Annotated in this window: 54 protein-coding genes and 1 pseudogene (1 of these 55 running past the window's edge); 17 read left to right on the top strand and 38 right to left on the bottom strand. The window is 71.7% G+C overall.

Annotated features, from left to right (window positions below):
• The 10 genes in view from ACFWB8_RS19285 to ACFWB8_RS19240 are tightly spaced (at most 15 nt apart) and all read right to left on the bottom strand, a layout consistent with a single transcriptional unit that may run on beyond the window.
• Positions 1–147, bottom strand: the 5' portion of a protein-coding gene (locus tag ACFWB8_RS19285; protein ID WP_385228000.1) for an NADH-quinone oxidoreductase subunit J. It extends 669 nt beyond the left edge of the window; 147 of the gene's 816 nt are visible here — the first part of the coding sequence; it begins with the start codon at positions 145–147; the stop codon falls past the left edge of the window.
• Complete coding sequence (gene nuoI / locus ACFWB8_RS19280; protein ID WP_385227997.1) at positions 144–755, bottom strand: NADH-quinone oxidoreductase subunit NuoI; 612 nt, start codon at positions 753–755, stop codon at positions 144–146. The genes ACFWB8_RS19285 and nuoI overlap by 4 nt, the downstream gene beginning before the upstream one ends.
• On the bottom strand, positions 748–2133 hold the full coding sequence (gene nuoH / locus ACFWB8_RS19275; protein WP_385227994.1) for an NADH-quinone oxidoreductase subunit NuoH: 1386 nt from the start codon (positions 2131–2133) through the stop codon (positions 748–750). Before nuoH ends, nuoI begins: the two co-directional genes overlap by 8 nt.
• Positions 2130–4637 carry an NADH-quinone oxidoreductase subunit G gene (locus tag ACFWB8_RS19270; RefSeq protein WP_385227991.1) on the bottom strand — a complete coding sequence of 836 codons (2508 nt, stop codon included), beginning with the start codon at positions 4635–4637 and terminating at the stop codon, positions 2130–2132. Before ACFWB8_RS19270 ends, nuoH begins: the two co-directional genes overlap by 4 nt.
• On the bottom strand, positions 4634–6025 hold the full coding sequence (nuoF, locus tag ACFWB8_RS19265) for an NADH-quinone oxidoreductase subunit NuoF (RefSeq protein WP_385227988.1): 1392 nt from the start codon (positions 6023–6025) through the stop codon (positions 4634–4636). Before nuoF ends, ACFWB8_RS19270 begins: the two co-directional genes overlap by 4 nt.
• Positions 6025–6762: an NADH-quinone oxidoreductase subunit NuoE gene (nuoE, locus tag ACFWB8_RS19260; protein ID WP_385227985.1), complete on the bottom strand. Its 738-nt coding sequence runs from the start codon at positions 6760–6762 to the stop codon at positions 6025–6027. Before nuoE ends, nuoF begins: the two co-directional genes overlap by 1 nt.
• Entirely contained in the window at positions 6759–8084 is a 1326-nt protein-coding gene (locus ACFWB8_RS19255) for an NADH-quinone oxidoreductase subunit D (RefSeq protein ID WP_385227982.1), read from the bottom strand. The genes nuoE and ACFWB8_RS19255 overlap by 4 nt, the downstream gene beginning before the upstream one ends.
• A complete protein-coding gene (locus ACFWB8_RS19250; protein ID WP_385227979.1) occupies positions 8084–8806 on the bottom strand; it encodes an NADH-quinone oxidoreductase subunit C in 723 nt (240 codons plus the stop codon). Before ACFWB8_RS19250 ends, ACFWB8_RS19255 begins: the two co-directional genes overlap by 1 nt.
• Entirely contained in the window at positions 8803–9357 is a 555-nt protein-coding gene (locus ACFWB8_RS19245) for an NADH-quinone oxidoreductase subunit B family protein (RefSeq protein ID WP_007265818.1), read from the bottom strand. The genes ACFWB8_RS19250 and ACFWB8_RS19245 overlap by 4 nt, the downstream gene beginning before the upstream one ends.
• A gap of 15 nt (positions 9358–9372) precedes the next feature.
• Positions 9373–9732 (bottom strand): NADH-quinone oxidoreductase subunit A, encoded by a 360-nt coding sequence (locus ACFWB8_RS19240; protein ID WP_190182942.1) that lies wholly within the window; start codon positions 9730–9732, stop codon positions 9373–9375.
• Between the two features lie 712 nt (positions 9733–10444).
• Here ACFWB8_RS19240 and ACFWB8_RS19235 point away from each other — a divergent pair.
• The 4 genes from ACFWB8_RS19235 to ACFWB8_RS19220 all read left to right on the top strand — a co-directional run bounded on the left by ACFWB8_RS19235 (position 10445) and on the right by ACFWB8_RS19220 (position 12594).
• Positions 10445–11290 (top strand): C40 family peptidase, encoded by an 846-nt coding sequence (locus ACFWB8_RS19235; protein ID WP_385227974.1) that lies wholly within the window; start codon positions 10445–10447, stop codon positions 11288–11290.
• A gap of 220 nt (positions 11291–11510) precedes the next feature.
• A complete protein-coding gene (locus ACFWB8_RS19230; protein WP_385227971.1) occupies positions 11511–11816 on the top strand; it encodes a hypothetical protein in 306 nt (101 codons plus the stop codon).
• 92 nt (positions 11817–11908) lie between these two features.
• Positions 11909–12151, top strand: coding sequence for a hypothetical protein (locus tag ACFWB8_RS19225; RefSeq protein ID WP_385227968.1), 243 nt, complete (start codon positions 11909–11911; stop codon positions 12149–12151).
• Positions 12148–12594, top strand: a complete 447-nt coding sequence (locus ACFWB8_RS19220; RefSeq protein WP_385227965.1) for a DNA-binding protein — start codon at positions 12148–12150, stop codon at positions 12592–12594. The genes ACFWB8_RS19225 and ACFWB8_RS19220 overlap by 4 nt, the downstream gene beginning before the upstream one ends.
• 61 nt (positions 12595–12655) lie before the next feature.
• On the opposite strand, the gene ACFWB8_RS19215 is transcribed toward ACFWB8_RS19220, so the two are convergent.
• The gene (locus tag ACFWB8_RS19215) at positions 12656–13939 is read right to left on the bottom strand and encodes a geranylgeranyl reductase family protein (RefSeq protein ID WP_385227963.1); all 1284 of its coding nucleotides are present in this window, start codon (positions 13937–13939) and stop codon (positions 12656–12658) included.
• Between the two features lie 98 nt (positions 13940–14037).
• Here ACFWB8_RS19215 and ACFWB8_RS19210 point away from each other — a divergent pair, with 98 nt between their 5' ends.
• Positions 14038–14613, top strand: a complete 576-nt coding sequence (locus tag ACFWB8_RS19210) for a GNAT family N-acetyltransferase (RefSeq protein WP_385227960.1) — start codon at positions 14038–14040, stop codon at positions 14611–14613.
• A gap of 137 nt (positions 14614–14750) precedes the next feature.
• On the opposite strand, the gene ACFWB8_RS19205 is transcribed toward ACFWB8_RS19210, so the two are convergent.
• Both ACFWB8_RS19205 and ACFWB8_RS19200 read right to left on the bottom strand, forming a co-directional pair.
• The gene (locus tag ACFWB8_RS19205; protein ID WP_385227957.1) at positions 14751–15662 is read right to left on the bottom strand and encodes a glutaminase; all 912 of its coding nucleotides are present in this window, start codon (positions 15660–15662) and stop codon (positions 14751–14753) included.
• Positions 15663–15669: 7 nt separating this feature from the next.
• Positions 15670–16362, bottom strand: coding sequence for a demethylmenaquinone methyltransferase (locus ACFWB8_RS19200; protein ID WP_385227954.1), 693 nt, complete (start codon positions 16360–16362; stop codon positions 15670–15672).
• A 235-nt stretch (positions 16363–16597) separates the two neighbouring features.
• On the opposite strand from ACFWB8_RS19200, the gene ACFWB8_RS19195 reads away from it, so the two are divergent.
• Both ACFWB8_RS19195 and ACFWB8_RS19190 read left to right on the top strand, forming a co-directional pair.
• Positions 16598–17512, top strand: coding sequence for a DUF3152 domain-containing protein (locus tag ACFWB8_RS19195; protein ID WP_385227951.1), 915 nt, complete (start codon positions 16598–16600; stop codon positions 17510–17512).
• A gap of 61 nt (positions 17513–17573) precedes the next feature.
• The gene (locus ACFWB8_RS19190) at positions 17574–17855 is read left to right on the top strand and encodes a response regulator transcription factor (protein ID WP_385227948.1); all 282 of its coding nucleotides are present in this window, start codon (positions 17574–17576) and stop codon (positions 17853–17855) included.
• Here the strand turns inward: ACFWB8_RS19190 and ACFWB8_RS19185 are convergent.
• The 13 genes from ACFWB8_RS19185 to ACFWB8_RS19125 all read right to left on the bottom strand — a co-directional run bounded on the left by ACFWB8_RS19185 (position 17821) and on the right by ACFWB8_RS19125 (position 30007).
• Positions 17821–18492, bottom strand: coding sequence for a hypothetical protein (locus ACFWB8_RS19185; RefSeq protein ID WP_385227945.1), 672 nt, complete (start codon positions 18490–18492; stop codon positions 17821–17823). The two genes, ACFWB8_RS19190 and ACFWB8_RS19185, sit on opposite strands and share 35 nt — an antisense overlap.
• 20 nt (positions 18493–18512) lie before the next feature.
• On the bottom strand, positions 18513–19712 hold the full coding sequence (gene mqnC / locus ACFWB8_RS19180) for a cyclic dehypoxanthinyl futalosine synthase (protein WP_385227942.1): 1200 nt from the start codon (positions 19710–19712) through the stop codon (positions 18513–18515).
• Positions 19713–19809: 97 nt separating this feature from the next.
• Entirely contained in the window at positions 19810–20553 is a 744-nt protein-coding gene (locus ACFWB8_RS19175; RefSeq protein ID WP_385228027.1) for a prepilin peptidase, read from the bottom strand.
• A gap of 2 nt (positions 20554–20555) precedes the next feature.
• Complete coding sequence (locus tag ACFWB8_RS19170; protein WP_385227939.1) at positions 20556–23534, bottom strand: BTAD domain-containing putative transcriptional regulator; 2979 nt, start codon at positions 23532–23534, stop codon at positions 20556–20558.
• Positions 23535–23603: 69 nt separating this feature from the next.
• Positions 23604–24023 carry a pilus assembly protein TadG-related protein gene (locus ACFWB8_RS19165; protein WP_385228024.1) on the bottom strand — a complete coding sequence of 140 codons (420 nt, stop codon included), beginning with the start codon at positions 24021–24023 and terminating at the stop codon, positions 23604–23606.
• A gap of 5 nt (positions 24024–24028) precedes the next feature.
• Entirely contained in the window at positions 24029–24436 is a 408-nt protein-coding gene (locus ACFWB8_RS19160) for a TadE/TadG family type IV pilus assembly protein (protein ID WP_385227936.1), read from the bottom strand.
• Between the two features lie 7 nt (positions 24437–24443).
• Positions 24444–24821 carry a TadE family protein gene (locus ACFWB8_RS19155; protein WP_385228021.1) on the bottom strand — a complete coding sequence of 126 codons (378 nt, stop codon included), beginning with the start codon at positions 24819–24821 and terminating at the stop codon, positions 24444–24446.
• A gap of 100 nt (positions 24822–24921) precedes the next feature.
• Positions 24922–25173: a hypothetical protein gene (locus ACFWB8_RS19150; RefSeq protein WP_385227933.1), complete on the bottom strand. Its 252-nt coding sequence runs from the start codon at positions 25171–25173 to the stop codon at positions 24922–24924.
• A 59-nt stretch (positions 25174–25232) separates the two neighbouring features.
• A complete protein-coding gene (locus ACFWB8_RS19145; RefSeq protein WP_385227930.1) occupies positions 25233–26168 on the bottom strand; it encodes a type II secretion system F family protein in 936 nt (311 codons plus the stop codon).
• Entirely contained in the window at positions 26165–27106 is a 942-nt protein-coding gene (locus ACFWB8_RS19140) for a type II secretion system F family protein (RefSeq protein ID WP_385227927.1), read from the bottom strand. The genes ACFWB8_RS19145 and ACFWB8_RS19140 overlap by 4 nt, the downstream gene beginning before the upstream one ends.
• A 7-nt stretch (positions 27107–27113) precedes the next feature.
• Positions 27114–28421 carry a CpaF family protein gene (locus ACFWB8_RS19135; protein ID WP_385227924.1) on the bottom strand — a complete coding sequence of 436 codons (1308 nt, stop codon included), beginning with the start codon at positions 28419–28421 and terminating at the stop codon, positions 27114–27116.
• A complete protein-coding gene (locus ACFWB8_RS19130; protein WP_385227921.1) occupies positions 28418–29263 on the bottom strand; it encodes a hypothetical protein in 846 nt (281 codons plus the stop codon). Before ACFWB8_RS19130 ends, ACFWB8_RS19135 begins: the two co-directional genes overlap by 4 nt.
• 27 nt (positions 29264–29290) lie before the next feature.
• The gene (locus ACFWB8_RS19125) at positions 29291–30007 is read right to left on the bottom strand and encodes a hypothetical protein (RefSeq protein ID WP_385227918.1); all 717 of its coding nucleotides are present in this window, start codon (positions 30005–30007) and stop codon (positions 29291–29293) included.
• A gap of 319 nt (positions 30008–30326) precedes the next feature.
• Between ACFWB8_RS19125 and ACFWB8_RS19120 the strand changes: the two genes are divergently transcribed.
• The 6 genes from ACFWB8_RS19120 to ACFWB8_RS19095 all read left to right on the top strand — a co-directional run bounded on the left by ACFWB8_RS19120 (position 30327) and on the right by ACFWB8_RS19095 (position 35108).
• Positions 30327–30521: a hypothetical protein gene (locus ACFWB8_RS19120; protein ID WP_385227915.1), complete on the top strand. Its 195-nt coding sequence runs from the start codon at positions 30327–30329 to the stop codon at positions 30519–30521.
• Positions 30522–30608: 87 nt separating this feature from the next.
• Entirely contained in the window at positions 30609–31136 is a 528-nt protein-coding gene (locus ACFWB8_RS19115; protein WP_385227913.1) for a hypothetical protein, read from the top strand.
• 40 nt (positions 31137–31176) lie between these two features.
• Positions 31177–31848 carry a hypothetical protein gene (locus tag ACFWB8_RS19110; RefSeq protein WP_385227910.1) on the top strand — a complete coding sequence of 224 codons (672 nt, stop codon included), beginning with the start codon at positions 31177–31179 and terminating at the stop codon, positions 31846–31848.
• Between the two features lie 76 nt (positions 31849–31924).
• Positions 31925–33319: a PE-PGRS family protein gene (locus tag ACFWB8_RS19105; RefSeq protein ID WP_385227907.1), complete on the top strand. Its 1395-nt coding sequence runs from the start codon at positions 31925–31927 to the stop codon at positions 33317–33319.
• A gap of 119 nt (positions 33320–33438) precedes the next feature.
• Positions 33439–34101, top strand: a complete 663-nt coding sequence (locus tag ACFWB8_RS19100; RefSeq protein ID WP_385227904.1) for a hypothetical protein — start codon at positions 33439–33441, stop codon at positions 34099–34101.
• The gene (locus ACFWB8_RS19095; protein WP_385227901.1) at positions 34089–35108 is read left to right on the top strand and encodes a hypothetical protein; all 1020 of its coding nucleotides are present in this window, start codon (positions 34089–34091) and stop codon (positions 35106–35108) included. The genes ACFWB8_RS19100 and ACFWB8_RS19095 overlap by 13 nt, the downstream gene beginning before the upstream one ends.
• Before the next feature lie 38 nt (positions 35109–35146).
• Here the strand turns inward: ACFWB8_RS19095 and ACFWB8_RS19090 are convergent, their stop codons facing one another.
• Genes ACFWB8_RS19090 through ACFWB8_RS19075 form a run of 4 tightly spaced genes read right to left on the bottom strand, consistent with a single transcriptional unit; the run spans position 35147 to position 38356 of the window.
• Positions 35147–35770 (bottom strand): hypothetical protein, encoded by a 624-nt coding sequence (locus ACFWB8_RS19090; protein WP_385227898.1) that lies wholly within the window; start codon positions 35768–35770, stop codon positions 35147–35149.
• A complete protein-coding gene (locus ACFWB8_RS19085) occupies positions 35767–37209 on the bottom strand; it encodes a PE-PGRS family protein (RefSeq protein WP_385227895.1) in 1443 nt (480 codons plus the stop codon). The genes ACFWB8_RS19090 and ACFWB8_RS19085 overlap by 4 nt, the downstream gene beginning before the upstream one ends.
• A 32-nt stretch (positions 37210–37241) precedes the next feature.
• Entirely contained in the window at positions 37242–38087 is an 846-nt protein-coding gene (locus tag ACFWB8_RS19080) for a hypothetical protein (RefSeq protein ID WP_385227892.1), read from the bottom strand.
• Between the two features lie 8 nt (positions 38088–38095).
• Positions 38096–38356: a hypothetical protein gene (locus ACFWB8_RS19075; RefSeq protein ID WP_385227889.1), complete on the bottom strand. Its 261-nt coding sequence runs from the start codon at positions 38354–38356 to the stop codon at positions 38096–38098.
• A gap of 158 nt (positions 38357–38514) precedes the next feature.
• Between ACFWB8_RS19075 and ACFWB8_RS19070 the strand changes: the two genes are divergently transcribed.
• Positions 38515–38775 (top strand): WXG100 family type VII secretion target, encoded by a 261-nt coding sequence (locus ACFWB8_RS19070; protein WP_385227886.1) that lies wholly within the window; start codon positions 38515–38517, stop codon positions 38773–38775.
• Positions 38776–38898: 123 nt separating this feature from the next.
• On the opposite strand, the gene ACFWB8_RS19065 is transcribed toward ACFWB8_RS19070, so the two are convergent.
• From ACFWB8_RS19065 to ACFWB8_RS19055, 3 genes are all read right to left on the bottom strand, one after another.
• Entirely contained in the window at positions 38899–43353 is a 4455-nt protein-coding gene (locus ACFWB8_RS19065; protein WP_385227883.1) for an FtsK/SpoIIIE domain-containing protein, read from the bottom strand.
• A 151-nt stretch (positions 43354–43504) separates the two neighbouring features.
• The gene (locus ACFWB8_RS19060; protein WP_385227880.1) at positions 43505–44326 is read right to left on the bottom strand and encodes an MBL fold metallo-hydrolase; all 822 of its coding nucleotides are present in this window, start codon (positions 44324–44326) and stop codon (positions 43505–43507) included.
• A gap of 253 nt (positions 44327–44579) precedes the next feature.
• Positions 44580–45443, bottom strand: coding sequence for a menaquinone biosynthetic enzyme MqnA/MqnD family protein (locus ACFWB8_RS19055; protein WP_385227877.1), 864 nt, complete (start codon positions 45441–45443; stop codon positions 44580–44582).
• A 237-nt stretch (positions 45444–45680) separates the two neighbouring features.
• Here ACFWB8_RS19055 and ACFWB8_RS19050 point away from each other — a divergent pair, with 237 nt between their 5' ends.
• Positions 45681–45884 carry a cold-shock protein gene (locus ACFWB8_RS19050; RefSeq protein WP_351275452.1) on the top strand — a complete coding sequence of 68 codons (204 nt, stop codon included), beginning with the start codon at positions 45681–45683 and terminating at the stop codon, positions 45882–45884.
• A gap of 192 nt (positions 45885–46076) precedes the next feature.
• Here the strand turns inward: ACFWB8_RS19050 and ACFWB8_RS19045 are convergent, their stop codons facing one another.
• The 3 genes from ACFWB8_RS19045 to ACFWB8_RS19035 form a co-directional block, all read right to left on the bottom strand.
• Entirely contained in the window at positions 46077–47786 is a 1710-nt protein-coding gene (locus ACFWB8_RS19045; RefSeq protein ID WP_385227874.1) for a hypothetical protein, read from the bottom strand.
• Positions 47787–48068: 282 nt separating this feature from the next.
• On the bottom strand, positions 48069–49640 hold the full coding sequence (locus ACFWB8_RS19040; protein WP_385227870.1) for an alpha/beta hydrolase: 1572 nt from the start codon (positions 49638–49640) through the stop codon (positions 48069–48071).
• Between the two features lie 217 nt (positions 49641–49857).
• Entirely contained in the window at positions 49858–51726 is a 1869-nt protein-coding gene (locus tag ACFWB8_RS19035) for an AMP-dependent synthetase/ligase (protein WP_385227866.1), read from the bottom strand.
• Positions 51727–51872: 146 nt separating this feature from the next.
• Between ACFWB8_RS19035 and ACFWB8_RS19030 the strand changes: the two genes are divergently transcribed.
• Together ACFWB8_RS19030 and ACFWB8_RS19025 are read left to right on the top strand one after the other, a co-directional pair.
• On the top strand, positions 51873–53405 hold the full coding sequence (locus ACFWB8_RS19030; protein WP_385227863.1) for a hypothetical protein: 1533 nt from the start codon (positions 51873–51875) through the stop codon (positions 53403–53405).
• Entirely contained in the window at positions 53398–53853 is a 456-nt protein-coding gene (locus ACFWB8_RS19025; RefSeq protein ID WP_385227860.1) for a hypothetical protein, read from the top strand. Before ACFWB8_RS19030 ends, ACFWB8_RS19025 begins: the two co-directional genes overlap by 8 nt.
• Here the strand turns inward: ACFWB8_RS19025 and ACFWB8_RS19020 are convergent.
• Together ACFWB8_RS19020 and ACFWB8_RS19015 are read right to left on the bottom strand one after the other, a co-directional pair.
• The gene (locus tag ACFWB8_RS19020) at positions 53850–55391 is read right to left on the bottom strand and encodes a protein kinase (RefSeq protein WP_385227857.1); all 1542 of its coding nucleotides are present in this window, start codon (positions 55389–55391) and stop codon (positions 53850–53852) included. The genes ACFWB8_RS19025 and ACFWB8_RS19020 overlap by 4 nt on opposite strands.
• 91 nt (positions 55392–55482) lie before the next feature.
• A pseudogene (locus ACFWB8_RS19015) lies at positions 55483–55907 on the bottom strand (helix-turn-helix domain-containing protein); the annotation flags it as partial.

Here is a 55907-nt window from a genome sequence, read left to right as displayed (position 1 = left end):
CCCGGCCAGGCTCAGGGCGCTGTGCACGGCCTTCTTCATCAGGATCGTGGACAGGGCGCCGATGACGGCGACGGTGCCCAGGATCCAGAACTGCACTGCCTCACCGGAGGAGGTCACCGAGGCGCCGGCGGCGGCGATGGCGCTCATGCCCCCACCTCCTCGGCGGCGTCCTGCGCGACGGGGGCGCTCTCGCCCTTGGAGACGGCGACCTGCCGGACCGTGCCCGGGGCGGCCCCGGTCACCAGCCCGCGGTAGTAGTCCGTGTCCTGCGTGCCGGGGAAGATCGAATGCGGTGCCTCGACCATGCCCTCGGTCAGGCCGGCCAGCAGCTGCTCCTTGGTGTAGATGAGCGATTCGCGGCTGGAGTCGGCCAGTTCGAACTCGTTCGTCATGGTCAGCGCCCGCGTCGGGCACGCCTCCACGCACAGCCCGCACAGGATGCAGCGGGCGTAGTTGATCTGGTAGACCCGCCCGTACCGCTCACCCGGGGAGTAGCGCTCCTCCTCGGTGTTGTCCGCACCCTCCACGTAGATCGCGTCGGCGGGACAGGCCCAGGCGCACAGCTCGCACCCGATGCACTTCTCCAGACCGTCCGGGTGGCGGTTGAGCTGGTGGCGTCCGTGGAAGCGCGGAGCGGTGGTCTTCTGCTGCTCCGGGTACTGCTCGGTGAGGCGCTTCTTGAACATGGCCTTGAAGGTCACGCCGAAGCCTGCCACCGGGTTCTGCCACTTCTCGCCCTTGTCGGCGTCAGACATTCTCACCACCCTCCTCTCGGTCACTCTCGGTGTTCACGCCGCCACTGACCATCAGCTCCCGCTCGGAGCGGGGCCGTCGACGCGGTACGGGTGCCAGGTGCTGGCCGGGCTTGGGCGGTACGGGGAACCCGCCCGCCATCGGGTCGAACGGCGCGTCGGCCGCCGCCTGTCCGGCCTCCTGCGAGGCCGCCTTCTCCTTCTTGTCGCGGAAGAGGTCCGCGACGAAGGACAGCAGCAGGAGCGCGATGACGCCGCCGCCGACGTAGAGCACGATCTCCTGGAAGTCGTAGTTCTCGTTCCGCAGCGCGCGGACGGTGGCGACCAGCATCAGCCACACCACGGAGACCGGGATCAGGACCTTCCAGCCGAGCTTCATCAGCTGGTCGTAGCGCACGCGCGGCAGCGTGCCGCGCAGCCAGATGAAGAAGAACAGCAGCAGCTGGACCTTGAGGACGAACCAGAGCATCGGCCACCAGCCGTGGTTGGCGCCCTCCCAGTACGTGGAGATCGGCGCCGGCGCCCGCCAGCCGCCGAGGAAGAGGGTGACCGAGACCGCCGAGACGGTGACCATGTTGACGTACTCGGCCAGCATGAACAGCGCGAACTTGATGGAGGAGTACTCGGTGTTGAAGCCGCCGACCAGGTCGCCCTCGGACTCCGGCATGTCGAAGGGGGCGCGGTTCGTCTCGCCGACCATCGTGATGACGTAGATGATGAAGGAGACCGGCAGCAGGACGATGTACCAGCGGTCCGCCTGGGCCTCCACGATCGCCGAGGTCGACATCGACCCGGAGTAGAGGAAGACCGAGGCGAAGGCCGCGCCCATCGCGATCTCGTACGAGATCATCTGCGCGCAGGAGCGCAGGCCGCCGAGCAGCGGGTAGGTCGAGCCGGAGGACCAGCCGGCGAGCACGATGCCGTAGATGCCGACCGAGGCCACCGCGAGGATGTAGAGCATCGCGATCGGCAGGTCGGTCAGCTGCATCGTGGTGCGCTGGCCGAAGATCGACACCTCGTTGCCCGAGGGGCCGAAGGGGATCACCGCGATGGCCATGAAGGCCGGGATCGCCGCGATGATCGGGGCCAGGACGTAGACGACCTTGTCGGCCCGCTTGACGATGACGTCTTCCTTCAGCATGAGCTTCACGCCGTCGGCGAGCGACTGGAGCATGCCCCAGGGGCCGTGCCGGTTGGGGCCGATGCGCAGCTGCATCCAGGCGACGACCTTGCGCTCCCACACGATGGAGAACAGCACGGTCACCATCAGGAAGGCGAAGCAGAACACCGCCTTGACGACGACGAGCCACCAGACGTCCCGGCCGAAGAGGGAAAGGTCCTCGGCGGCAAGCTGTACGAAGTCACCGGGTACCGCGTTCACGCGTCCACCTCCGCAGTGGTGTCGCCGGCGTCCGCCGGGGTGGCCGGCCCGATCCGGACGAGGCCGCCCGGCAGGGCCCCGGTGTCGGCGATGACTCCGGAGCCGGTGGAGTTCAGCGGGAGCCAGACCACCCGGTCGGGCATCTCGGTGATCCGCAGCGGCAGTTCCACGGAGCCGGCCGGACCGGTCACCGCGAGGACGTCGCCGTTCTTCACGCCCGTCTCCGCGGCCGTCGCGGCCGACAGCCGGGCGCTCGCCTCGTGCCGGGTGCCGGCCAGGGCGTCGTCGCCGTCCTGCAGCCGGCCCAGGTCGAGCAGCAGCCGGTGGCCCGCGAGGACCGCCTCGCCCGCCCCCGGCCGCGGCAGCGCCACCGGGTCGGTGGACTGCTCGGAGGCGAGTTCCCCGCCCCACGGACCGAGCCGCTCCAGCTCCCGGCGCACGGCGTGTACGTCGGGCAGCGCGATCGGGCGGTCGGCCGCGTCGGCCAGCATGTGCAGCACCCGCGAGTCGGCGGGGGCCAGCCGGCGGGTCATCTGCTCGGGCTTCAGCGCGGCCTCGAACGGCCGGACCCTGCCCTCCCAGTTGATGAACGCGCCCGACTTCTCGGCGACCGCCGCGACGGGGAACACCACGTCCGCGTGGTCGGTGACCTCACTGGGCCGCAGTTCCAGCGAGACCACGAAGGCCTCCTGGAGGGCGACCCGCGCGCGGACCGGGTCCGGCAGGTCCGTCACCTCGACGCCCGCGACCAGCAGGGCGGAGAGCTCCCCGCCCGCCGCGGCCCCGACGATCTGGCCGGTGTCGCGCCCGTAGCGGTGCGGGAGTTCGTCCAGGCCCCACGCGGTGGCGACCTCGTCGCGGGCCCGCGGGTCGGTGGCCGGACGGCCGCCCGGCAGCAGGGACGGCAGCGCGCCCGCCTCGACGGCGGCCCGCTCACCGGCCCGGCGCGGGATCCACACCAGGCGGGCGCCGGTCGCGGCGGCCGCCCGTACGGCGGCGGTCAGCGCGCCGGGCACACCCGCGAGGCGCTCCCCGACCACGATGACGGCGCCCTTCTCGCGCAGCGCGTCGGCGGCCGCGTGGCCGCCCTGCTCCAGACCGGAGCGGGAGGCCAGCGCGGCCAGCCACTCGGGCTCGGTGCCGGGGGCGGCGGCCAGCAGGGTGCCGCCCGCCTTCTCCAGGCCGCGGGTGGCGAAGGGGGCGAGGGCGAAGGTCCGCTGCTTGTGCTTGCGGTGGGCCTTGCGCAGCCGCAGGAAGACCCCGGGGGCCTCCTCCTCGGACTCGATGCCGACGAGCAGCACCGCGGGCGCCGCCTCCAGCGAGGAGTACGTCACCCCGTCCCCGTCGAGGTCCTTGCCGGTGCCGGCCACGGTGGCGGCCAGGAACTCGGCCTCCTCCGCGCTGTGCACGCGGGCCCGGAAGTCGATGTCGTTGGTGTCGAGCACCACGCGGGCGAACTTGGCGTACGCGTACGCGTCCTCGACGGTGAGCCGGCCGCCGGTCAGCACACCGGCCCGGCCGCGCGCGGCGGCGAGGCCGTTCGCCGCCGCCTCCAGGGCCTCGGGCCAGCTCGCCGGGGCGAGGACCCCGTCGGCGCCGCGCACCAGCGGGGTGGTGAGCCGGTCGGGGCGCTGCGCGTAGCGGAACCCGAAGCGGCCCTTGTCGCAGATCCACTCCTCGTTGACCTCGGGGTCATCCGCGGCCAGCCGGCGCAGCACCTTGCCGCGGCGGTGGTCGGTACGGGTCGCGCAGCCGCCCGCGCAGTGCTCGCACACGCTCGGGGAGGAGACGAGGTCGAACGGGCGGGAGCGGAACCGGTAGGCGGCCGAGGTGAGCGCGCCGACCGGGCAGATCTGGATGGTGTTGCCGGAGAAGTACGACTCGAACGGGTCGCCCTCGCCGATGCCGACCTGCTGGAGCGAGCCGCGCTCCAGGAGTTCGATCATCGGGTCGCCGGCCACCTGGTTGGAGAAGCGCGTGCAGCGCGCGCACAGCACGCACCGCTCGCGGTCCAGCAGCACCTGGGCGGAGATCGGCACCGGCTTCTCGTACGTGCGCTTTTGACCCTCGAAACGGGACTCCGCGTTGCCGTGCGACATCGCCTGGTTCTGCAGGGGGCACTCGCCGCCCTTGTCGCAGACCGGGCAGTCCAGCGGGTGGTTGATGAGCAGCAGCTCCATCACACCGCGCTGGGACTTCTCGGCGACCTCGGAGGTCAGCTGCGTCTTGACGACCATGCCGTCGGTGCAGGTGATGGTGCAGGAGGCCATCGGCTTGCGCTGGCCCTCGACCTCGACGATGCACTGGCGGCAGGCGCCGACCGGGTCGAGGAGGGGGTGGTCGCAGAACCGGGGGATCTCGATGCCGATCTGCTCGGCGGCCCGGATCACCAGGGTGCCCTTGGGCACCGACAGCTCCATGCCGTCGATGGTCAGGGACACCGTGTTCTCCGGCGGTACGGCGGCTTCGCCGCCACCGGCGGGACCGTTCGTGGTGACGGTCATGCGTTCACCTCGGAGTTCTTCTTGGGACCGTCAGCCCAGAGGGTCGACTTCCTGGGGTCGAAGGGGCAGCCCTTGCCCGTGATGTGCTGCTCGTACTCCTCGCGGAAGTACTTGAGCGAGGAGAAGATCGGGCTGGCGGCGCCGTCGCCGAGGGCGCAGAAGGACTTGCCGTTGATGTTGTCGGCGATGTCGTTCAGCTTGTCGAGGTCGGACATCACGCCCTTGCCGGCCTCGATGTCGCGCAGCAACTGCACCAGCCAGTACGTGCCTTCGCGGCAGGGTGTGCACTTGCCGCAGGACTCGTGGGCGTAGAACTCGGTCCAGCGGGTCACCGCCCGCACCACGCAGGTCGTCTCGTCGAAGCACTGCAGGGCCTTGGTGCCGAGCATCGAGCCGGCCGCGCCCACGCCCTCGTAGTCGAGCGGGACGTCGAGGTGCTCCTCCGTGAACATGGGGGTGGAGGAGCCGCCCGGGGTCCAGAACTTCAGCCGGTGGCCCGGCCGGATCCCGCCGCTCATGTCGAGGAGCTGGCGCAGGGTGATGCCGAGCGGGGCCTCGTACTGGCCGGGGCCGACGACGTGCCCGGAGAGCGAATACAGCGTGAAGCCGGGGGACTTCTCGGTCCCCATCGACTTGAACCAGTCCTTGCCCCTGTTCAGGATCGCGGGAACCGAGGCGATGGACTCGACGTTGTTGACGACAGTGGGGCACGCGTAGAGCCCCTCGACGGCAGGGAAGGGGGGACGCAGCCGGGGCTGACCGCGCCGGCCTTCGAGGGAGTCGAGGAGTGCCGTCTCCTCGCCGCAGATGTACGCGCCCGCTCCCGCGTGCACCGTGATGTCGAGCTTCAGCCCGCTCCCGAGAATGTTCTCCCCGAGGTAGCCCGCCTCGTACGCCTCGCGCACCGCCTCGTGCAGGCGCCGCAGCACCGGCACGACCTCGCCGCGCAGGTAGATGAAGGCGTGCTCCGACCGGATCGCGTAACAGGCAATGATCATTCCCTCGATGAGGGAGTGCGGGTTGGCGAAGAGAAGGGGGATGTCCTTGCAGGTTCCCGGCTCCGACTCGTCCGCGTTCACGACGAGGTAGTGCGGCTTTCCGTCGCCCTGCGGGATGAACTGCCACTTCATTCCGGTGGGGAAGCCCGCGCCGCCGCGTCCGCGCAGGCCCGAGTCCTTCACGTACGCGATGAGGTCGTCCGGGGTCATCGCGAGTGCCTTGCGCAGGCCCTCGTACCCCTCGTGGCGCCGGTAGGTCTCCAGCGTCCACGACTCGGGCTCGTCCCAGAAGGCCGAGAGCACGGGCGCGAGGAGCTTCTCCGGGCTCGTGCCTCCCCCGGCCTGTGGCTGGGAGGTGCCCCCGTGGCTTTCCTTGGAGGACACGGTCATCACTCCCCTCCCTCGGTGGTGGCCTCGCCGCGCGGGTGCACGATCGGGGCGTGCGGGGACTCGCCGCGCGCGATGCGCAGGCCGGTCAGGGAGGCGGGGCCCGCGCCGCCGCTCGCCTCGACCGCGCCTTCGCGCTCGTCGGGGAAGCCCGCCAGGATCCGGGCGGTCTCCTTGTACGTGCACAGCGGCGCGCCCCGGGTCGGCTCGACGGGGCGGCCGGCCAGCAGGTCGTCCACCATCGCCTTGGCGGACTCGGGGGTCTGGTTGTCGAAGAACTCCCAGTTGACCATCACCACGGGGGCGTAGTCGCAGGCCGCGTTGCACTCGATGTGTTCGAGGGTGACCTTGCCGTCGGGGGTGGTCTCGTTGTTGCCCACCCCGAGGTGCTCCTTGAGCTCCTCGAAGATGGCGTCGCCGCCCATCACCGCGCACAGCGTGTTGGTACAGACGCCGACCTGGTAATCGCCCGAGGGGCGCCGCCGGTACATCGTGTAGAAGGTGGCCACGGCCGTGACCTCGGCGGTGGTCAGGCCCAGCACCTCGGCACAGAAACGGATGCCGGTGCGCGAGACGTGGCCCTCCTCGGACTGGCACAGGTGCAGCAGCGGCAGCAGCGCGGAGCGGCTGTCGGGGTAGCGGGCGATGACTTCCTGCGCGTCCGCTTCGAGCCGGGCGCGTACGTCGGCCGGGTAGTCGGGGGCGGGCAGCTGCGGCATCCCCAGTTGGACGTCTGTCATCGGTCGACGCCTCCCATCACGGGGTCGATGGAGGCGACGGCGACGATGACGTCGGCGACCTGGCCGCCCTCGCACATCGCGGCCATGGCCTGCAGGTTGGTGAAGGACGGGTCGCGGAAGTGGACCCGGAAGGGGCGGGTGCCGCCGTCGGAGACGACGTGGACGCCGAGTTCGCCCCTGGGCGACTCGACCGCCGCGTACGCCTGTCCGGCCGGCACCCGGAAGCCCTCGGTCACCAGCTTGAAGTGGTGGATGAGGGACTCCATGGAAGTGCCCATGATCTGCTTGATGTGGTCGAGCGAGTTGCCGAGCCCGTCCGGGCCCATCGCGAGCTGCGCCGGCCAGGCGATCTTCTTGTCGGCGACCATGACCGGACCCGGCACCAGCCGGTCCAGGCACTGCTCGATGATCCGCAGCGACTGGCGCATCTCCTCCAGGCGGATCAGGAACCGCCCGTAGGAGTCGCAGGACTCGGTCGTCGGCACGTCGAACTCGTACGTCTCGTATCCGCAGTACGGGTCCGTCTTGCGCAGGTCGTGCGGCAGGCCGGCGGAACGCAGGACCGGGCCGGTGGCGCCCAGCGCCATGCAGCCGGTGAGGTCGAGGTAGCCGACGTCCTGCATGCGGGCCTTGAAGATGGGGTTGCCGGTGGCGAGCTTGTCGTACTCCGGCAGGTTCTTCTTCAGGGTCTTCACCAGGTCGCGCAGCTGGTCCACGGCGCCCGGGGGCAGGTCCTGCGCGAGGCCGCCGGGGCGGACGAACGCGTGGTTCATGCGCAGGCCGGAGATGAGCTCGAAGGCGTCGAGGATCAGCTCGCGGTCGCGGAACCCGTAGATCATGATCGTGGTCGCGCCCAGCTCCATGCCGCCGGTGGCGATGCACACCAGGTGGGAGGAGAGCCGGTTGAGCTCCATCAGCAGGACGCGCAGGACGGTGGCCCGGTCCGGGATCTGGTCGGTGATGCCGAGCAGCTTCTCGACGCCGAGGCAGTACGCCGTCTCGTTGAAGAACGGCGTCAGGTAGTCCATGCGCGTGACGAAGGTGGTGCCCTGCGTCCAGTTGCGGAATTCGAGGTTCTTCTCGATTCCGGTGTGCAGGTAGCCGATGCCGCAGCGGGCCTCGGTGACCGTCTCGCCGTCGATCTCCAGGATCAGGCGGAGCACTCCGTGGGTGGACGGGTGCTGCGGACCCATGTTGACGACGATCCGCTCGTCGTCCGCGCGGACCGCCGACTGGACGATCTCGTCCCAGTCGCCGCCCGTGACGGTGTAGACCGTGCCTTCGGTGGTCTCGCGCGCAGAGGCGTGGTGTGAGGTGGACATCAGCTGTACGACCTCCGCTGGTCGGGAGCCGGAATCTGGGCGCCCTTGTACTCGATGGCGATGCCGCCGAGCGGGTAGTCCTTGCGCTGCGGGAAGCCCTGCCAGTCGTCCGGCATCATGATCCGGGTGAGGGCCGGGTGCCCTTCGAAGACCAGGCCGAAGAAGTCGTACGTCTCGCGCTCGTGCCAGTCGTTGGTCGGGTAGACCTTCACGAGCGAGGGGACGTGCGGGTCGCTGTCCGGTGCGGACACCTCCAGCCGCACGATCCGGCCGTGGGTGAGCGAGCGCAGGTGGTAGACGGCGTGCAGCTCGCGGCCCTTGTCACCGGGGAAGTGCACCCCGCTGACGCCGGTGCAGAGTTCGAAGCGCAGCGCCGGGTCGTCGCGCAGGGTGGAGGCCACCCGTACGAGGTGCTCGCGGGCGATGTGGAGCGTCAGCTCGCCGCGGTCGACGACCACCTTCTCGATGGCGTTCGCGGGAAGCAGGTCCTGCTCCTCCAGGGCCCCTTCGAGCTCGTCGACGACCTCGTCGAAGTACGAGCCGTACGGGCGGGCGCTCGCGCCGGGCAGCGCCACGGTGCGCACGAGGCCGCCGTAGCCGCTGGTGTCGCCGCCGTTGTCGGCGCCGAACATGCCCTTGCGGACGCCGATCACCTCGGGCCCGGCGGAGGCCCTGGGTGCGGGCACGTTGTTGCCGTTCTCCACGGCCGGGTCGTCGCTCACCGCAGGAGCCCCTTCATCTCAATGGTGGGGAGGGCCTTGAGGGCCGCCTCCTCCGCCTCGCGGGCCGCCTCTTCCCGGTTCACGCCGAGCTTCGATCCCTGGATCTTCTGGTGGAGCTTGAGAATCGCGTCCATCAGCATCTCGGGGCGGGGCGGGCAGCCGGGCAGGTAGATGTCCACCGGGACGATGTGGTCGACGCCCTGGACGATCGCGTAGTTGTTGAACATTCCGCCCGAAGATGCGCAGACCCCCATGGAAATGACCCATTTGGGAGCGGGCATCTGGTCGTACACCTGCCGCAGCACCGGCGCCATCTTCTGGCTGACCCGGCCCGCCACGATCATCAGGTCGGCCTGGCGCGGGGAACCGCGGAAGACCTCCATGCCGAAGCGGGCCAGGTCGTACCGGCCCGCCCCGGTGGTCATCATCTCGATGGCGCAGCAGGCCAGGCCGAAGGTCGCGGGGAAGACGGATGACTTGCGCACCCAGCCCGCGGCCTGTTCGACGGTGGTCAGCAGAAAGCCGCTCGGCAGCTTCTCTTCCAGTCCCATGGAAAATTCAGCCCCTCAGTCCCATTCCAGGCCGCCGCGGCGCCAGACGTAGGCGTAGGCGACGAAGACGGTGAGCACGAAGAGGAGCATCTCGACGAGCCCGAAGATCCCCAGCGAGTCGAACGTGACCGCCCAGGGGTAGAGGAAGACAATCTCGATGTCGAAGACGATGAAGAGCATCGCCGTCAGGTAGTACTTGATGGGGAAGCGGCCGCCGCCGGCCGGCATCGGAGTGGGTTCGATGCCGCACTCGTAGGCTTCAAGCTTTGCCCGGTTGTACCGTTTTGGGCCGATCAGCGTGGCCATGACCACGGAGAAGATCGCAAACCCTGCGCCGAGGGCGCCGAGCACGAGGATGGGCGCGTACGCATTCACGCTCCTCGCTCCTTCCAGTCGTCCTTGACCGTTGGACCGCTGCCGGCGCATGTGAGGCAGTTCACAAGCCGGACTGGTGCGCATCTTATGCCCGGTCCTCTGTGATCTGCGACACGGGTTGCAACAACGAGTTTGTGATCTCCACCACCTGACGAACGATCATGAAGTCCGATGAGTGGTGATCTTCGTACGCGAAGCATCCACATGATCACCAAAGGTGACATCCGACCTCGTCGCCGCAGGTGGAAGAGGTGTCGCACTATCAAACCGTGGCCCGTGCAGGCAAATTGGCGGCGCGGCGGCCGTGGTGATAAAGCGATCGCCATCGCCCGGCCGGGGGAGGGTCCGCGTACGGGGGTGGACGCGTGCGTCCGTTCACGAACCCGGGCCCCGGATCCGCCGGCCACTTCACAGCGGGATCACGAACCGGCCACAGCGTCCGCACAGCGTGACGTTCCTGTGACCTGTGCCACTCCGAATTCGCACCGGCGAAAGGGGGCTTGGCCATCTGTGGGGAGGGATGGTAGGTCGAGGGTCAATTCGGACTTATTGCAGAAAACCCATGATCACAGGCTTGCGGAAGCTTGTCCGATTGGTCCGTTACAGCGTCAATAAGACTCCCGAAGCGCCCGGTTAGCCCGCTTCGCGCGCAACTGTGGCGCAGACCACGTTTCTTGAAGGGAACCGCAACCCCCTGATAGCGGTTGTACTCATGTCCCACACCGCTCACATACCCAGCCACCGGAAGCCCCGCCGCAGCGCCTCGAAGCTCGCGGTCCGTGCCGGAGTTGCCGGTGGCGTCCTCAGCACCCTGGCCATGGCGGGCACGGCGAACGCGGCCACGGCCGCCGAGCCCGCGACCGAGACGACGCACGAGATGCCGGTCCTCAGCATGGACCTGGCCGCCGAGGTCTCCTCGTCCGTCACCAAGGCCGCGGAGAACACCCGCGCCGCCGCCCTCGAGGGCGAACTGCACGCGCAGGAGGAGACCGCTCGCACGGGCGCCGCCGCCGAGGCCAAGAAGGCCAAGGAAGACGCCCAGCAGGCCGACGCCGAGCAGAAGGCGAAGGAGGAGGCGGACCGCAAGGCCGAGGCCGAGCGCGCCAACCGCAGCTCCGCCCGCGCCTCCCTGTCGACCAAGTCGGCTTCCTCCGGCTCGACCTCCAGCGACGGTTCCGGCGCTTCCGTGGCCGCCCCGGCGACCGGCTCCGCCGCCGCCATCGTCAACTTCGCCCGTGCGCAGGTCGGCAAGGCGTACGTCATGGGCGGCACCGGCCCGTCCTCGTTCGACTGCTCCGGCCTCGTCCAGGCCGCGTACCGCCAGGCCGGCATCTCCCTGCCGCGCATGTCCCAGGCGCAGTCCTCCGCGGGCACCTCGGTGTCGCTGAGCGCACTGGAGCCGGGCGACATCCTGTACTGGGGCTCCAAGGGCAGCGCGTACCACGTGGCCGTCTACGTCGGCGGCGGCAAGTTCGTCGGCGCGCAGAACTCCAACACGGGCATCGTCGAGCGCTCCCTGAGCTACGACAAGCCCACGGGCGCCGTCCGCGTCCTCTGAGCCGCCCGGGCGCCTAGGGGCGCCCTCCGCTGCCCTGAGCGCCTCCCGGAGGCCTTCAGGCACGTCCGAGCACCGCGAAAGGGCCGGCACTCCCCCGCTCGGGGGCGGAGTGCCGGCCCTTTCGCGTCCCAACCGGCGGCCGGGGCGTACCGATCGGGCCGAAGCCCTGCGAAGATGACCGCGGCGCGCACGCCCGATTCACCCCAGGAGGTGGTGATCCATGATCACCGAGCCGTACGAGGACCAGGGCGGCAGCGGCGCAGACCCGACCGCCCTCCCGGCCGCGGCCGGACTGGGCCTCCTGGCCATGGGCGGCTGGCTGCTCACCACCGCCCGGCCGTGGCACAAGCCGAATCACCCGGTGACCCTCGGCCTCGGCTGGACCGCCTCGGCGGCGCTCCTGATCTGCGGTCTGGTGCTGCTGTCCCGGTGCATCCGGTCCGTGCACCGCTCGGGCGAAGCACCGTACGCATCGCATGAATCGCCCGGATCGCCCGGATCGGCCTGCGCCGGCCCGTACGAATAGGCGGCCCGCGGCTCAGGCCTTCGGGCCACCTTGGTTCCACCGAAGCAACCATCGGACGAGGAAATTCCTACCGGCGGTGTTACGTTTTTGGTATGAGCAGTCACGTAGCACCGCAGGCCGTCGAGCGGGCCGGCAAGAGATCCGTGTCGCTCCCCCAGTCATTGATCAAGGAAGTCGAGGAACGCGCCGGCAAGAGCGGCTTCTCCTCCGTCGTGGCCGAAGCCCTGGAGGAATGGCTCGCCGCGCAAAAGCTCCGCGAGGTCGTGACCGCTGACCGCAAGGCGTTCGGCCCCGTCTCCGCCGAAGCACGGCGGCAGGCGGAACAGGAGTGGTGAGCAAGCGCCTCGAGACCAAGGCAAAGAGCGAGGGCACGCTCGTCCTGGACGCCCAAGGGCTTTCACTGCACGCCGACGGTGACGAGGGGATGCGGGCGCGCATCGAGGTCGCTCAGCAGAGCGGCCGCCGAGTGGCGCTGTCCGCCCTGACGCCCTTGGAGGTGCGCCGCACCGGAGAGGCCGCCAAGCGACTCCAGTTCCTGCTGTCCCGATTCGACGTCACGCCGGTCAACGACGCGGTGACAGAGGCCGCGGCAAAGCTGCTGGACGCCTCGGGCCTTGACGGACACGAATGCCTCGTGGACGCACTCGTGGTGGCCACGGCCGCGCTCTGCACACCTCCGGTACTGCTCGTCACGTCCGACAAGTCGCACATCCCGGCCCTGTGCAAGGCTGCCGAGGAGCTTCCCGGCTCGCCGAGGGTGAAGATCGTCAACGTTTGAGGGCTCAGCCGGCGTAGGCCGGGCCACTCGGCCTTGTGCCGCGCGGCCCGGCCTTGAATGATCAAGCTTTGGGTGCCACCTTCGAGAGGCCGTTGATGATGCGGTCCATCGCGTCGCCGCCGGCCGGGTCGGTGAGGTTGGCCAGCATCTTGAGCGTGAACTTCATCAGCACCGGGTGGCTCAGGCCGCGCTGCGTGGCGACCTTCATGACCTTCGGGTTGCCGATGAGCTTCACGAAGGCGCGGCCCAGCGTGTAGTAACCGCCGTAGGTCTCCTTGAGCACCTTCGGGTAGCTGTGCAGCGCCAGTTCGCGCTGCGCCGGGGTGGCGCGGGCGTGGGCCTGCACGATGACGTCGGCCGCGATCTGTCCCGACTCCATGGCGTACGCGATGCCCTCGCCGTTGAACGGGTTGACGAGCCCGCCCGCGTCGCCGACCAGCAGCAGGCCCTTGGTGTAGTGCGGCTGCCGGTTGAAGGCCATCGGCAGGGCCGCGCCGCGGATCGGCTGCGTCATGTTCTCGGGGGTGTAGCCCCAGTCCTCCGGCATGGACGCGCACCAGGCCTTGAGGACCTCGCGCCAGTCCAGCTCCTTGAAGGCGGCGGAGGAGTTGAGGATGCCCAGGCCCACGTTGGACGTACCGTCGCCCATGCCGAAGATCCAGCCGTAGCCGGGCAGCAGCCGGTCCTGCGGGCCGCGCCGGTCCCACAGTTCCAGCCAGGACTCCAGGTAGTCGTCGTCGTGCCGGGGCGAGGTGAAGTACGTCCGCACGGCCACGCCCATCGGGCGGTCCTCGCGCCGGTGCAGGCCCATGGCGAGGGACAGCCGCGAGGAGTTGCCGTCGGCCGCGACGACGAGCGGGGCGTGGAAGGCGACCGGGGTCTTCTCCACGCCGACCTTGGCCTGCACGCCGGTGATGTGGCCGGTGCGCGGGTCGCGGACGGGCTCACCCACGTTGCAGCGCTCGTACAGCCGGGCGCCGGCCTTCTGCGCCTGGCGGGCCAGGGTCTCGTCGAAGTCGTCGCGCTTGCGGACGAGTCCGTAGTCCGGGAAGGAGGCGAGTTCCGGCCAGTCCAGCTGGAGCCGCTGACCGCCCCCGATGATCCGCAGGCCCTTGTTGCGCAGCCAGCCGGCCTCTTCGGAGATGTCGATGCCCATCGCCACCAGCTGCTTGGTGGCGCGCGGGGTCAGTCCGTCGCCGCAGACCTTCTCGCGCGGGAACGCCGTCTTCTCCAGGAGCAGGACGTCGAGTCCGGCCTTGGCGAGGTAGTAGGCGGTGGTCGAGCCGGCGGGCCCGGCCCCGACGACGATCACGTCCGCGGAGTGTTCGGAGAGGGGCTCGGTCACTGCGGGGTCTCCCGAAGGCTCGATAAAGGGTGCCCAACGGCACGGGACACGTGCAGTCTATGCAGCGAGAGAGATCGCGAACCGAAGGGCTGCCCCCGATGACCCCCTCGCCCAGCTCGTCCAGCTCGTCCAGCTCGCCCGGCCTGCTCAGCTCGCCGGACCGGCCGCTGCCCGCCGTACGGCTTCGCGTGCCCACCGACGAGGACGCGCACGCCTGGCACCGCGCATTCGACGACCCGGACGTGATGGAGTTCCTCGGCGGGCCCGCCGAGCTGTCCGCGTACGAAGAGCTCACCGCGCGCCAGCGCATGCACGACGCACGGCTCGGCGTCTGCCTGTGGACCCTCCTCGACGAGGAGGACACGGTGCTCGGCTTCACGGGCGCGCAGCCGTGGCCCGCGGAGAAGGAGTGGGGGCCGGTCGGCGAGATCGAGATCGGCTGGCGGCTGGGCCGCTCCGCGTGGGGGAAGGGGTACGCGTACGCGGCCGCGCTGGCCACGCTGGAGCGGGTCCGGGAGGCCGGTGTCCCCCACGTCGTCGCCATGATCAACGACGAGAACGCGCGCTCGATCGCGGTGGCCGAACGGCTCGGCATGACCCTGGCGGAGCGCTTCCTCCTGCCCGGCGGCACGCGCCACGGCCGCCGCTACGAGCTGACGCTCGGCCAGGACTGACGGGACTGACGGGGCTGACGGGACTGACGGGGCTCTGCGCGAGCTGCCCCCGTTTCGGGGGCTCCGCCCAGACCCCCGCCTCAAATGCCGGCGGGGCTGGACTCGGCCGATGCCGCCGGCACCATCCGCCCCGCGCGTCAGAAGACGCTCAGGCCCGTCAGGGTCGTGAAGCGGTCGAGGGCCGCCACACCCGCGACGGAGTTGCCCTGGGGGTCCAGCCCCGGGCTCCACACCGCGAGGGTGCACTGGCCGGGCACGACCGCGACGATGCCGCCGCCGACGCCGCTCTTGCCGGGCAGGCCGACGCGGTAGGCGAACTCGCCTGCCGCGTCGTACGTCCCGCAGGTCAGCATGACCGCGTTGATCTGCTTGGCCTCGCTGCGCGTCAGCAGCCGCGAGCCGTCCGCGCGCAGCCCGTGCCGGGCCAGGAAGCGGGCTGCGCGGGCCAGGTCGGCGCAGCTCATCTCGATGGAGCACTGCCAGAAGTAGTGGTCGAGCAGGGCCGGCACGGGGTTGTCGATGTTCCCGTAGCTGGCCATGAAGTGCGCGACGGCGGCGTTGCGGTCACCGTGCTCGTGCTCGGAGGCCGCCACCTCGGCATCGAAGGCGATGTCCGGATTGCCGCTCTCCTCCCGCAGGAAGCGCAGGAGTTCGCTGCTCGCGTCGCCGGTCAGGGTCTGGAGCCGGTCGGTGACGACGAGCGCGCCCGCGTTGATGAACGGATTGCGGGGGATGCCGTTCTCGTACTCCAGCTGCACGAGGGAGTTGAACGGGTTGCCGGACGGCTCCCGGCCCACCCGCTCCCACAGGCTGTCGCCGCCCTCGGCGAGCGCGAGGGCCAGGGCGAAGACCTTGGTGACGGACTGGGTGGAGAAGGGGACCTGCCAGTCGCCCACCCCGAAGGCGTTGCCGTCGAGGTCGACGACCGCCATCCCGAACTGTCCCGGGTCCACGGACGCGAGTGCCGGGATGTACTCGGCGGGCGTCCCGCTGCCGACCAGCGGGACGATGTCCTCCGCGACCTGCTCCAGCAGCGTCTGGTAGTCCACGAGGGGCCTACTGCTTGGTGCCGCGGTGCAGCGCGACGATGCCGCCGCTCAGGTTGCGCCAGGCGACCTTGCCCCAGCCGGCCTTCTGCAGCAGCGCGGCCAGCGCGGGCTGGTCGGGCCACTCGCGGATGGACTCGGCGAGGTAGACGTACGCGTCGGGGTTGGACGACACCGCGCGGGCCACCGGCGGCAGGGCGCGCATCAGGTACTCGGTGTACACGGTCCGCAAGGGCGCCCAGGTGGGCTGCGAGAACTCGCAGATGACGACCTGGCCGCCGGGCTTGGTCACCCGGTACAGCTCGCGCAGGGCGGCGTCGGTGTCCTGGACGTTGCGCAGGCCGAAGGAGATGGTGACGGTGTCGAAGACGCCGTCCTTGAACGGCAGCTTCGTCGCGTCGCCCGCGGTGAGCGGAAGCCAGGGGTTGCGCTTCTTGCCCTCCCGCAGCATTCCGAGGGAGAAGTCGCACGGGACGACGTACGCGCCGGTCGCGGCGAACGGCAGCGAGGAGGTGGCGGTGCCGGCGGCGAGGTCGAGCACGGTGTGCCCGGGGCGGGCGGCGACCGCCTTGGCGACCTCCTTGCGCCAGAGGCGGGCCTGGCCGAGGGAGAGGACGTCGTTGGTGAGGTCGTAGTTCGCGGCCACGCCGTCGAACATGGAGGCGACTTCGTGCGGCTGCTTGTCCAGGGAAGCGCGGGTCACTGGCGTTGGCCCCTCGGTGTACGGATCGGCTGGTACCACCCCATCCTCTCAGGTACGGGCGCGCCCCCACCCCCGGGGCGGAGCCCCGGGAGTGGAACTGGCCCGGAGGACAGTTACGGAACGTGGCGCCCCCCGGTTGACTGGGCCCGCGCGGCCCGGTGACGGTCACCCGCCGGAGCGAGGGCCCCACCACCGGCCCCTCCGTGGCGGCCGCCACGAGCAAAGGGCTTCACGCATGCCGGCAGGCCATTCCACCGGTCGACCCCGCCGCACCGTCGCCACCCGCGCGGGCCGCCGCGCGGCCGAGCGCCGCAGGCGGCTGCGCCGTACCCTCCTCCTCGGCTCGGCCGCCGTGCTCGTCGCCGTCTCGGCGACGGCGTACGCGATGGCCCCGGGCGACGAGGTCGCCACCGTCGCCGACCGTCGCGCGCAGGGCTCCCCCGGCGACCAGGCCGGCCCGGCGGAGCGGCCCGCGCCTTCCGCCTCGGCCACGTCCTCGAAGACGCCCCGGGCGGCCACCGGCAAGCACTCCCCCTCGCCCTCCCCGTCGGCCTCCGCGTCCGCCAGTGCCCCGCCGCCCGCCTCCGCACCCGCCCCCGGGGGCTTCGCCGCCTCCTCCCTGGCCGGTCTGCCCCAGGGCAAGGGCCCGGTGCGCCGCTGGCGGCTGGAGGTCGAGGAGGGCAGCGGGGTCGCCCCGGACACCGCCGCCCGGGCCGTGGAGGCGATCCTCGGGGATCCGCGCGGCTGGATCCACGACCCGGCGTACGGCTTCCAGCTCGCCGGGGCCGGCCAGCCGGTGGACTTCACCGTGAAGATCGCGACGCCGACGACCACCGACCTGCTGTGCGAGGTGGTCACTCCGGAGCTGAAGGGCGAGACCAACTGCCGCGCCGGCCACACGGTGGTGGTCAACCTCAAGCGCTGGCAGGAGGGATCACCGCAGTTCGGCGGCACGGTGGAGGAGTACCGGGCGCTGATCGTCAACCACGAGGTCGGGCACGAGCTCGGCCACGAGCACGAGACCTGCCCGGGCCCGGGCAAGCCGGCGCCCGCGATGATGCAGCAGATCAAGGGGCTGCTCGGCTGCACGGCCAACGCCTGGCCGTTCGACGGGAACGGAACCTACCTGTCCGGTCCTCGCGTCCCCTAGAACAGGACAGGATGGGATGGGGCCGGGCGGCCGGTCCCGCCGGGGGCGAGGAGTGGGAACCGTGCGCGTCGTCAGCTTCAGTGTCCCCGCCTGGTTCCCGTCGTACGACGCCCCGGCAGCTCCGCACGCCCAGCTGACGGAGCAGGAGTCGGCCGTGTTCCTGTGCCTGGCCACCGGCGCCTCGAACGCGGAGCTGGCCGCCGAGCTGCAACTGTCCGTCAGCACGGTCAAGTTCCACGTGCACAACATACGGACCAAGCTGGGCGGGATCAGCCGTCTCCAGGCCTGCCTGCTCGCCGCGCTCGCGCTCAGCGGCGGCGGTGCAGCAGCCGTCCCCCGATGACCGTGGCCACACAGGTGGTCGGCCCCTGCTCCAGCAGTTCGTCCGGGCCCGCCACCGCGAAGGCCGCGAACCGGGCCGGGGCGCCGGGCTCCAGCACCCCGTGGAAGGCCCGCTCCAGCGACTCCCGCCCGGCACGGGGGTCCCCCCGGACGAAGTCTGGGAGAGGGTCCGGGGACGGCGCGCCTTCGTCACCCGCGGGCGGCAGGATCGTCAGCCCGGACCGCACCACCGCGGTCCGCACCGCCGGGACGGTGAACCGGCCGGACACCGCCACCACCCCGCGCGCCAGCAGCTTCTGCGTGCCGCGCCGGGCGCTGTTGCCCCAGCGGGCCTCGGTCATCTTGAGGTCGGCCAGCGCCGCGGCCCCGGTGACGGGTCCGGCGCCGAGCTCGGTGATCTCGTACGGGTCGTCGGGGTAGTACGTCCGCTCCAGCAGCGCGTCGGCGCCGCGCGCCAGCAGCCCCGGGGTGAGCACCCCGGGCCAGCGGCGGACCCGGGCGTGCGGGCAGGCCGCGCCCAGCTCCTCGTACGGGCCCACGCGGGCGATCCGGTCGCCCTCGACGAGGACGGCGCCGCCGGGCAGGGGTGCGGACCCCGGCCCGGGGACGAGGAGTTCGGCGGTGTGGAGCGTCAGCATCGGCAGCGGGCTCGCAGGCGTCAGTTCGTGGAGATGAGCTTCAGCTCGGGGTGTGCGGTGCCGCCTTCGATGGCGGTGGAGGAGATGTGCGAGACCACGCGGTCGTCGACCGGGTCGTTCGCCGGGTCGTCGTGCACGAGGAGGTGCTCGTACGTCGTGGCGCGCTGCGCCGGGGTGCGGCCCGCCTTGCGGATCAGGTCGATGATCTCCTGGCGGTTGGAGCGGTGCCTGGCCCCGGCCGAGGAGACGACGTTCTCCTCCAGCATGATCGAGCCGAGGTCGTCCGCGCCGTAGTGCAGGGAGAGCTGGCCCGCCTCCTTGCCGACGGTGAGCCAGGAGCCCTGGATGTGGGCGATGTTGTCGAGGAAGAGCCGCGCGATCGCGATCATGCGCAGGTACTCGAAGACCGTCGCCTGGGTCCGGCCCTTGAGGCGGTTGTTCTCGGGCTGGTACGTGTACGGGATGAACGCGCGGAAGCCGCCCGTGCGGTCCTGCGTGTCACGGATCATCGCGATGTGTTCGATGCGCTCGGCGTTGGTCTCGCCGGTGCCCATCAGCATGGTGGAGGTGGACTCCACGCCCAGCGCGTGGGCGATCTCCATGATCTCCAGCCAGCGCTCGCCGGACTCCTTGAGCGGGGCGATCGCCTTGCGCGGCCGCTCCGGCAGCAGTTCGGCGCCCGCGCCCGCGAAGGAGTCGAGGCCGGCGGCGTGGATCCGCTTGATGGCCTCCTCCGCCGAGACGCCGGAGATGCGGGCCATGTGCTCGACCTCGGACGCGCCGAGGGAGTGGATGACCAGCTGCGGGAAGGCCTTCTTGATGGCACCGAAGTGGTGCTCGTAGTACTCGACGCCGTAGTCCGGGTGGTGCCCGCCCTGGAACATGATCTGCGTGCCGCCCAGCTCCACGGTCTCCGCGCAGCGGCGCAGGATGTCGTCGAGGTCCCGGGACCAGCCCTTCTTGGTGTCCTTCGGGGCCGCGTAGAAGGCGCAGAACTTGCACGCCGTCACACACACGTTGGTGTAGTTGATGTTCCGCTCGATGATGTACGTCGCGATGTGCTCGGTACCCGCGTAACGGCGGCGGCGCGCCTCGTCGGCGGCCTTGCCGAGGGCGTGCAGCGGCGCGTGGCGGTAGAGGTCGAGCGCCTCTTCCTTGGAGATCCGGCCCCCTGCGGCGGCGCGGTCGAGGACAGACTGGAGAGCGGCCTGGTCGGTCACCGGTGCGTCACCTTTCGGCGGTGTGTCAAGAGGTCCGGACCGAGCCAGCCTACGCCAGGGTGGCGACGGCTTCCGGGACACCCCTGGAGATCGCGCTTCAGCCGAGACCGCCGTACACGACCGCGGCCAGCGCCCCGGCGAGCATGAAGGGGCCGAAGGGCATCGCGGTGCTGCGGCCCGCGCGGCGCAGCAGTATCAGGACCAGTCCGTGGACCGCTCCCGCGAGGAAGGCCGCGAAGGTCCCGAGGAAGAGGACGGGCCAGCCGTACCAGCCCAGGACCTGGCCGAGGGTGAGCGCCAGCTTGACGTCTCCGAAGCCCATGCCGCGGGGGCTGATCAGGAAGAGGACCAGGTAGCAGCCGCCGAGGGCCGGCGCGCCCAGCAGGGCCGTCCGCCAGGAGCCCGCCGCCCCGCAGGACAGCGCGGCCAGGCCCAGGCCCGCCGCCGTCAGCGCGGCGAGCGGCAGCGTCAGCACGTCGGGCAGCCGGAACACGGCCGCGTCGACGAGGGCCAGTACGACACCGAACGGCGCGAGGGCCAGCCACACGAACAGTTCGGGCCGGCCCCCGACGGCCGCGGCGAGCGCCCCGCAGGCCGACGCGGTCAGGAGTACGGGCAGCAGCGCGGGCCGGTAGGCCCCGGCGGCTGCGCCGCCGCAGGGCACGCAGAGCGCGCGGCCCAGCCAGCCCCGGGCCGGTCCCGTCAGCGGGTGCCCGGCCGGGCAACCCGTACGCCACGCGTCGTCCCGTTCGACGGCGAGCCGGTAGACGGCACGCGGTACGAGCAGGCCCCAGCCGGCGCCCCAGAGCGCGGCCGCGGCGACGAGGAACGCGAGGGCCATCGTCAGCCCGCCGCCGCGCTGCCGCGCCAGGCCGGCCACAGGTGGTCGAGCAGGGCCTCGGTGCGCGGCGGCAGGCCGCGCCCGTGTTCGCGGCCGCGGGCGGCGAGGGAGGCCCCGAGCGCGGACATCCGGGCCTCGTCGCCGGTGGCGTGGGTCGCGCGCAGCAGTTCGTTCCACAGCCGCTCGTCGTCGGGCGACGAGGACAGTGCGACGGTGACGGCCGAGATGGCCTTCTCGGCCTGCTCCAGTCCGAGGTGGTGCGCCGAGAGGGCGAGGGCCACGTCGGCGACGAGCAGCGGCAGCTGCGCGTCGATGATCTCGTGGCCGAGCCACTGGTAGCGCCCCTCGGGCCGGTCCGCGAGGAGCGGACCGCGGACGAGCCCGAGCGCATCGCCGAGCAGCCGCTCCCGTACGGCGGCGTCCCGCGCCCCGCGGCCCTGCGTCGCCTCGTGGTGCAGCGAGCGCAGCACGTCCAGATCGGACACCACGGACGGGGCCAGGACGAGACGTCCGGCGGCGTCCGCGCTCAGGCGGCCCGCGCCGTCCTCCTCGGTGCCGAGCCACTCGCGCAGCCGCTCGACGAGCGCGTCCCGGACGTCGTCGGTCACGCCGCGCGGCCACAGCGCGGCGGCGAGCACGCGCGGGTTGACCCCCTCGCGGTGGAGCAGGAGCAGGGCGAGCGCCTCGCGCATGAGCACGCTGTGCCCGCTGTCGGGGTCGTCGAGGCCGATGAGCTCGTACGGGCCGACGAGCCGGGCGTAGACGGCCGGCCGGCCGCGCTCTGTGATGTCGACGAGGAACGGGCGGGCTCCGGGGGGCACGGGCCTGTCGTCGTCCGGGGCGGCGTCGTTGAAGAGCCGCACCACCGCCTCGTGCTGGGCCCGGGGCAGCAGCTGCGCCGTGAGTTCGAGTCCCAGCAGCGGCGCGAGCAGCCTGCCGTCGGCGGTGATCTCCAGCTCCCAGGCGGAGCTCTGGAGGTCCTTCGCACCCGTGCCGACGAGGTAGCCGAGGCCGAGGCGGCCCGCGCCCGCGGCGAGGGCGGCCAGCTTCTGCGCCTGCTCCTCGTCGGGCTCAGCGGCGATCAGCACGAGGTGCGGGGCCCAGCGGTTGTCGCGTACGGGGCCGGTCCGGCCGGTGAGTACCGAGTCGTGGCCCGCGACGCCGAGGGCGCCCGAGCGCTGCCGGGTCTCGGCCTCCATGACCTGGAGCATGTCGTCGACCCCGTCGAGGTGGCGCAGCCGGGAGGGCGACAGGGCGCTCAGCTCCTCGCCGAAGCCGACCAGTGTGATCGTCATCCGGTCCGACCAGCCGTTGGTGGCCAGTTCGGCGGCGATCGAGGACATGACCGCGGCGCGGTCCTGCGCCGCGCCCGTCAGGGAGACCAGCCCGGGCACGGATTCGAGGTTGAGCAGCAGCCGGGAGTCGCCCAGCGTGCCGAGGCTGACCAGACCGGGGTACGGGGCGGCGGTGTCGATGTCCCCGTAGGCCTCGGCGGCGGCCCCGTCCAGGGACCAGAACGCCGGGTCCTCGCCGTGGCGCCAGGGAGCCGGCGGGTTGGCGTGGGGCTGGTCGAGCTGGAGGTGGACCTCGCCGGCGGTCAGCCAGGCCGCGTACACGGTCGGCAGCGGACGGGAGGCGGTGGTGAGCGCCTGGGACAGGCCGCGCAGGGCGCGGTCGAGACGGCGTACGGCGTCGGGGTCGGCGCCGACGAGCAGCGCGTCCTGCACGTCGGCCGCGTCGCCGGTGGGCACGGGCGGCGGCGTGCCGCCGCCGCCGGTGACGCCGCGCATGGCGGACTGCCACAGAGCGGTACGGCGGCGCCGGCCGAGCGCGGCCAGCAGGCCGGCGGCCAGCAGCGGCGAGGCGAGGAGCGCCTCGGGCAGGCCCGTGGAGGAGCTGTCCGCGGCCGTCGCGTGCGCCCCGGACGCGGCCCCGGATCCGGAACCGTCGGCGGCCGGGGACGTGTGCCGCGCGGCCCAGTCCCGGGGGAGGACGATCTGCGTGGTGTCGGTGTCCAGGGCGCCCGTGGAAGCGGCCGCGCCCTTTTCGTGCCCGTCGTTGCGCGCCTCGTTGCGCGCCTCGTTGCGCGCCTCGGGCGCGGCCTGCCCGTCCTGCGCGTGATCGCCGGTCTTCGCGTACTCCGTGATCTGCCCGCGCACCTTCTCGGACACCTTCGGCGCCTCGTCCGGCATCTCCACGAGGTCGCCGCCGAACGCGTCCGCGGGCATCTCCATGATCCAGCCGGGCCGGATCAGACTGGCCTTCGAGAGCTGCTCGCCGTCCGGCTGCACCCGGTCCTTGTTGAGCTCGTAGATCTCCGAGTAGCGCCGGCCGTCACCCAGGTGCCGCTCGGCGATCTCCCACAGCGAGTCGTGGTGGCGGCCCTCGGGAGGGTTGATCCGGTAGAACTTCGTCCCGTCCTGGCGGGCCTGTTCGGCCGCCTGCCGTGCGCTCTCGGCCTGCTCCGCCGCCCGTTCCCGAGCCGCTTGCTGCGCCTGCTGCCCCGGGGTCTGCTGGGCGGACGCCGACACTCCCGGGTGGTGCTGGTCGGCCAGGGACTGGCCGACCTGCGACAGGCCGGGGGCGAAGCTCGCCGCGCCGGCCGTCACCAGGAGCAGGGCCGCGACCAGTTGCCGGGCCAGGGCCTGGCTCGCCCCGGCGCCGGGGACGCGCGTCGGCATGCCGAAGCCGGAGACGGCGGCCTTGACCTCGACGAGGACGCAGGCGGTGAACTGCGCCCACGCCAGCCAGACGATCACGGTCAGCACGTCGATGAACGTGTTGACCGTGATGGGCTCCCGCAGCAGGTCCAGCGAGGGCGCCTCGTCCGGCAGCGGCCACCCGACCTGCGACGCGAGCGCCACCGGTACGCCGAGGACGAGCACCGCCAGGGCGAGGAACGCGAGGAACGCCTTGGCGAAGTCGCCGAAGGTCCGCCGTGGTCGGATTGCGGCGCTCGTACGGGAGGTTGTGCGTGCCATGGCGGCTTCCTGTGTGGAGAGGGCGGTGGGGCGAGGCGGTTCGGGGCGGGGCTATCCGGTCTATCCGGTCTATCCGGTCACGGACTCGGCCACCGCTCTGCCTCGTACCGTGACGGGTCCACTGTGGTACAGACCCAGCACCGGCCGGTAGGTGAGCCGGATCTCGACTTGGACCCGCCGGGCGTTGGCCGAGACGCAGCCGGACGCCGCGATGTCCGGCAGCGACATCCTCGCCTCCTGGGCGAAGAGGTGGACCCGGGCGTCACAGTTCTGGAAGTTGATGGGAGCCTCGCCCGAACCCGCGTACAGGGCGGCCCTGTCGATGTCCTGCGCCGCGAACCGGGCGGCCTGTTCCGCGATGTCGGCGGCCCGCTCCCGCTGGGAGATCGCCATGCCGCCGTCGACCACGAAGGCGGCCAGCGCCAGGAAGAGCAGGCTGAAGATGATCAGGGCGCCGGCGCCGGACCCGCGGTCGTCCAGGTCCGTCATGCCTTTCACGCCGCCCTCCGGTAGGGGTCGAGCGACGAGGTGGCGGTGCCGCTGATCCTGGTGGGGACGTCGAGGCCGAGCATGCGCAGGCCGCGGATCTCACAGCTGACCTCGACCGTGAAGAACCGGCCGGGCTCGAAGCCCTGGCTGGTCTTGAGCACCGTTACCGGACCCGAGCACACATCGCTCAGGTCCGCCTGCGCGGCCTTGATCGCCTCGGCCATCGCGACGTCCCCGTTCTTCTGGACGGAGCCGGCCCGGGCGGCGTCGCGCGCGGCGCCGTCGACCGCGCCGCGGCCCTGGGCGAGCTGGCCGAAGGCGACGAGGACCAGGACGAAGAGGAAGAAGACGGGGGCGATGATGACCACCTCGATGGTGGAGATCCCCCGGTCGTCGGCTCTGCGGTGACTCACCGGGCCGTCACCCCCCTTCCCGTACGAAGCGCTCGACCGGCCCGCTCGACTGCGCGTGGATGGTCAGGTGGAGCCCCGGCACGATGCTCGGCGCGTGGGCCGTGACCTCGACGCGCACCGTGTTCGGCGCGGGCTGGTCGATGACCACCTCGGTCCCGAGGACCAGCTGCGGCCCGAGCTGCTGGATGTAACTGTCCACCGATTCCCGCGCCTTGCCCCGCCAGCCGGCGGGGTTGGCGTCCGCCGTGGCCCGCGCCTCGCGCGCGCCCGCCTGGGCCGCGGCCTGGGCCACCTGGTCCGCGAAGGAGTACATGGCGAACTGCACCGCCGCGAAGATCATGAAGAAGAGCAGCGGTGTGAGGAAGACGAACTCGATCGCGGTCATGCCGGAGTCACCGCGGGCGGAGGCGGCCTCCGCCCTGCGGCGTACGGAGCCGCGCAGCGCGGCTGCCCGGCGGATCACGGCATCGGTCACGGGGGAAGGGCTACTTCTTGCAGGTGCTGGATGCGTCGGCGCCGGCGATGCAGTCGCCGACCTTCTTGGCCCCCGTGCTGAGCGCGGAGTTGATGATCGCCGCGACGACGCCGACGATCGCCACGACGACGGCCGAGATGATCACCCATTCGACGGCCGAGGCGCCGCGGTCCAGTTCGCCCGAGCGGGCGCGCTGCACCCGGCCCTGGAGGAAGACGACCAGGAAATCGACCGCGGGGTGGCTGTTGCGGATGCCGTTCATGAGTGTGGGGTCCTCTCGGGAAATGGGGGGATGACGGAAGAGGGTCGGGTCCGGGTCGGTCAGGCGCCCTGGAAGACGCGCACTGCCGCCGGGAAGATCAGGAAGACCAGGAAGCCGGCGCAGAGCAGGAGCTGGGCGATGAGCATCGACTGCGACTTCTCGCCGGCGCTGCCCTCGATCTCGGCCATCTCCCGGTGCCGCATCGTTTCGGCACGGGAGGCCAGGGACTCCCGTACCTTCGCGCCGTCCTCCGCGACGAGTCCGAGCGCACTCGCCAGGTCCTTCAGCTCCTCCACGCCCAGCTCCTCGCCGAGCATGCCGAGCGCCTGCCACTGGCTGGTGCCGGTGATCCGGGCGTCCGCCAGGGTGTTGCGGATCCGCCGCAGCGCCCAGCCGTCGCTGACCTCGGCGGCGGCCATCAGCGCCTCGGGCAGGCCGCGGCCGCCCGCCAGGTTCATCGCGACCAGGTCGAGGTAGGCCCCGATGACGCGCCTCAGGTCGCGGCGCTTGTCCGCCGCGTCCCGTCGTACCTCCAGGTCCGGGAGGAAGAAGAAGAGGGCCGCGCAGCCCAGCGCCATCCAGACGGGGACGACCGGCCCGCTGCCGATCCCGATGGTCGCGACGATCGCGAAGAGGAACGGCCCGAAGACCAGGCCCACCGCGCCCAGCAGGATCTTCGTCGCCAGGAAGCTCTCCCAGCTGCGCTCCAGCACGTTCAGGTCGGCCCGCAGGGACCGCTGTTCCCAGCCCTGCTCAACGTAGAAAGCCGCGATCCGGGCGCCGATGCCGGCCCGCAGCGGCGCCAGCCGCCCCGACTCCTCGTCCTGCCGGGGCTGGCGCGAGGGCGACTCGTACAGGGCGCCGCGCGCCCGCATGGCGTCGATCCGGGCCACGGTCGCCACCGCACCGCGCTTCGACGGCACCAGGGCCCGTACCAGAGCGAAGATGCCGAGACCGAGGACCGCCCCGATCACGACGGGAAGGGTGATGTTCACCTCGGACCGACCTCCTCACGTTCCGACGGGGGCTGCGCGAACCGCACGGGCTGTGCGTCGCGGACCAGGAAGCGCTCGGGCGTCTCGATGGTGGACAGCTTGCGCAGCCACCAGAAGCCCAGCGCGAACAGGGCGCACACGAGTCCCAGGACCAGCTGGCCGAGCGGTGTGCCGTACGGGGAGACGAACTCCCGGTTGAAGATCGACAGGCCGAGGACGAAGGCGACGCTGACGCCGACGACGATCTGCACGCTGCGCCGGGTGCTGGACCGCTGGGCCATGACGCGCTGGCGCATGTCGACCTCCTCGCGGGCGGACTTGGCGAGCGCGCCGAGCACTTGGCGCAGACCCGGCCCGCGCAGCCGCGCGTTCAGGATCAGTGCGGCCACGATGATGTCGGCGGAGGCGTCGTCGATCTCGTCGGCGAGCAGTTGGAGCGCGTCCGGCAGCGGCATACGGGCCCGCAGCCGGTCGACCAGCGTCTCCAGATGGGGCCGCAGGGCCGGGGCCGCGGCACGCGCCGACGCGGGGATCGCCTGCTCCAGGCCGACCGCACCGGCGATGGTGTCGCGCAGGGACTCGGTCCAGGCGGCCAGCGCCTCGACGCGGCGCATCGCGGAACGCTCTTCGGCGGCGCCGCCGAAGAGGCGGTCCCAGGTGAACACGAGCAGGCCGGTGGCGATGCCGGCCACCGCCCAGCGGGTCAGCAGCAGGGTCACCAGGGCGGCGCCGACGGCGATGGAACCGCGGCGCCCGGCGAACCGGGCCAGGTCGGCGAGGCGGTCCCGGGCGTCGGCCTTCTCGTGCTCGGGCTTGACCGGCAGGCCGCTGATCGCGGCCGTGAGCAGGGCGAGCCCGCCGCCGAGGACCAGGCCGCACAGCAGCGCGTACAGGACCGGCAGCGAGAAGAGCCCGCCCATGGAGGTGATGCCGTTCATGTCCGCCTCACCCCCAGGATCCGCTGGGGCGGTAGCCGTAGGGAACGAGCTCCTCGATGCAGGAGACCGGGGCGTGCGGGACGACCCGGCCGTCGGAGGTCTCCGCGAAGACCTCGCTGGACAGCACGCGGCCGTCGACGCCGTTCACCTCGCGTACGGAGGTGACGACGCGGCGGAGCCTGCCGCCGCTCTGGAAGGCGTTGCGGCGCTCGACGAAGACGACGAAGTTGATGGCACCGGCGACCAGCATCTGGCTGGCCTCGATGGGCAGCCGTTCCGCGGCCTGGAGCGCGTAGGTCGAGATGCGGCTGAACACCTCGCTGGAGCTGTTGGCGTGGATCGTCGAGAGCGAGCCGTCGTTGCCCTGGGACATCGCGTTGAGCATGGTGACGATCTCGTCGCCGAGCACCTCGCCCACGATGACCCGGGACGGGTTCATGCGCAGCGACCTGCGGACCAGCTCCGACATCATGATGGCGCCCTGGCCCTCGGAGTTGGGCAGCCGCTCCTCGAAGGCCACGACGTTCGGGTGCAGCTCCGGGAACTGGTCGAGTCCCAGCTCCAGCGCCCGTTCGACCGTGATCAGGCGTTCCGTTGGGGGGATCTCGTTGGCGAGCGCGCGCAGCAGCGTGGTCTTGCCCGCGTTGGTCGCCCCCGCGATCATGATGTTCTTGCGGGCCCGGACCGCGCACGACAGGAAGTTGCCGAGCTCCGGGGTGAGCGTGCCGTTGCCCACCATGTCCGACATGAAGACCTTGCCCATGCGGGCCCGGCGGATCGACAGCGACGGCCGCCGCGTCACGTCCATGACCGCCGACAGACGGGAGCCGTCGGGCAGGCGCAGGTCGAGCTGCGGGTTGGCGGAGTCGAAGGGGCGGGAGGAGAGGCCGGAGTAGGCGCCGAGCACCTGGATCAGCTCGATGAGCTCCTCGTCGGTCTCGGCCACCGGGTCGGCCCGGACCTCGTTGCCGTTCGCGTACCCGACGAACACCTGGTCGCAGCCGTTGATGTCGATGTTCTCGACCTCGGGGTCGTCGAGCAGGGGCTGCAGGCGGCCGACCCCGAAGAGCGCGGCGTGCACGGCGGCCGCGAACTGCTCCTCGGTCTCGGCGTCGAAGGGAGTACGGCCGGCGTTGATCTCGCCGCGCGCGTACTCCTCGAGTATCTGGGCGATGACGGCGCGGGCGTACTGGCGCTCGTCCTCGCCCGACATCTGCATGAGGCCCGACAGCTGGTCCACACGGCGCTGTTCGGCGATCCGGTCGCCGGCTTCCTGCCGGAACCGCTTGACGAGCTGGTGGTCGACGGCGCTCACCGGGCCATGCCCTGAGCGGGTCCGGCGGGCGCGGTGGGGCCGGCCCAGGCGGCGCCGTACTGCTGGTGGAGGTCGAAGGTGATCTTCCGCGCGGACCGGACCAGCAGGGACTTGTCCAGCCGGCCCCGCCGGCGCCCGGCCAACTGCTCGGCGCCCTGCGGGTCGTACGCGAGGGTGCCCATCACACGGACACCGGCGTGCGAGGCCATCAGCATGTCGTTGACCTGCTTGGCCACCCTCGCCGAGTCCTTGGGGTCGGCCACCAGCAGCACCCCCAGCAGCGGGGTGGCCAGTTGCATGGCGCCGCGCTGGGATCCGTGCAGGCGTGCGGAGAGGGCGAGCGCCCGGTCCCGCACCCGGGCGATGCTCTCCGGCTGCGTACGGGCCACCAGCAGGACGAGGCTGGCGTGGGCGAACAGCTCCAGCGCGGGCCCGTCGCCGCCGATCCGCCCGCAGTCGGCGATGACGTCGGCGGGCGCGTGCGGGGACTCGGCGAGCGCCGCGAAGGCGCGGCCGAGCAGCGGCCACTGGCCGACGAGACCGGCGGACTGCTCGGACGAACCGAGCCCGACGAGCACGTCAAGGCCGCCGGACAGCGTCTGGGCATGGTCCCAGAGCTGGTCGGGGGCCAGGCCGCGACGGGCGGTCGCGGCGATCGACAGCATGCCGGTGTTGGGGTTGAGCGGTCCGCCGTGACTCGCCGAGCCCCGGTAGACGAGGTCCCCGCCGGCGGGGTCGGCCTCCGCGAGGAGCGTGCGCCGCGGCCAGACGGCCGACAGTGCAACGGCCGTGGTGGTCACACCGGGTGACCCCTTGTCGGCGGCAAGTGCGATGAGCGCCATGTCTTCTGCTTCCTGTGCGCTCGTGAATCAGCCGGAGCTGGACGGGATCAGCACCAGGGCGACCTGGCCGGCCGCGGCCGCCTGGGTCAGTGGCGCGATCTCGCCGGCGGCGACCATGACGGTGACGGGCAGGTTTCCGCTGCCGATCGTCTTGCCGTCGCCGGCGATGACGTCATTGACCCGGGCGTCACGTACGAGCAGCGTGTTGGCGTCGGCGCCGGCGCCCGAGCTGCTGCCGGTGGGCTTGGCGCTGTCCGAGCCCACGCGGTAGGCGGAGACGTGGTCGCCGACCTTGAGGCCGGCCGGGTACTGGCCCTCCTTGAGGGAGAGGCCGACGTAAGCCTTGCCGTCCTGAAGGCCCTTGCCCTCGGAGAACATCTCGCCGATCGCGATGGTGCCCTTGACCAGGGTGGTCTTGGCCTGGAGCTTCGTCAGCGCCTCGCGCTGCTCCCACCTGACGTAGTTGACGGCCGGGTCCTCGGCCACCATCACGGACATCATCGCGGCATCGGTCACGGACTTGCCGGCGGGGACGTCGGCCGAGATCCGGACGACCTCGATCCGGTCACCGGCCCGCAGGACGAGCACGGTGGCACCGAGTGCGCCGACGAGGATGAGCAGAACCGCCAACGCGGCCAGCGCGGGCTTGCGTTCACGCCCCGCCGAAGGCAGCCGCTCACCGACGCCCTGAGCGGCCCCGGAACCCCTGTGGTTCGCCGCGCCCGCACGTTCCTGGACCTTCACGCTGCTGCTCCCCCGTGCACTGCGACAGACAAAGTCGGTCATTCTCGGCAAGAACCTGGCTACCGACGACCCGACCGAACCACAAACAAAGCAAGTTGATCGCACGGTAGCAGTAGCACATAGCCACCTCAAGGCGCATCCATCCTCGCAGGACACAGCGGCCCGGGAATGAGTACGCGTACTCAACCGCCGGGCGGAAGCGCTCAATCCGTTCCTTTGGCGAAACGGGCGCGCGGCTAGGGTGGAGTGCGCGACGGCCGGGGAGGCGACAGTGGTGGTGTTCGGCAGGGGCAGGAACCGTCCGGCGGAGGAACCTCCGGTGGAGCAAGTCGCCCGGGAGCTGGTCCGCACCTTGGTCTTCGGAGACACCGAGCGCCCGCTGACCATCGAGCGGAAACGGGCGGCGACCGGCCCGCGAGCCGTACGGGTGCCGGTGGGCGCCGATGACCAGCGCGTCTTCGTCCCCTGCGCCTACGCGGGCCCCGGCCTCCTCCCTCACCCAGGAGACCGCTAGGCGCGCTGCCCGCCCGTCAGTTCGCTCCAGCCTCTCCTCCTCCGCCGGACACGAGGCGCGACGCCCTCGACACCTGAAAGCTCTCGCATGTACATCGAAAAGCTGCCCAAGACCTGGTCTGCGATATGCATCGGCCTCTACCTCGCCGGTATCGGCTACATGGGCATCGACACCATCCCGCAGGACACCGGTACCTGGCTCGTCCTCTCGGCTCTCTTCCTGCTGGTCCTCGTCCCGTGCCTCGGCGTGCCGATCTCCAAGTTCGTCTACCACCGCATCCGCATCGACCCGGCGCAGGGCACCCTGCGCGTGGGCCGGGAGCTGATCCCGCTCGGCGATCTCGACCCGGCATCCGTCCGGGCCGCCCGCGCGGAGGTTCCCCTCACCGCGGCCGAGCGGTACGCCGCTTCGCTGTCCGCCGTCGACGTCCCGGTCCGCGGCCTGCGTGCGAAGGACCAGGGCCGCCCCCGGCTCGTCGGCGGCGCCTGGGGGGTTCCGGCGGGGATGGACACCGTCACCCTCGCCGGCCGCCGCGGCGAGCCCCTGCTCATCGCGACCCGCGACCGTACGGCGTTCCTGACCGCCCTCGCCGCGGCCATCGGCGTCCCCGCATAATTGCGGGGCCGATCACGGCACTTGGAGGCATGGCATCGTGGTGTTCGGGAAGAAAGAGCCCGTCGAGGAACCGCCCGTCGTACCCGTCGGCTGGCAGCGCGTACGGGACTTCGTCGTCGGCAACACCGAGCGCCCCGTGACCGCCAAGCGCAAGAAGGCCGCCTTCGGTCCGCTCGCCGTTCGGGTGCCCAAGAACGGGAAGGACTACCGGGTCTTCGCGCCGTGCGCCTACGTCGGCCACGTGGAGGAGGACTACGCCCTTTACGAGGACGCCGACTGCCTGCGCGTGCTCTGCCTCATCGACCGGGGCGGCCGGGAGGTCGACGGCGAACGCCATCACGACGTCCACGACGGGCAGGGGCAGCTCATCGGCACCCTGCGACGCGTCCCGCCCCGCAGCCGGCCCTTCCGGCACACGTGGCGCATCGACCAGCCCGGCCACCCCACGGTCGTGGGTCGCAACGAGTGGGCGAGCGGGGACGCGAAGGCCTTCACGTACCGCATGGTCGACAAGGGCCTCACCGAAGCCCTCAACGCGGTCACCAGCCTGGGGGCGGAGGGCGGCGACACCCGGACCAAGCCGCGCACGCTGGAGTGGCGGGCCGGCGACGAGGTCGTGATGGTCTCGGAGAGCAGCAAGAAGGTCACGGTCAAGGCGGACTGGGTCGACCGGCGCCTGGCATTCGCGTTCGCCCTCATCGGAGACCGCTGAGGGACCACGGGCGCGACCACGGGCGGAAGAGCCGAACAGCGGAAGAGCGGAACAGCGGAACAGGGGGAGACAGGAAATGAGATCGGTCAATCCGGACGACCTCGACCAGCTCGCGAAGCTGCTCGACGGTCGCGGCGGGGTCCAGGACAAGGTCGACGAGGCGTTCACGAGGGCGTCCCAGCTGGGAGTGGGCAGCAAGCTGGGCACGCTGCGACCGCTGCGGTCGTGGGTCCACGACACCGCACCCGACCTGCGCAAGCGGGCCACCATCGCCCGGCTGGAGGACGGCGACCCGGAGGCGGGGCTGCGCTGGGCCGGCTTCTCCCCGGAGGAGCTGAAGAACTACCAGGGCGAAGAGATGACCCCGGAGATGCTGCTGCTCGCCAATTCGGTGGCGGCGAGCGAGGACCCGGCGGCGTACGAGTTCAAGCGCAAGCCCGACGAATCGCTGAACGACTGGATCGCGCGGCTGGAGGGCCACGCCCTCTCCAAGCTGCCGGGGCTGAAGGAGCACGAGGAGACGCTCGTCAACCTCGTCAAGATCTTCGGCGACTGGACGGCCATCACCACCGCCACCGCCGTCGTCACCATCAGCGGCAGCTCGCTGACGAAGGTCATGGTCGGCAACACCTTCCAGACGGGCGCCGCCCGCGCCTGGAAGATCCGCGTCGGTACGGTGCTGCGCGCCAGCGGCAACGAGCTGCTCCGCAAGGGCGGCAACAAGCTGATCAACTGGGCCCCCAAGATCCGCTCGGTCAGCGCACCCGGCAGCTGGCTGCCCGGACAGCTCGGCAACGCCTTCAACTCCAGTGCCGTCTACGCGGAGGCCAGCGGGGTCCCCGGCACGGCCGGCGTGCGCGGTGACATGTTCGGCAACGCCTGGGACGCCTTCCGGAAGCTGCCGGTGGTGCAGAGCCTCAAGGCGAACGGGGTCATCGACTTCATCGTCGGCTCGGACGAGATGGCCAAGGTCTACGGCGGCATGACCCACGCCGGTACGCCGGTGGCGCGGGCGGGCCAGGCGAACCTGCTGACGGTGTTCAAGAACGCCCACAGCCTCCAGCAGGGCGTGAACGCCGTCGAGGGCGCGGAAACCGCCTCCGCCTTCAGCAAGGGCCTGGGTGCGGCCGCCAAAACGGGTGGCTTCCTACGGGGCTTCGGTGTCGTCAGCGGCGTCGCGGCGACGGGCCTCAGCGCCGCCAACGTCATTTCCCAGGGCAACCCGGTCGACGCCTTCAAGCGCAACGGCGCCGGGTACGTCGCGGACGTGGCGGAGGTCGGCTTCAACGCCTCGCTGACGGCGGCGATGGTGGCCCCCAACCCGATCACGATCGGACTGGCCGTCGGCACCGGACTCATCTACGGAGGCGCGAAGGTCGTCGAGCACTGGGACGACATCAAGGAGGGCGCGGGCAAGGCCAAGGACTGGGTCAAGGACAAGGCGAAGAAACTCAACCCGTTCAGTTGGTGAGCGCGGTGGGGGCTTCCGGCCCCTACCCGAACGCCATACCCTCCGTGCCGGAGGTGACTACGATGGCGCTATCCGATCGATTCGTGACCGAATTTCACCGAATGTTACGGAAGTTGACTATGCACGCGCGAACCCGGGCCACCCTCACCCTCCTCGCGGCCTCGCTCGCCCTGACGGTGACGGCCTGCGGTGGCGACGACAAGAAGGCAGCCCCGGACAAGCCGATCCCCGGCGTGGACACCTCCACCTCCGCTTCGGCCCCGGCCTCCCCGACCCCCTCGACGGCGGGCGGCCCCACGGACCGGCCGAAGATCACGCTGCCCGACGACGTGAAGAACGTCTTCGAGGGGAGCCGCACGGGCGACCCGAAGAAGGACGAGGCGGTGGCCGACGCCGAGCGCCGCATCGACGCGGTGAGCGACGCGATCCTCAAGAGCGCCCCCAACTCGCCTGCCCTGGCGTACTACGACAAGCCCGAGATGCTCGTCGGCACCTCACAGTACGTCGACAAGTTCGCCAAGAGCGGCAGCAGCTACACCGGCACGATCCGCTACTTCAAGTGGCGGGTGAGCCTCGTGGACGACCACACCACGTCAGTCGTCTACTGCGGCGACGAGACCAAGGCGTTCAAGAAGGACCTCAAGACGGGGAAGATCACCCAAACCACCCCCTCCAAGACCGACTACGTCCTCTACAACTTCCGACTGACCAAGAACGCCGGCGGCGTCTGGCAGACGTCCGGCGGTTTCTCCGAGCGCGGAGCCGCATCATGCAACGGGTGATACACGCACGAACCGCAACCGTCCTCGCCGCCGTGACCGCTCTGACAGTGATGAGCTCTCAAGCCGCCCATGCCGGAATCGACGACGGGTCCACGAACGGCGGCGCCAGCAACGACGGCAAGACCATCCACGCCCAGACCAAGATCCAGGTCAGCACGCCGGGCGACTCGGGTTCCACCAAGACCGGGACCCTGACGTCCGAGAACACCAACTGGGATCCCCCGGCCTGTTGGTACGAACCCGCTTTCTCTCCCCAAGAGATCGAGTCGACGGTCAAGGCCATCGACGGCGTGCCCTTCGTCGGCGACATCTTCGCAGGCGTGCTGAACAGCTACTACAAGGACGGCACGCCCTACAAGGACTACAACCTGGACAAGCAGGGCAAGGGCATGTTCTGGGCGTCCGTGATCAACCCGAAGCGCAAGGACGACCCGGCCGCGGCCTCGTGCGACAAGCTGCCGTTCTGGGTCGACAACGGCACGACGCCCGCCGAGCCGCTGGCCGTGAGCCCGAAGGTCCTCGCCGAGTACGCCTACGACGAGATCAAGATCCCGGACACCGACATCAGCATGGCCCCGGCCGGCAAGTCGACCGTGAACCTGCCGTCGTGGATCTGGCTCGACAAGGCGACGTTCTCGCCGAAGTCCGTGACCGCCAGCATCCCGAACTCGGGCCTGTCCGCGACCACCACCGCGACCCCCGTCTCACTGCGCATCGTGCCCGGCACCCCCGACGCCCAGCTCCACCCGGCGAGCGGCGAGTGCCCGATCGGCGCGGACGGCCGCATCGGCACCCCCTTCAGCGCGGACAAGGCGAACCAGACCCCGCCCTGCGGCGTGACGTACCTGCGCGCCACCACGGGCACGGGCCCGCACAAGCTCAAGGCCACCATCACCTGGAAGATCTCCTGGACCGGCAGCAACGGCCAGGGCGGCACCCTCCCCAACGGCACGTTCTCGACGACCCAGGACGTGACGGTGCAGGAGATCCAGGCCGTCAACCGCTAGCCGCGAGGGTGCCGGGCCGTCGGCTCGGCACCCTGCGCCTACTCGAACGTACCCTCGCTGGCGGATCGGCCGAAGAGGAAGTTGAAGGGGATCGCGAAGAGCGCTCCGGTCGTGGACATACAGGAACGGTCGACGGTCTCCAGCACGATCGCGATCGCCAGATCGACGGCGTCCACGGCACCTTCGGTCTTTCCGACCCGGGCCAGCCCGATCCCGCGTACGAACCGCCCCTGGGTGAAGGAGACGGTCGCGCCTTCCCGCGTGAGGCGGGCAACGCTCCCAAGGTCCCCCGTGTACTTGTAGCTGCGATCGCGGAATCCGATCTCAAGCCATCGCCGCCCCTTACGAACGCCCTTCACGACGAGGTCCAGGTCGACGACGGTGCCGTCCACCTTCAGCCGGCCCCCGTCGAGCGAGGGCCGGTCGTGGGCCCCTCCGCTGAAGACCGTCTCCGGAAACCCCTCGCCCTTCAGGTGCACCTCCTGAGACGGCCGCTCCCGCCGCCCAGGCGCCGGCGTGGACGCCTCGACACTGCCGTACGGCCCCACAACACCCCGGAACCCGAATGCCTGCCGCGGGTCCAGCGGCTCCAACTCGAACTCGAAGCCGTCTGCTCCGACAGAGCCCGCGCCTGTGTCCGTCATGCTCGTGTTGCCCTTCACCGGTGGAACGGGTTGAGTTTCCTGGCCACGCTCTTGGCCGTGGCCCGGGTCCAGTCCTTCGCCTTGCCCGCCCCCGCTTTGATGCCGTCCCAGTCCCAGTGCTCGACGATCTTCGCCCCACCGTAGATGAGCCCGGTGACGGCGACCGCACCGATCGTCCAGGGGTTCGGTGCGATCATCGCCGCTGTCAGCGAGGCGTTGAAGCCGAGCTCGGCGACATCGGCGACGTATTTGGCGCCTTGCTCGCGGCTCCCGAAGTGCCCCCGCGGGTCGCCCTGGGCCCAGACGTTCGCCGCGCTGAAGCCCGTCGCCACGAGGCCTCCCGCGACACCGGCGAAGCGCCAGAGACCACCCATCTTTCCGGCCGTACCGATGCCCTTGCCGACGGCCTTGAAGCGTCCGTCGCCTCCCTCGAGGAACTTGGTGGTGGCATTGCGCGCCACCTTCCAGTAGCTGGCGCTGCCGGACCTGGTTACCGGTGCTCCCGAGTGGCTGAGCCCCCCGTACTCGGCGGCCAGCGCGTCAGAGCCGAGGACGGCGTCGATGAACTGGTTCGTCGTGAACTGGCCCGCGATCGGCCGGTTCAAGAACCCCCAGCGACGCACGTGGTCGACGCCCGTCCCGATCCGGACACCGATCTGCCGGTTCACGAACGGGATGCGGCTGATGTCTTGGTAGGTCGCGTTCCCCGAGGCCAGCGCACCGAGCCTGCTGGGGAGCCAGCTGCCCGGCGCGGCGAGGGATTGGGGCGTCGGTGTCCATCTGCGCAGGCCCGCACCCCATTCGGTAACCTTCGAAGGAGCCCACGGCTGCGCACCTGCCCTCCCCATCTGCGCAGCGGTCCACATCTTCAAGCTGTTCGCCCAGCCACCGCTGCTGACGGAGTTCGCGACCAATACCTTGGTGAGGACGCTGCCCTGGAGGGCGCCCCTTCCCCCCATCTTCAGGAACCCCGTCACGTCCCCGGCGAGGCCGAAGGTCTCCTTGATCTGCTCCTCGTACGGCTCCAGGGCCGGGAGTGCCCCCACGACCCCGTGCGCGCGGACGCGGTCGACCCAGTCGTGCCAGGACTCGTTCGACCGGCGGCGGTAGAATTGCATGCCCGGGTCGTCGCTCAGGCCCATCGCCGCCGCCAGGACCAGGAGGTCGGGGGCGGCGGACATGGCGACGGCGTCCGTCACCTCGCCCGGGCCGAAGCCCGCCCACCTCAGGCCGGCCTGCGGGTCGCCGTCCTCCAGGCGCGCGATGGTTGCCCGCTTGCGGAGGTCCGGGGCGGTTTCGGACACCCAGGTGCGCATCGGGCGGAGCGCCGCCAGCTTGCTGCTCACCCCGAGCGCGGAGGCGCGCGTGAAGGCCTCGTCGATCTTCTGCTCGGCGCCCCCGCGCCCGGTCAGCAGGTCGGCCAGCTGGTCGAGCTGGTCCGGGTTGGCGTTCCTCATCTGCGGCCCCCACTCGCACGCCGTCCGGTCGGTCAGATGCCCGCGGCCCCGTCGACCATGTCCTCGCGGTCCGGCAGCAGGTCGGTGAGCTTGTCCCAGACGTCGCCCGGGGTGGTCCAGGCCACCACCAGCGGACTCGCCGGCGTCACCTGGCCCGGCATGATCGGCTCCTCGGGCTGCTCCCGGACCCAGTAGCCCAGCGGGCCGCAGTCCCAGGTGGCCAGGGCGCGGACCATGGCCGTGCGCTCGCCCTCGTACGTGCCGTCCCAGGCCGTCGTGACCCGCCAGGTGGCGTTCAGCGCGAGGACCAGGGCCAGGAACTGGTCCAGGGCCTCGCCGGTCAGGGCCGGGTCCGCGGCCACCGCCGCCCGGCGGGTCAGCTCGCGCGCGGCGGCCTCGTCGCCCGCCGCCTCCGCGATCGCCACGAACACCGCGTCCAGCGTGGCCATCGTGGTCTCGATCCGGGCGGTCTGCGGCGCCTTCTCGTCCGGCTCCCCGCGGTGCAGGTTGATCTTGCGGGCGAGGTCCCACACCAGCGTGGTGGGCTCGATGGAGACGTACTCGGACTCCTCCTCCCCCGGCCAGCCGTCGTGGGATATGGCCGCGTCGCCGCCCACGATGATGCCGTGGTTGACCGGGCCGTGCTCGCCGGTGACTTCGACCTGGACCATGAGCGCCGGGGCCGAGAGCGTGCCGAGCAGGTCCCGCAGGAGCGGGGCGAGCTCGCCCTCCTCCCCGACGAGGCCGATCCGCTGGAGCTCCACGAGCGAGTCCCACAGCTCGTCGGGCGGGGTCTCGCCGTCCATCAGGTGGGCGAAGACCGCGATGTGACGGTCAGCCAGCCGCAAGCGGGCACGGGAGCTGTCGTACGAGGGCATCTATCGGCTCACTTCTTCGGGTTCTGAAGGTCTTTGGCGTCCTGGGTGCACTGTTGGGCCTCTTCGCGCAGCGACCGGGCGACCGTGGAGCACGTGGTGCGCCAGGTGTTCAGCTTGCCCCGCACGTCGTCGGCGTTGGGGCCGGCCCAGGTCTTCATGGCGCCCGTACTGTGCGTACGCGCCGGGTCCACCAGCGACTCGACGTGATCCGCCAGCAGCCTCAACGACGCGGCCTTGCTGTTCAGTTCCTGAATGTCCGGATTTGCCACGGCAGCCTCCCCCGCTGTCATACGGTCAGGTCAGCATATCCAGCACTCGATCACCCTTCAGATTCGAACTGGCCTCTCAGGAGCGGCAGAAGGTGCGATAGCGTCCCTGTTGCAAACGCATCATCCGTGAGACCAGAGTGAGTACGGGGAGGGCCGCCATGGATCGTGGCGCAGATATTCAGAAGCTCAGGGAACTGTCGAAGCTGTTCAGCCGCCGGGCCGGCGACCTGCAGACGCTGATCAGCGACCTCAACTCTTCGACCTCCAGCAGCACCGGCTACTGGAAGGGCCCGAAGTCGGACCAGTTCCGCCAGGAGTGGGAGACCGCTCGCGGAACCTTCTCCAAGTGGGTCGACACCCTCAACGACGCCAGCAAGTCGGCGTCCACCAGCGCCGACAACATCGAGCGCGCCACCTGATCCGTACCCCGGATCACTGGCGACACAGCGGGGCGGCCACCTGAAGAGGTGGGCGCCCCGCCGCCGTTCACCGGCCTCCCCGCTCAGCCGTCAGCCCTCAGCCGTCAGCCCTCAGCCCTCAGCTCAGCCGCGCATGACCCCCTGGACCGGCTTGAACGTGCCACCCGTGACCAGCAGGCCGCTGCCGGCCGGACCGCCGCCGGTGTTCGACGGGAGCCGGATGCCGAACAGTTCGCCGTCCTGCGTGCTCTGCGGGGACAGCAGCAGCCCGTTGCGCGACTTGCGGGCCGCCGTGACGAAGCCCCGGTACTGGGAACCCAGGCTGTCCGTCGTACCTCCCGCCAGCAGGCCGATCCCGCCGTCCGCGCCCTTGCGCAGAAGCGCCTCCAGCGCCTCGTCCAGCCGTGTGTCGTAGAGCAGTTCGGCATCGTCGGCGATCACCGCGTACGGGCGCCCCTCCGCCTTCTCCACCAGGTCCGCCAGGTCGTCCTCGCGGCTCTCCGCGTTCAGCACGCCCAGGATGCCCGGGCGCCCCTCCAACTCCCGTACCGGCGACCGGCGCGGAGTGATCAGGATCAGCGGGGTGCCCGCCGCCAGCAGGGACTCCGCCGCGCACACCAGCGCCGTGGAGCGGCCGGACTTCGGCGGACCGGCGATCACGAAGCCGGGGCCGGACTCCTCCAGGTCGATGCCGAGCGGAGCCAGTTCGTCCCCGCCCACCGCGAGCAGCGCCCACAGCGACGACGGCGCGGTGAACTCCGGGTCCAGGGCGAGCGCCTGCGCGGCGGTGATGCGCGGCGGCAGCGCGTCGACCCGCATCGGACGGCGCCCGGCCGGGACGCGCCCGTACCGGGCCCGCGCCTCCTCCGCGATCTCGCGCAGCACCCGTACCTGCGCCTGCCCCGCCGGATCGGGGTCGAGGAGGGCGATCTGGGTCTCGTCGATGCCCGTGTCGGTGATGCGCAGCGCGCGCCCGGGGCCCATGTTCTTGGGGACCTCGCGCGGCTGGATGCCGGCCATGGAGTAGTCGTTGGGGTCGGCGAAGCGCAGGATCAGCCGGTCGGCGAACGCGGAGGCCACCATGCCGCTGAGGCCGCTGCGGTCGGCCGTCATGACCACCTTCAGGCCCACCGCCGAACCCTCGCGGAAGATCCGCTGGATCATCTCGATCAGCTGGCCGTAGTTGTAGCCCTCGAACGCCGAGACGAAGCCCTCCCAGCTGTCCAGCAGCAGGACCATCCACGGAAGGCGGTCCTCAGGGGCGGCCGTCGCCCGCTGTTCGGCCGCGCTCGACGCGCCTTCCATGGCCAGCAGCTGCTGCCTGCGGCTGATCTCCGACAACAGCCGGTCGATGAGCCGCCGCACCCGGTCGGGCTCGTCACGGTTGACCACCGCGCCGACGTGCGGCAGCCGTACCAGCGGCAGCAGCGCGTTCGACCCGCAGTCGATGCCGTACACGTGGACGTCGCCGGGCGCGCTGCCGCGCGCCAGCGCCCCGGCGAGCGTACGCAGGGCCGTGGAGCGCCCCGAACGGGCGCCGCCGGCCAGCATCGTGTGCTCGGCGCCCACCAGGTCCAGCGCGAACGCCTTGCGGCTCTGCTGCGCGGGCAGGTCGGTGAGGGCGTAGCCGATCGGCGGTACGTCCTCGTGCCCCGGCCCGCCCGGCTGCCCGGGCAGATCGGCCAGCGTGACCCGCTCGGGCAGCGGCGGAAGCCACGGGCTGCGCGGCGCGGGGAAGCCCATCGTCTGCGAGCCCTGCCTGACGGCGTCGACGAGCACGGCGAGGTCGGTGACCATGGTCCCGTCGTCGTCCGCCTCGGCGACCCTGGGCAGCGGCCGGCTGTACGAGGCCCACGTGAGCGGGACCAAGGTCGCCTTCGGGCCGCTCTTCCCGGTGGCCGGGCGCCGGCCGCCGATACGGGCGGACTGTACGCCCACGAGGGACTGGGCGCCGGAGCGGACGAAGGCCCGGCCCGGCGTCGACTTGGCGATGGCCCCGGCGTCCGGGGCGTCGATGACGTCCGAGGACTCGGTGCCGTCCGTCACCCGCAGCGCGATCCGCAGGTTGGTGTTGGCCCGGATGTCCGCGCTCACCACACCGGCCGGACGCTGCGTCGCGAGCACCAGGTGCACACCGAGCGACCGGCCCCGGCGGGCGATGTCGACCAGGCCGGCGATGAAGTCGGGGAGTTCGGCGACCAGCGAGGCGAACTCGTCGATGACCAGCACGAGCCGGGGCATCGGCTCCAGCTCCGGCCGGAGCCTGCGGGTGTCGTTGTAGTCCTCGATGTCCTTGGTGCCCGCCTCGAACAGGATCGTCTCGCGGTGGTGGAGCTCGGCGGCGAGCGAGGCCAGGGCACGTTCGGTCAGGTGGGCGTCGAGGTCGCTGACCATGCCGACGGTGTGCGGCAGCCGGGCGCAGTCCATGAAGGCGCTGCCGCCCTTGTAGTCGATGAGGACGAAGTTGAGTGCGTCCGGCCGGTTGGCGACGGCCAGCGAGGCGATGATGGTCTGCAGGAGCTCGGACTTGCCCGCGCCCGTCGTACCCGCCACGAGGGCGTGCGGGCCGTCGCGCCGGATGTCCAGAGTGAACGTTCCGTCAGCCGCGACACCGATGGGGGCCGCGGTCGTGGAACCGCCGGCCCGCCAGATCTTCTCGATGTCGGCGCCCGTCGGATCGGGCATGCCGAGCAGGTTCAGCAGCCTCGCCGCCGTCGGCAGGGCGCTGCCCGCGTCGTCACGGCTCACGTCGCGCACCGGCGCGAGCGACCGGGCGAGGAGCTCGCACCACTCGGGCCCGACTTGGTCGGCGAGCACCTCGCCGACGCTCTCCAGGCCGCCGCCGTGCAGCCGCAGCCGGGTCGCCGACCCGTGGCTCCAGGACAGCGCCGCGGAGCACTCCTCGGGGAGGACGCGCTCGTCCTCGTCCACGCACAGCGCGAAGATCCCGTACTGCGGCCCTTCCTGGAGGAGTTGCGGCACCCCGGGCATCCGGCGCAGCAGCCGCGCCCCGTCGAGCACCAGCAGGACGTACGGGTCCGGGGCCATCCCGCCGGCCAGCGAGTTGTGGTTCTCCCTGGCGGACTTGCGGCGGGCCAGCTCGCCCAGGAGCTCGTTGACCCGGCGCGTCACCGACTCGGAGTCCGAGCCGACGAGGGCCACGCAGTCCTGGCCCTGCTGGGGCGAGGTGTGCGGGAGCCAGTGCGCCCAGGCCCAGTCGGCGCCCGCCTCGCGCACGGAGGACAGTACGACCAGCGAAAGATCACGGGGGCTGTGCAGCACGGCCGCCTGAACGGCCAGCCAGCGAGCCGTCGCCAGGGCCCGCGGCCGGTCTCCGGCGACGCCGACGACCCCGAGTTCGGCAAAGGGCAGGGTGACCGGCACGTCGGCCACCAGCGGCGTTTCGGGCGCGTCCTCGGCATACCCGCCGCGGGCCATGGCCAGCTCGATGCGGGCCGGCAGGGAGCCGACGCCGATCCGCAGCTGCAGCGCGTCCACGTCGGTGATCCTGCGTTCCCACAACCTGCGGCGCGGGCCGGTGGCGAACAGCAGGACCTCGGCGGGGTCGGGGCTGTCGGCGCGCCGGAAGGCCTGGTCCTGCCGGCCCAGCCGCGTCAACTCGGCCTCGTAGGCCGCCAGGTCCTTCTTGTACTGCTTGACCGACGTCTTGTTCTTCTTCTTGCCCTCACGGTTGTCGCTGATCCACTGCCCGATCATCATCATCGGAGTCATCGCGCAGAAGAGCAGCATGTAGATCTGCTGGGTGACCGCGAACATGACGAGGCCGAAGAGCATCGGCGTGAAGGCCGCGATCAGCTGGAAGCGGGCGCGCTCCGACTTGGAGGGCAGTACGGGCACGACCAGCCGGGGCCGTGGCCTCAGCGGCGACAGCCGGGGCGGGCGGTTGTAGGCGAGGCCGCCCTCGCCCGTCGCGGACAGGTGCGCGTCCGGCCGGGCGACCCGGTCCAGTACGAGCAGGCAGTCCCCGGCCCGTACGAAGGCCCCGAGCGGCCAGGCCTGCCCGCTCCCCCCGACCTCCGCCTCGTCCAGCAGGACGCCCGCGCCCTCCTGGGCCTGCAGGGTCGCGTTCCCCTTGAGGTCGATCGTCACGCGCGCGGCCACCGGCGGCAGCGAGCCGTCCGCCACCGACAGGGTGCAGGTGGGGGCGGAGCCGATGGTCGCCGCGCCCACGCCGAGGCGCACCACCCGCCCGGCCGACGGGCCGCCGGCGACCCGGAGTTCGTACTGGCCGGCGGGCTCGCCCCTGCGCAGGAACGGGCCGACCGCATCGTCCACGGACAGCCGCATGCCGTCGCGGAGGATCTCGGCGGCCGGGGTCCGCGGCGCGCAGCGGTGCCCGTCGGCCCACAGGGTCGTACCGGCCGACTCCTCCCGGGGCGGGGCCCCGTGGAGCTGTACGACCACTTCGCGCCGCCCGGCGGCCGGACCGGGGCGGGCGCCGCCGAGTGCCGAGGCCAGGGCCTGCGCCACATCGCCGGCCGTCGCCGACTCGTCCGCGTCGAGCACGACGTCCTGCGGAAGCGTTCCCTCCTGCACGACCGTCACCAGGACTCGCATGACTCCGCCCCCACCCAGTCGGCCTTCGCTGATCAACCGAGGCTAGTGCCTGGTCCGCGCCATAGAACAGCCGCCCCGGACCCCTGCCGGGGTCAGCGGGCGGGTCAACGGCGGGTCAGCGGCCGGGTCAACGGCCGGTCAGCGGCCGGGGTCAGCGGCCGGCGGGGGCCGCTCCGGCGGGCTCGAAGCCGGCGAGCATCTGCTCCAGCGCCTGTTGGTCCGGGCCGACGAAGGGACTGAGGCCCGGGGCCAGGCACGCGGTGTCGATCAGCCGGGCGGTGATCCCCGCGGCGGCCGGAAGGTGGGTGGAGAAGACGAGTTCGGGGTCCATCTCCCGCAACGGCGCGACCGTGGCGAGGTACTTGTCGCGGTCCGCGACGGCCACCCAGGGGCTGTCCACCGCGGCCCACAGGAGCTGCGCGGCCCGCAGTTCCTCGGCGTCCACCGCGGCGGCGTCGCCGTCGGCGGCGACCTCCGCGCTGGGCATGGGCCCACCGAAGCAGTCGGAGCTGAAGCAGGCCCGCGAGCGGTCGTCGTAGAAGCCGACGGTCGCGGGGTTGTCGAAGAGCGGCGGCCGGAAGGCGGCGAGCGTACGGTCGCCGACGTCCAGGGACTGTCCGGGGTTGAGCAGGAAGACCCGGTCCATCGGCAGCGGGCGCTCGCAGGACATCTCACCCGCGGCGATGAAGGTGGTCACCAGCCGCGCCTCGGGAGCGGCCTCCAGGAGGGCGAACAGGCCGCCGGTGTGGTCCCGGTCGGGGTGCGTCAGCCAGATCCACCGCACGTCGGCGGGGTCGATGACGGAGCCCAGGGTCTCCAGGAAGTTCCGGTCCGGCAGCCCGAGACCGGTGTCGACGACCACGGGCTGCCGCGCGTGCAGCACGAAGGCGTTCACCGGGATGAAGCCGATGCCGGGCACTTCGAGGGCGTCTCCGAGGACGGTGACGTCACTGCCGACCTTGTGAGTGGACATGGCTCGTTCTCCCATGGCTCCCCTGGGCATGAGAACGGTCGCGGCCGGCGGGGACTGCCGTCCCCGACTCCATGGTGTCCCCGCAGGGTCCCGCCCGCACGCCCGCACACCCGCGGCGGGGAATGCCCCTATTCACCGCGCGGGCGCCCTTGAATACGAAAGGGAACGAATTCCCGGGAAACGGAACATTCCGATTTCCGGGATGCGGAAATCGATCAGAGGGCGCGCTCGCGGTGCCGGGGCATAAGCCGCGTCAATGGCTCGACCGGGGCGCCTTCAGGAGCTCTACGGACACGTCCGCCGGGTATCCCGTCGTGGAACCGGTACGCCGCGCGAATTCCCTCACGCCGGCCAGCTGATCGGGGCCGAAGCGGAAGTCGAGCGTGGTGAAGTACCGCTCCAGCAGTTCGGCGTCGAAGGCCTCCCAGCGGGCGGCCTGCTCGGCGACCTTGGTGACCTCCTCCAGGGACACGTCACGGGAGGCGAGGAAGGCCTCGTGGACCTTCTCCACGACCTGCGGTTCGCGGGCGAGGTAGTCCTTGCGGGCGGCCCAGACGGCGAAGACGAACGGCAGTCCGGTCCACTCCTTCCACATCAGCCCCAGGTCGTGCACGGCGAGCCCGAGCCGGGGCGCGTCGTGCAGCGAGGCCCGCAGCGCGGCGTCGCCGATCAGCACCGCCGCGTCCGCCTCCTGCATCATCAGCCCCAGGTCAGGGGGGCAGGTGTAGTAGTCGGGCCGGACCCCGTACCGCTCGGCGAGCAGCAGCTGGGCGAGGCGTACGGACGTGCGGGAGGTCGAGCCGAGGGCCACCCGGGCGCCGTCGAGCTGCTCCAGGGGGACCTGGGAGACGATCACGCACGACATGACGGGACCGTCGCAGCCGACCGCCAGATCGGGGAAGGCGACGAGATCGCCCGCGTTGCGGAGGAACTCCACGAGCGTGATGGGGGCGATGTCGAGCTCCCCCGCGACCAGCCGCTCGCTGAGCTTCTCGGGGGTGTCCTTGGTCAGCTCCAAGTCCAGCAGCGTGCCGGTTCTGGCCAGCCCCCAGTAAAGAGGGAGGCAGTTCAGGAACTGAATGTGGCCGACGCGGGGCCGGCTGTGAGAGACGTCCACATCGCGAGACTAGCCCCCGGATCCACGTCAGCCCTCTGCCGGGTCTCAAACGTCCGAGTGACGTGATCTTTCCCTCTGGTCTCGCCCGCCGGGTGCGTGCTAGGCTCGACGCAAGTTGCAGTTTGGTTTCCCTTGCAGTACGAGGCCTGCGGAGCATGTGACCCGCAGGCTTTTGTAGTTTTCAGACTTCTTAGCAGGTTCTGGAGCAGGGCGACCCTTTGGCCCATAGGAGGGCTCATGGCTACCGGAACCGTGAAGTGGTTCAACGCTGAAAAGGGCTTCGGCTTCATCGCCCAGGACGGCGGCGGCCCGGATGTCTTCGTCCACTACTCCGCGATCAACGCCGCTGGCTTCCGCTCCCTGGAGGAGAACCAGACGGTGAACTTCGACGTCACGCAGGGTCCGAAGGGCCCGCAGGCGGAGAACGTCACCCCGGCCTAGTCGCCTGGGCCAACCTAATCGCGGTTGGATAAGCAGTACCCAAGGAGCCCTGTCTCCTCCGTGCGAGCGGAGAGACGGGGCTCCTGCCTTTTGCCCTCCGGGGCTGGGGGGCCGACAGGGCAGGGCCGCCCAACGGCAGGGGCCCCCGCACCGTGGTGACGGTGCGGGGGCCCCTGCCGTTGACCTCGTCGACTACTTGAGGGCGGCCTTCGTCGCGCTCGCACTCGGCGTCGGGGTCGGCTTCGGGGTCGTGTCCAGCTTGGCGGTGACCTTGAGGTCAAGCAGCAGGAAGACCTTGTCCGAGATGCTCACGCGGAGCGTGTACGTGCCCGGGGCGACGTCCGTGGTGAACAGCTCCGGCAGCGCGATCTTGCCGTCGGGGCCCGTCGCGGGCAGCTCCAGCGTGGTCAGCTTCTTGCCGTCCTCGCCCTTGAAGAACGGGCCCTTCGCGGTCGCCGGGTCCACCGGGACCCACTCGCCGGCCGCGTTCTTCTGCACCAGTCCGGCGGTGGCCTTCGCCAGCGGGACCGGCTTGTCCTTGGCCGTGGCCAGGAACTCCACCCCCGTGAAGCTCGTTCCGGCCACCACCTCCAGCGGCTTCGTGCCGTCGGTGCGGGTCAACAGGTCAGCGGCCGGGACCGGCTTCGCGGTGACGGCGCCGGTGAGCTGCGCGGTCAGCCGGCGCGAGGCGTCGTACGTCGTGGCCCGCAGCGTGAAGCCGCCCGCCTTGAAGCCCGCCTTCAGCGCGGGGACCGCCGCGACGCCCTGGGCGTCGGTGACGACCACCGCGAAGTCCTTGCCGTCGGCCGTGAAGACGGTGCCGCCGGTGGTGTCCTCCTCGACGGCGAACACGACGGTCTGGCCGACCGCCGGCTTGCCGTCGCTCAGCAGCACCTTCGCCTTCGGGGTCTGCGCGAAGGCGGACTCGGCCTCGGCCGTGAACTCGGGGCCGCCGGGCAGCTCCAGCTTGTCCAGGTGCGCGGCCGGCGGCGTCGGCTTGTCCGGCTCCTTCGGCGGCGTCACGGGAGGCGTCACCGGGGGCGTCACGGGCGGGGTGACCGGAGGCCTGGTGGCCGGCGGCTGCGGGGTGGGCAGGGTGCCCGGCGGCGTCGGGGTCGGGTAGTTGCCCGCGGGCGGGTTCGGCACCTGGGCCGCGCCGGCCTGGTACTGGCGCATGTACCCGAGCACGGTGTTCACGTACTCGCGGGAGTTGTTGTAGCTCAGGACCGCCTTGTCGAGCTGCGCCGGGTCGGAGAGGTCCCGGTGGCCCGAGCAGAGGTAGAGGCCCGCGCCGAGCGCCGCGTCGTAGATGTTGTTCGGGTCGCGCTTGCCGTCGCCGTTGCCGTCGGCCTTCCAGGTGACCCATGTCGAGGGGATGAACTGCAGCGGGCCCACGGCACGGTCGTACACCGCGTCCGCGTCCCACTCGCCCTTGTCGGTGTCCCGGATCTCGGCGAAGCCGTTGCCGTCCAGGCGCGGCCCGCGGATCGGCTTCTCGGTGTACCCGTCGGCCTTGAGCCCGTAACCGGAGGCGTGTACGGATTCCACCCTGCCTATGCCCGCGAGCAGTTGCCACGGCAGCTTGCAGCCGGGAAGGGCCGCGGCCACCGATATCTGGGCTCTGCGGTAGGCGTCGAGCGCGGTCGCCGGGATGCCGCTGGCCGCACCCTCGGGGGTGGTGGCACCGGGCGGCAGCGGCGGGTCCGCGACCAGGTCGGGCAGTTCCAGCCGGGCGTCACCGCGGTCGGTGGCCTGCGGGCTGTCCGGGGTCGGCTCGGCCTCCCCGGCGTCGGCGGTCGAGGTGTTGGTCACGACCGCGGCAGTGGTCAGGCTGGCCGCGAGCGCGGCTGTGCACAGGACCTTGCGCGAGGTGTTGACGAGGTGACGGTGAAGAGGCTTCACAGTGCGGCGATCCCCCCAAGGCTGCCGTCATGCGTACAAACGCAAACTTGAGCGGCCGGTCGGTCGGGCCGCTCATATTCCCTGTCTATCAGGTATTCGCAAGCGACTCACCGTGCCCCCCGGAGATATGACACACCATTCGTCTCGACTTCACCCGCCCCTGAAGACCGAACGAACCCGAACCCCAACCCCCCGCCCGAAACACCCCGATGCCCCCGGTTTCACCACTTCCTCCTCCTCACCCTGGCCGTCATGACGACAGTTGCCGCCCCGCCGGCGCGCTCACTGCCCGGCGGGGCACGCCCGCGTCCCGGCCGGCAGCCGGCCGTCGATCAGGAAGTGGTCGACGTACGCGCGCACGCAGGGCGAGGCCGCGTATGCGGTGTGGCCCTCGCCCTTGTAGTCCAGGACCACCGCCGGGCCGAGCCTCTTGGCCGTCTCCTCCGTCCACTCGTACGGGGTCGCCGGGTCCCCGCGGGTGCCGACGAGCAGCATCCGCGGGGCGCCGGCCGGGCGGGCGATCCTGCGGATGAAGTCGGTGCCGGCGGGGCGCCCGTAGCAGGACAGCACCGTCGCCAGCTGCCGCGGCCCGAAGATCTCGGACGCCGCCAGGAACTGCGGCTGCAGCGCCTCGATCTCCCGCTCCACGGCCGCCGGGGCGGCCTTGTCGTTGCCCCGGTCCGGGTCGTCGGCGCAGTTCACCGCCACCAGCGCGGCTTCGGGGTTGTCCGCGGGCACCTTGCTCGGCTCCCCGTCGTCGTCCGACTCCGGCGGGCCGTGCGGGCCGCCGAGCTGGAGCAGCCCCACCGGGTCGCCGTTGCGCTCGGCCATCGCCAGCGCATCCGCGAGGTCGGGCCACATGCCCTGCGAGTACAGGGCGGTGCCGATGGCACCGGCGGCGTCCTGCCCGGTGAAGTACGAGCCGTCCTGGCCGATCAGCGGCTCCTTGTCGAGCCGCTCCACGAGGGCGTTGACCTTGACCTTGGCGCTGCGGGTGTTCGTGCCGTAGACGCAGCCCGCGCGGCGGGTGCACCAGGCGAGGAAGTTGTCCAGCGCCCGCTGCTGTCCGCGCGCGGAGACGAGTGCCTGCTCGGCCAGGGGTTCGGTGAGGGTGTCTACGCCGTCGAGGACCATGCGGCCGGTGCTGCGCGGGAACTGCGCCGCGTAGACCGCGCCGAGCCGGGTGCCGTAGGAGAAGCCGAGGTAGTTCAGCTTCTTGTCGCCGAGGGCCCGGCGGATGACGTCCATGTCGCGGGCGACGTTCACGGTGCCTATGTACGGGAGGACCGGGCCCGAGGCCAGCTCGCAGCGCCTGACCACCGCGCGCAGGGCGGCGAGCTGCGAGGCGGCGTCGCCGGGGACCAGCGCGTCGACCTCCTGGGAGCCTCCGCAGCTGACGGGCTCGCTCAGGCCCACCCCGCGGGGGTCGAAGGCGACGAGGTCGTAGCGCTTGTTCAGCTCCGCGAAGAGGCCCGGACCGGCGGTGAGGGTGGATATGCCGGCGCCGCCCGGCCCGCCGAAGTTCAGCAGCAGCGAGCCGAGGCGCTTGCCGCCGCCGGTGGCCGGGATCCGGGCGAGGGCCACCTTGACGGTGCCTTTGGCGGGTGCGGCGGGGTCGAGCGGCACGCTGACGGTCCCGCACCGCATCCCGGCGGGCACGGGCCGCTCGACGCAGTCGCCCCAGCGGATGCGCTGACCGTCGGCGGCGGCGGGCGGCGGGGTCGGGCTCGGCACCGGACTCGGCACCGGACTCGGGCCCGACCCCGGGCCCGATGTCGCGCCGAGCGCGGCGGCCACGAGCACGCAGGCCGCGGCGCCGGTGGCGGTGGCCGACCGGGTACGGGAACGGTGCACTGCACCCTCCTCGGGTGGCCCCCCGGACCAGTCAGCCCACCATAAGCGGGCTCCCGCGCCCCCGCCCGCCCAGCCGGGGTCCCGGAGCCCGCCGCCCCCTGTGCGGGGGCCCGTCCCGCGCCCGCGGCCCCGTAGGCCGGCAGGGTGGGCGCGGCGGCGCCCGGGACCCCCGGTCCGCCCGCGCGCGCGGGGCTCACCGCCCGGGACACCGCCCGGCTCATCGCTCCCGGCGGTACAGCTCCTCGATCTCCCGCTCGTGGTCCCGGGCGATGGCGCCGCGCTTGAGCTTCATGGACGGGGTCAGGTGGCCCCGTTCCTCCGTGAAGTCCCCCGGCAGGACGGTGAAGCGGCGGATGGACTCGGCCCGCGAGACCAGCCGGTTGGCCTCGTCCACCGCCCGCTGGAGGTCGGCCCGCAGCTCCTCGTCCCGCACCAGTTCGGCCATGGGCAGGCTCTGCTTCTTGTGCATCTGGCGCCAGTGCGCGAGGCCCTCCGGCTCCAGGGTGAGGAGCGCGGTGACGTACGGCCGGTTGTCGCCGACCACCATGCACTGGCTGACCAGCGGGTGGGCGCGCAGCCAGTCCTCCAGCGGGGCGGGGGCGACGTTCTTGCCGCCGGAGGTGATGATCAGGTCCTTCTTGCGGCCGGTGATGGTGAGGTAGCCGTCGGCGTCGAGCTCGCCGATGTCACCGGTCGCCAGCCAGCCCCCGGCGGCGCCGCCACCGCTCTGCACCGGGCTGTTCCAGTAGCCGGCGAAGACGTGCGCCCCGCGCAGGAGCACCTCCCCGTCGTCGGCGATGCGTACGGCGGTCCCCGGCAGCGGCCAGCCCACGGTGCCGAGCCGGGGTTTCAGCGGCGGGGTGACGGTCGATGCCGCGGTCGTCTCCGTGAGCCCGTAGCCCTCGAAGATCTCGATGCCGGCGCCCGTGTAGAAGGCGGCGAGCCGCCGCCCCAGCGGGGATCCGCCGCTCAGGACGTACCGGACGCGGCCGCCGAGCGCCGCCCGGATCCGCCGGTAGACGAGCGGGTCGTACAGCGCCCGCGCCGCGCGCAGGGCCGGCCCGGGCCGCTTGCCCTCGACCACCTCGCCGTAGCTCTGCGCGATCCGGGCGGCCCGGTCGAAGGAGGAGGCGCGGCCCATCTTCTCGGCCGTCGCCCGGGCGGTGTTGTAGACCTTCTCCATGACGTACGGGATGGCCAGCAGGAACGTCGGCCGGAAGCCCGCCAGGTCCGCGAGCAGGTCCTGCGTACTGATGCTCGGCGCGTGCCCGAGTTTGACGCGGGCCCGCAGGCAGCCGACGGCGACCATCCGCCCGAACACGTGCGACAGCGGCAGGAACAGCAGCGTCGAGGCGGGTTCCTTGCTCACCGACTTGAAGACGGGGTGCAGCAGCTCCACCGCGTTGTCCACCTCGGCGAAGAAGTTGGCGTGGGTCAGCACGCACCCCTTGGGCTGCCCGGTGGTCCCGGAGGTGTACACGAGCGTGGCCACGCAGTCCGGCGTACGGGCTGCCCTGCGCGCGTGCACGACGGCGTCGGGCACGCGCTCCCCGGCCTTGACCAGCCGGGCCACGGCGCCGGTGTCGAACTCCCACAGGTGGCTCAGCCAGGGCAGGTTGGCCCGCTCGGCGCTGATGATCCGGGCCTGGGCGGTGTCCTCCACGGCGCAGGCGACCGCGCCCGAGTCGTGGATGATCCAGCGCGCCTGGAGCGCGGAGGAGGTGGGGTAGATCGGTACGGTGACCAGCCCCGCGGCCCATCCGGCGAAGTCCAGCAGCGTCCACTCGTAGGTGGTCCGCGCCATGATCGCCAGGCGGTCGCCCTCGCGCAGCCCCTCGGCGATCAGCCCCTTGGCGACGGCGAGCACCTCGGCCGCGAACTCGGCGGCGGTGACGTCGCGCCAGGTCCCGTCGCGCTCCTTGCGGGCGAGCACGGCCTCGCCGGGCGCCTCGCGGGCGTTGTGGAAGGGGATGTCGCCGAGCGACCCGCTCGCGGGCAGCGCGGCGAGCGCGGGCACGGCCGCCTCCCGCACCACGCCGTCGACCACGGTCCGGACGGGTTCCACGAGCTTCGGCTCGGCATCCACGGCGTGCGCTCCTCAGGGTCAACGGGGTGTTACCGCCGGTAATCTACGCACGGGTAACCTCCTTGAACACCCCTTGGGCCTCCGTTCACACCGAATCGCCACGGGCCGGGCACGGGCTGCGCCATAGTGGTGCCCGAGGGGGGCGCATGGACATTTCCGTCGTGATCACGCTCGTCGCCGCCGCACTGCTGATCCAACTCCTGCTGCCGCACCCGAGGTTCGTGAAGGCACACAAGCAGTACGATCTTCCCGACCCGAGCCCGGACCCGCCCGTCGGACCGGTCCCGGTGAAGTTCTCCCTGCTCGTGCCCCTGCGGTACGAGCCGGACGTCGACGACATGCTCGCCGAACTGCTCACCTCCCCCCGGCGGGACTTCGAGATCCTGCTGCTGGTGGGCCCGGACGACAGCAAGAGCAGCCCGGCCTGTAGACGCCTGAGCGAGCTGCACCCCGACCGGGTGCGCGTCGTGGACGGCCCGCTCACCCCGGACTGGACCATGGCGGCAGCCCTCAACGCCGCGATCCCCCACTGCTATGGCGACGTCATCGGAGTCATCGGGGGAGGGGACCCGGTGCGCGCGAGCCTCCTGGACCGGGTCGACGGGGCCTACCAGGCATCGGGCGTCGACATCGTCCGCGTCGCCCTGGACTTCCCGGAGGGCGCCCCCACCTCGGAGCTGTACTGGCTGATGCACGGGATGGTGTGCGTCCGGGGCATCCGACCGGTCCGCGTGACCAAGCGCTTCCACCTCACGCCGAGCGCCGCGTACTTCGTCCGGACCGACCTGCTGCGTGTGCTGGGCGGCTGGGACATGGACAGCCGCAGTGAGGAACTGGAGCTGCTGTTGCGACTGTCCAGCTTCGGCGCCTCCGACGCGATGCTGTACGGGGAGCCGGCCCGCCACAACGCGCCGTGGAGCCGGTCCAGTCTGCTGTCAGCACGCGGCTGGAAGAGGCTCCGGGACCGGCGCGTGCGCTGGTACACGACCCTCCTCCTGATCCACCGCACCCGCGAGTGGCGCCGCTTCCCCACCGTCCGCAAGCGGCTGGCCGCACACGACGCCCTGGTCCTGCCCATCGTCCAGGCCCTGCTCGCCTTCCCCGCGCTCGTGGTGTCCTTCCTGCTCCCCTTCGCCTGGCCGGACCAGTCCGTGTACCGGTTCGCCCTGCCGTTGTGGGTGTTCTACGTGTCCGTGGTGGCGACCGTGGCGGGGGCGGACTGGCTGCGCAACCAGAGCCGCGCCAAGCGGTCGCGACTACTGACCCTGGCGGAGGTGCTGAACCCGCCGGCCCTCATGTTCAGGTTCACGGTGATCACCGGCTGGTCGGCGGACCTCGTCATGCGCCAGGTCGCCGCCCAGCGGGCCCTGTGGCGGTACCTACGCAGCGACACCAAAGTGCTGAGGGACCACTTCGAGCGCAGCCGGCGCGAACCGCCGCAGCGCCCGGCCAGATCCGCCGCGGGCTCGGGGCCGAACCCGGCCGCCGCCGAACCGGATCCCCCGGCCGCCGCCGACCTGCTGGCCGTAGCCGGCTCCCCGGACACCCCCGCCGCCGTGCAGGCCATGGCCACCGGCCTCGACGCACTGTTCCGCGCACTCGGGCCGCCGCCCGAGTCGCTCCGGCTCGCCGAGGCGGGCCCCACGCCCCAGGGAGACGGAGGCACCAGCGATGGCTGAGGAACTCGGCACGGAGCCGGCCCACCGGCCGAGCGCGCTCGACATCGCCGCGCAGTGGGCGCAGTTGCCGGCCGAGCACCTGGCGGTCGCGCTGGCCGCGCTCGACCCCCAGCTGGCGCGCGAACACGAGCTGCGGATGCAGGCCGAGCGCGCCCGCGAGCGGGCCGAGCTGGAGCGCCTCCAGAGCGAGCGCGTCGAACAGCAGCGGGCCCACCGCAGGCACGTCCTGGGCATTTCCGCCGCACTGACGGTGGCACTGGCGACGCTCGGCGCGTCCCTGTACTTCGGCACGCACGACCATCCGGTGCTCGCCGTCACCTTCTTCGGGCCGACCCTGCTCGCCCTGGTGAAGATCTTCGCGTTGCAGCGCAGCGACCCCGACGACATGAAGCACGTGGCGGCCGCCGCCAAGAGGGCGGCTTCCGCGGTGCCCCCGCCGCCGCCTTAGGCCGTGTCCACCTGCGCCGCGGGATGGCCGCGGGGCATGAGCTTGCCCAGCAGGATCCCGCCGAGGAGCCAGACGAGGAAACCGCAGCCGACCGCCATCCAGATCGAGGCCCTCGTGCCGGCGAGCAGCAGCCACCCGGTGAGCACCCCGCCGACCAGCGCCGCGTTGCTCGCGACGAAGGCGGCCTCCTTGGCCCGGGACACATCTTCGATCCACGCCTGGGCCGCGGCGGAGCACAACATGAGGACCGGCACCGCGACCAGCCCGATGGGGACGGCGCCCCACCACGGGAGGGCGTCGGTGAGCACCATCGCCATCGCCATCGCCAGGCCGGCCGCGAGCGAGAACCCGACCGCGAACTGCGACAACGCCTCCTTGTTGGGCGAGCTCTTGGCCTCGGCGGCCGCACAGGCGAAGAACAGGACGGCGGCGGCGGCGCCCGCGAGCGCGGGAATGGGGACGGCCAGGGCGGTGAAACCGGCCAGCTCCCCGGCGAACACCACCCCGATCGCCGTGGAACCGAGCAGGATCGCCCCTCGCGCCGGCCTGCGTCCCACCACGGGGACACTTGCCGGCGGCTGAGCAACCGGGGCCGGATCGGGCTTCGGGATGGGCTTCGGGCTGGGCTCCGGGCTGGGCGCGGTCAAGGTCGTGGGCACCGGCCGGGCGGGCGGCACGGGGCGGACCGGCCGGACCGTCCGGACCGTCCGGACCGACGGCGCTTCCAGTACCCGCTCGATGTCGCGGAGGCGGTCGGCGACCTCGGCCGCGCCGACGGGCCGCCGGGAGGGTTCCTTGCTCAGCAACTGCCCGATCAGCGCGTCGAGATCGACGGGCACGTCGGGCCGGCGCTGCCGCACGGGCGCCGGGTTCTTGTTGGCGTGCTGGGCGAGGATCTCCCAGCCGGTGCCGGTGAACGGCGGCGCTCCGGTGAGCAGTTCGTAGAGCAGGCAGCCCAGCCCGTACAGGTCGCTGCGCGCGTCGATCTCCTCGCCGCGCGCCTGCTCGGGGGACATGTACGCGGGCGTTCCGGTGACCGAGCCGGTCGTGGTCAGGCCCTGGGAGCCGCTCTGCCGGGCGATCCCGAAGTCACAGATCTTGATGCGGCCCGCCCGGGTGAGCAGCACGTTGCCGGGCTTGATGTCGCGGTGGATGACGCCCGCGCCATGGGCGGCCGCCAGCCCCTCGCAGATCTGGACGGCCCACCGCACCACGTCCTCGACGGCGGCCGGGCCGCCCGCCGTGGCGAGCGGCCGGCCGTCGACCAGTTCCATCACCAGGTAGACCACCGTCCGGCTGTCGATGGTGGTCTCGCCGACGTCGTGTACGGACACCACGTGCGGGTCCGACAGCGCCGCGGCCGCCCGGGCCTCGGCGCGCAGCCGCTGGGCGAGTTTGTCGTCCCCGGGCTGCGCGATGAGCTTCACCGCCACGTCCCTGGCCAGCGCCAGGTCGCGGCCGCGCCAGACCTCGCCCATGCCGCCCGCGCCGATGCGCCCGCCGAGCCGGTAGCGGCCTGCCAGCGTCGTCCCGTCCATCCACGCCCCCCACGCCGTCCGCCCGCCGGCGCGGGTGCGCGACCGGCATGCAGTGCACTGTAGGACGCTACCGCCACGCGCGCGGCAACTCCTACGCAGCAGCCGCCTGTTCGGGCGGACAGTCCCGGCAGCGGCCCGGGGCGGGGGCGCGGAAGGCGCGTTCGCAGCCGTCGCAGGTCTGGAGGGGGTCCGGCCGGGTGATCCGCTCGGGGGGCGGCGGCGCGGGAAGGTGGGGCGGGAGCTGCGCGGCGAGGCGGTGGGCGAGCAGCCCCGGGGCGTAACGGAGGTCGGCGGGCAGGTCGGCCGCCAGGATGCGGCGTACGGCGTCGGGTTCGGCGCCCCGGTCCAGCCACTGCGAGACCCCGGGCGCGAGCCGCTCCACGTCGCGGGCGGCCAGCAGCAGCCGCGGGTCTTCGCAGCGCAGCCGCGCGAGCAGGTCCCGCGCGTCCTGCCGGGCGGGGGCGGGGGCCGATGGCGCGGCCTCGGCGACGGGAGCGGGCGGCGGGGGTACGGGCC

The sequence above is a fragment of the Streptomyces sp. NPDC060031 genome (assembly GCF_042736805.1).
Lineage (GTDB): Bacteria > Actinomycetota > Actinomycetes > Streptomycetales > Streptomycetaceae > Streptomyces.
Note: the sequence above shows the minus strand (reverse complement) of the source record. Positions and strands in the feature narration are given on the sequence as shown.

Bases quoted from the DNA above. Each gene is read 5' to 3' on its own strand.
- ACFWB8_RS19230 (WP_385227971.1), top strand. From the start codon at position 11,511: ATGATCACCGAGCCGTACGAGGACCAGGGCGGCAGCGGCGCAGACCCG.
- ACFWB8_RS19245 (WP_007265818.1), bottom strand. From the start codon at position 9,357: ATGGGACTGGAAGAGAAGCTGCCGAGCGGCTTTCTGCTGACCACCGTC.
- ACFWB8_RS19175 (WP_385228027.1), bottom strand. From the start codon at position 20,553: ATGGCCCTCGCGTTCCTCGTCGCCGCGGCCGCGCTCTGGGGCGCCGGC.
- ACFWB8_RS19030 (WP_385227863.1), top strand. From the start codon at position 51,873: ATGGACATTTCCGTCGTGATCACGCTCGTCGCCGCCGCACTGCTGATC.
- ACFWB8_RS19060 (WP_385227880.1), bottom strand. From the start codon at position 44,326: ATGTCCACTCACAAGGTCGGCAGTGACGTCACCGTCCTCGGAGACGCC.
- ACFWB8_RS19065 (WP_385227883.1), bottom strand. From the start codon at position 43,353: ATGCGAGTCCTGGTGACGGTCGTGCAGGAGGGAACGCTTCCGCAGGAC.
- nuoI (WP_385227997.1), bottom strand. From the start codon at position 755: ATGTCTGACGCCGACAAGGGCGAGAAGTGGCAGAACCCGGTGGCAGGC.
- ACFWB8_RS19155 (WP_385228021.1), bottom strand. From the start codon at position 24,821: ATGACCGCGATCGAGTTCGTCTTCCTCACACCGCTGCTCTTCTTCATG.
- ACFWB8_RS19195 (WP_385227951.1), top strand. From the start codon at position 16,598: ATGCCGGCAGGCCATTCCACCGGTCGACCCCGCCGCACCGTCGCCACC.
- ACFWB8_RS19020 (WP_385227857.1), bottom strand. From the start codon at position 55,391: ATGGACGGGACGACGCTGGCAGGCCGCTACCGGCTCGGCGGGCGCATC.
- ACFWB8_RS19165 (WP_385228024.1), bottom strand. From the start codon at position 24,023: ATGACGGACCTGGACGACCGCGGGTCCGGCGCCGGCGCCCTGATCATC.
- ACFWB8_RS19270 (WP_385227991.1), bottom strand. From the start codon at position 4,637: ATGACCGTCACCACGAACGGTCCCGCCGGTGGCGGCGAAGCCGCCGTA.
- nuoF (WP_385227988.1), bottom strand. From the start codon at position 6,025: ATGACCGTGTCCTCCAAGGAAAGCCACGGGGGCACCTCCCAGCCACAG.
- ACFWB8_RS19105 (WP_385227907.1), top strand. From the start codon at position 31,925: ATGAGATCGGTCAATCCGGACGACCTCGACCAGCTCGCGAAGCTGCTC.
- ACFWB8_RS19115 (WP_385227913.1), top strand. From the start codon at position 30,609: ATGTACATCGAAAAGCTGCCCAAGACCTGGTCTGCGATATGCATCGGC.
- nuoE (WP_385227985.1), bottom strand. From the start codon at position 6,762: ATGACAGACGTCCAACTGGGGATGCCGCAGCTGCCCGCCCCCGACTAC.
- ACFWB8_RS19085 (WP_385227895.1), bottom strand. From the start codon at position 37,209: ATGAGGAACGCCAACCCGGACCAGCTCGACCAGCTGGCCGACCTGCTG.
- ACFWB8_RS19150 (WP_385227933.1), bottom strand. From the start codon at position 25,173: ATGAACGGCATCCGCAACAGCCACCCCGCGGTCGATTTCCTGGTCGTC.
- ACFWB8_RS19255 (WP_385227982.1), bottom strand. From the start codon at position 8,084: ATGTCCACCTCACACCACGCCTCTGCGCGCGAGACCACCGAAGGCACG.
- ACFWB8_RS19140 (WP_385227927.1), bottom strand. From the start codon at position 27,106: ATGAACGGCATCACCTCCATGGGCGGGCTCTTCTCGCTGCCGGTCCTG.
- ACFWB8_RS19185 (WP_385227945.1), bottom strand. From the start codon at position 18,492: ATGCTGACGCTCCACACCGCCGAACTCCTCGTCCCCGGGCCGGGGTCC.
- ACFWB8_RS19225 (WP_385227968.1), top strand. From the start codon at position 11,909: ATGAGCAGTCACGTAGCACCGCAGGCCGTCGAGCGGGCCGGCAAGAGA.
- ACFWB8_RS19100 (WP_385227904.1), top strand. From the start codon at position 33,439: ATGCACGCGCGAACCCGGGCCACCCTCACCCTCCTCGCGGCCTCGCTC.
- ACFWB8_RS19235 (WP_385227974.1), top strand. From the start codon at position 10,445: ATGTCCCACACCGCTCACATACCCAGCCACCGGAAGCCCCGCCGCAGC.
- ACFWB8_RS19095 (WP_385227901.1), top strand. From the start codon at position 34,089: ATGCAACGGGTGATACACGCACGAACCGCAACCGTCCTCGCCGCCGTG.
- ACFWB8_RS19130 (WP_385227921.1), bottom strand. From the start codon at position 29,263: ATGGCGCTCATCGCACTTGCCGCCGACAAGGGGTCACCCGGTGTGACC.
- ACFWB8_RS19070 (WP_385227886.1), top strand. From the start codon at position 38,515: ATGGATCGTGGCGCAGATATTCAGAAGCTCAGGGAACTGTCGAAGCTG.
- ACFWB8_RS19050 (WP_351275452.1), top strand. From the start codon at position 45,681: ATGGCTACCGGAACCGTGAAGTGGTTCAACGCTGAAAAGGGCTTCGGC.
- ACFWB8_RS19025 (WP_385227860.1), top strand. From the start codon at position 53,398: ATGGCTGAGGAACTCGGCACGGAGCCGGCCCACCGGCCGAGCGCGCTC.
- ACFWB8_RS19080 (WP_385227892.1), bottom strand. From the start codon at position 38,087: ATGCCCTCGTACGACAGCTCCCGTGCCCGCTTGCGGCTGGCTGACCGT.
- ACFWB8_RS19210 (WP_385227960.1), top strand. From the start codon at position 14,038: ATGACCCCCTCGCCCAGCTCGTCCAGCTCGTCCAGCTCGCCCGGCCTG.
- ACFWB8_RS19170 (WP_385227939.1), bottom strand. From the start codon at position 23,534: ATGGCACGCACAACCTCCCGTACGAGCGCCGCAATCCGACCACGGCGG.